The following is a 57,671-nucleotide window of genomic DNA, read 5'->3' on the forward strand; positions in this document are numbered from 1 at the left end:
TTTTTGGGCACCTCCATAAATTAATGAAAATTTAGTTACGTCTAACTCCTCAGAGAGGATTCCTGAAGAATAATCTGCAACTATTGGTATTTTTTCATGTTCAATATTTCTTAGAGATATACCGCCTATAGTCTCATTAGGTGTTATATGAATATAACTTGAATTATCTGATATCTTCCAATTATCTTGAGGAGGAAAAAATCTAAAACTATCATCTTCACTTGATGCTGAAATATTGACATTGATATATCTTTGAGCTTCTTTAATTGCCCTTAAAGCCCAATGGCCAGTATATACATAATCTGCGGTTCCGCCTTGAGGACAAAAATTCATTGGTATCATTGGGCATTGGAGAGTAGCTCCTCCATGAAGAAATAAGACTGCATAATCTTCAGGAATCTTTAGTAGATCTCTGAAATCTGACTCAGCTGTTTTAGCTATTTCAATGAAGTCTTGACTTCTATGACTAATCTCCATTACTGAAAGGCCCAAGCCTCTCCAATCTAATAGCTCTTCTTTAACCTCTTCTAAAACTTCTACAGGAATTGTTGCAGGCCCAGCTCCAAAATTATACTTCCTTGTCATCTTGCTTTCCTTCATCTACTACTTCGTCAGATATAAAAACTTCGTCTATGGAGGCTAAACTAATAAGCTCCTCTCCCTGTTTCAATCTAATAACTGTTACTCCTTGAGTATTTCTACCAATAACATTTATTTCAGAAACCTTTGTTCTTACCAACATTCCTTTATTTGTTATTAACATAACTTCGTCATCATTCTTTACTTGAGCGGCTCCTATTAACTGACCATTTCTCTCGGAAGTTTGCATGGCAATAACCCCTTTCGCACCTCTTCTTGTTCTTCTAAAATCTTTTGAATCAGACCTCTTTCCATAACCATTTTCACTTACTGTAAGAATAGAAGCCTCTTCATCTGGAATAATTAAAGAAATGACAAAATGGCTTTTTCCTAGATTTATTCCTCTAACTCCTTGAGCAGTTCTTCCCATAGAGCGAACTTCGGTCTCAGAAAAATGAGCAGCTTTACCTGCATTTGATACAAGCATCACATGCATATTTCCATCTGTTACGGCTGTACCTACAAGCTCATCTCCTTCTGATAGAGTAATAGCTCTTTTACCTCCTTTTCTTTGATTTGAAAATTCTACAAGAGAAGTTTTTTTCACTGTTCCCATCTTAGTAGCCATAAAAATGAAATTTTCTTCATCATAAGTCTCAACTGTAACCATACTAGTAATCCTTTCTCCTTCCCTTAATTGAATTAGATTAACCAGAGGTCTTCCTTTAGCTGCTCTACTCGCTGAAGGAATTTCATATACTTTTAACCAATACACTTGCCCTAGATTTGAAAAACAAAGTAACGTTGTATGAGTATTTGCAACTAACATTTGCTCTACAAAATCTTCTTCTTTTACTGAAGCTGCTGTCTTACCTGTACCTCCTCTTCTTTGAGCTCGGTATTCATCAAGAGGTTGGGTCTTAGCGTAACCTTCATGAGATAGAGTAACAACTCTATCTTCCGGTGTAATTAGGTCCGCAGTAGAAAAATCAGCAATAGAATCTTGAATTTCACTTCTTCTAGTATCTGAATATCTTTCTTGTACTTCTAATAATTCTTCTTTTACAACAATTACTAATTTTTTTGTGTCAGAGAGGATCTCTAAAAGAGAAGAGATATGGTCAATTATTTGTTCATACTCCTCAATCAACTTATCTTGTTCTAAACCAGTAAGTCTTTGCAACCTCATGTCCAGAATAGCTTGCGCTTGGTTTTCTGAGAGCTGATAATTTGTACCTGTTAGCCCAACATCTTTTGGTAAGTTATCTGGTTTACAGGCATCTGGTCCTGCCTTTTTTAATAATTTTGAGATTCCTCCAGGCTTCCATTTCTTTGATAACAATTTTGATTTAGCTTCCGCCCCATCTTTAGATTTTTTAATAAGACTAATAACCAAATCAATATTTGCTAATGCAACTGTCAATCCTTCTAGAATATGACCTCTGTCTTTAGCCTTTTTAAGATCAAAAATTGTACGCCTAGAAACAACTTCTTTTCTGTGTTTAATAAATACATCCAATAGATCTTTCAAGCATAATAATCTTGGCTCTCCATCTACTAAAGCAACATTATTTATTCCAAAAACTGTCTGCATTTGAGTTTGAGAATATAAATTATTCAAGACCACATCTGGGACTTGTCCGCTTTTAAGCTCTATAACCACTCTAACCCCATCCTTATCAGACTCATCCCTTAACTCTCTTATGCCTTCAAGCTTTTTATCTCTTACTAATTCTGCCATTTTTTCAATAAGTCTTGCTTTATTGACCTGATAAGGCATTTCAGTAATTATTATGGATGGGTTATTGGTTTCCTCGTCTTCTATCTCTGTCTTAGCACGAATCTTAACTTTGCCTTTTCCAGTTTTATATGCATCAACAATTCCGGACCTTCCATTTATAATCCCTCCTGTAGGGAAATCTGGACCTGGCATTAATTTGATTAGATCTTCAACAATGATCTCTGGATCGTCTATTTGAGCTAAACAAGCATCTATTACTTCATTAAGATTATGCGGAGGCATATTTGTTGCCATCCCAACTGCAATCCCTGAAGAGCCATTTGCTAATAAATTAGGTATCCTTGACGGCAATACTTCAGGAATTGTCTCTGTATTATCGTAATTATCATAAAAATCTACTGTCTCTTTATCTAAATCTATTAGTAAATCATGAGCTATCCTTGACATACGTATCTCTGTATATCTCATTGCAGCTGCAGAATCCCCATCCATAGAACCAAAATTTCCTTGCCCGTCAACCAACGGATAACGTAATGAGAAATCTTGTGCCATTCTTACAATAGTTTCATAGACGGCACTATCACCATGTGGATGATACTTACCTATGACATCTCCGACTATCCGTGCAGATTTTTTATACCCCCTATTCCATTCATTTCCAAGAGAATGCATGGCATACAAACTTCTTCTATGTACCGGCTTCAATCCATCTCGAGCATCCGGTAGCGCTCTTCCTACAATGACGCTCATTGCGTAATCTAAATAGGACTGTTTTAACTCCTTTTCAATGTTAATAGGAACTATCTCTTTTGCGGCCATCTCTTCCATAAAAAACCTCTTTTTTCCAATAAAGAACTGCTAAAAAAGCTTAATTTAGCAAGTTTTTTTAAATAAATTGTGGATAAAAAAAAACATAAAAATCATTAAGAATTTTATCATAAATTAAGCACTAAAAGGGCTTAATTTAAAGGTAAATTAACGAAGAAATTAAGGAAGAAATTAAGGAAGAAATTAAGATTTAAACTCTGAAACTACCTCAGAAATACTTTCCTTTGCATCTCCGAAGAGCATTCTTGTATTTGATTTAAAGAATAAAGGATTTTGTATCCCTGCAAACCCTGAAGCCATTGATCTTTTTAAGACAAAAACTGTTTTTGCTCTATCTACCTCTATTATAGGCATTCCATAAATTGGACTTCCTTCATTATCCTTAGCATCAGGATTCACAACATCATTTGCTCCAATAACTAGACAAATATCTACTGTTTCCATAACAGGATTCACATCATCTGGTTCTACCAAAGCATCATATGAAACATTAGCTTCTGCAAGTAAGACATTCATGTGGCCAGGCATCCTGCCAGCTACTGGATGAATTCCATACTTAACTTCTGCACCGTTATCTTCTAGAAGTTCGCCTAATTCCCTCACTGTATGTTGGGCCTGAGCAACGGCCATCCCATAACCTGGAACTATTAAAACAGAAGTGGCTGCCTCCAATATCAAATAAGCATCTTGACTTGAAATAGGATTCACTTCTCCTTGATCTTCTGCCGAAGAAGAGGATGAACTATCTCCGGATCCAAAACCGCTGAAAAGAACATTAGCTAAAGATCTATTCATTGCCTTACACATTATGTTTGTCAAAATTAACCCGCTGGCACCAACTAGGGCTCCAGCTACAATCAAAACATTATTTTGAATAACAAAGCCAGCAGCACAGGCAGCTAATCCAGAATAGCTATTAAGAAGAGCTATCACAACAGGCATATCAGCACCGCCTATTGGAATAACCAATAAAATCCCTAAAATAAATGCTAAAAGCGTTAAAGCTAAAATTAGGTGTGAAATTTCATAACTATAAGTGTCCTGTAACCAGATTAATTCTATACCTACACCCAAAAGAATTAAAAGTAATATGCCATTAACAATCTGCTGCCCCCTATAAAGTAAAGGACTACCAGAGATAATCTCCGAAAGTTTTCCATAAGCCACTAAACTTCCGGTAAAAGTAACTCCACCTATCAATAAAGTTAAATATATTGCAAATAAGGTAGCTGAATTATGTAAATCTCCACTAAGATATTCGCCTGATCCAACTAGTAAGCTAGCAAGACCTCCAAAACCATTAAAAACAGCAACCATTTCTGGCATTGAAGTCATTTTTACTAAGATTGCAGTCGCCGAACCTATAATTGCGCCTAAAATTGCTGCTAAAGTTATAAACTGCCAACTAACTATATCTTTGTTTAATAAAGTTATAACTACAGCTAAAAGCATCCCTAAAGCTGATAGAAGATTTCCTCTTCTAGCGGTTGCAGGTGAACCAAGCATCTTTAATCCAAATATAAATAAGATGGATGCCCCTATATACGCTAAAGAAATAATTCCTGATCCAGAACTTTGCAAAATATCCATAGGTTTATTTTTTCTTGAACATTGATAGCATCCTATTCGTAACCAGATAACCACCAACCACATTAATTGTTGCAAAAAAGACTGCGGCAGTCCCAAGTATCACAGTAATGGTTATAGGTTGATCAAAACTTACCGAGCCTGAGGAGAGTAAAGCTCCAACTAAAGTAATGCCTGATATAGCATTCGCTCCTGACATAAGAGGTGTGTGCAAAGTAGACGGAACCTTAGAAATAAGCTCTATTCCTAAAAATATTGACAGAACTAAAACAAATAATAGGAGAACTGTAGATTCCATATGTTATGACTCCAATAAAATTTTATTAATTATATTGCCTTCATGAGTGACTATGCAGCCTGCAAGGATTTCATCTTCTAAATCTAAATTAAAAGATTTATTCTCAGAATCCCAGAATTCATCAATCATATTATAGATATTTGTGCCATATACCTGAGAAGCATGATATGCAACTTCTCCTGGTAAATTAGCCATCCCCACAATCTTAATACCATTAATATCAACTGTTGATCCTGATACAGATCCTTCAACATTTCCTCCCGAACCTACAGCCATATCTACAATAACACTTCCAGGATTCATTGCTTTCACCATTTCTTGAGTAATTATCCTTGGTGCTGGACGACCAAATACTTGAGCTGTAGTTATTACAACATCTGATTGACTACATATCTTTTTCATGCCCTCTTGTTGCAATTGTATTTGTTCCGCAGTTAATTCTTTTGCATAACCTTGATCAGTCTGGCCAGTTTCCCCAATATCTATCTTTACGAATTTTGCTCCTAAAGATTTAACCTGCTCTTCCACAACTGGTCTAGTATCAAAAGCATCAACTCTAGCGCCTAATCTCTTCGCTGTAGCAATTGCTTGAAGTCCTGCAACTCCAACTCCCACTACAAAAACTCTACTAGGAGAAATAGTTCCTGCCGCAGTCATCATCATTGGGAAGACCTTGGCTAAATTTCTTGACGCTTCTATAACTGCAGAATATCCCCCTAGATTTGCTTGCGAGCTTAGAGCATCCATTTTTTGTGCTCTTGTGATTCTTGGAACTAATTCCATACTAATTGAAGTCACTTTTGAAGAAACAAATGCAGTCACTAAATCACTTTCATTAAAAGGATCAAAAAAGCTAATATGAATAGCTCTATCTTTTAATTCAGATATTTGTTCTGAGGATGGTTTATTTATTCTGCAAACAATATCCGCTTGAGAAAGAAAACTCTTTTCGGGCTTTACTAAATTAGCCCCTGCTTCTTTGTAAAGGTCATCTGAAAGATTTATATTTCTGCCTAGACCTGACTCTACAAAAACATTTAATCCTGAATCACTAATTCTTTTTATAGTATCAGGTAAAATAGTTGCTCTTAACTCTTCATCAGACTCAATTGGAAAAAAAATATCCATAAAGTTTTAATTTTGCGAGAATATTGACTTAAATGAGAAAGAGGTTATTTTATATCATTTACGCACTTTTAAAATATTTTTTCTGTATATTTATAAAAAAATTATGACTAATCTAGACGAAGAAGAAATTAATAAATTCAATTCATTAGCTGACAAGTGGTGGGATATAAATGGCGACTTTAAACCTTTACATCAAATCAACCCCCTAAGAGTTGAATACATCTCTACAAAAGTTAATTTGAATGGATTAAAAGTTCTAGATGTAGGTTGTGGAGGCGGTATTCTATCTGAATCTTTGGCTAGTTTAGGAGCAGATGTGACTGGAATTGATCCTGGAGATTCCGTAATAGAGGTTGCCAAAGTTCATTCAAATAAAGTAGGAAGCAATATAAGATACTTGAATTGTACCATTGAGGATTTGATTTCTGATGATATTAATAATAAATTTGATGTCATAACCTGTCTTGAAATGTTAGAACATGTCCCTAATCCTTCTAGCACAATAAAGGCTATATCATTACTTTTAAAAGATAAAGGTCGTATTTTCTTATCGACGATAAATAGAAACCCTAAATCTTACCTATTTGCAATTCTCGGAGCAGAATATATCTTAAAACTACTTCCCACTGGAACCCATGATTATCAAAAATTCATCAAACCTTCTGAATTAGCTAATTGGCTTAGGTCTAGCCATCTGGCATTAAAAGAGACTAAAGGTCTGTCATATAATCCGCTGACTGATAAGTATTGGTTAGGGAATGATGTAAGCGTTAACTATATGATGTATGCAGAATCTAGTAAATAATGATTGAAGATAAATCTCTTATAGCATTTGATTTAGATGGAACTTTATTCGACACAGCTCCAGACTTTCTGATTGCAATCAATGCATTAGAAAGAAAATATGGAAAGAAAGAATCAGGTTTTGACGACATAAGGTCTAGAGTTTCTGAAGGGGCCTTGGCCTTAATACAATTTTCTTTTAACCTGAATCCTGACTCCTCAAATCTCATTAATCTTAAAAATGAATTACTTGAAATATACCTAGATTGTTGTCTACAAAAAACTAAACTCTTTTCTGGAATATCCGATCTTCTTATAAATTTAGATAAAAAAGATATGACATGGGGCATAGTCACAAATAAGCCCTTACTGTATACAGATAAGATAATTAAGGATAAGTTAAAAAATTATAACTATTCTTTTGTAATTTGTCCTGATCATACAAATACGCGAAAACCAGACCCTTCAGGACTATTATTAGCTTGTAAATTAACAAATTCAGATCCTAAACTTTCAATGTATATTGGAGATCATAAAGTTGATATTGAAGCTGGAAACAATGCAGGAATGAAGACAATAGCTGCCTCTTATGGATACTGTAATATTAGTTCAGAAAAGGATTGGGGTGCCTCTATGTTTGTAACGAAGCCTCAAGAATTAAAAAAACTTATTTTCTGACCCATGGATATTGATTTAAGAAGTTTTAACCCTAGTAAGAATATTCTTTCTAATAAGGTCATTTTAATTTCTGGTGCTAGTTCGGGAATAGGCAAGGAAGCTGCGATTACTTTCTCAGATTATGGTGCATGCGTAATTCTAACTGGGAGAAAGCAAAAGGACTTAGAAGAAGTCTCTTCAATCATTCAAAAAAAAAATAATCTAAGGCCATCTTTTTATGAGATAGATTTCGAGAGTGCTAATTCAAAAGACTACTGTAAGATTTATAATGAAATAGATTCTAACTATGGAAAACTAGATGGTTTGTTAAATAATGCAGGCATCTTAGGTGAAAAAAAACTCATGTCTCAATATCCTTATGAAACTTGGAAAAAAGTAATGGATGTGAATGTTAATTCTGTTTTTAGACTCACTCAAACTTGTCTTCCGCTTCTTTCTTTAGCTAAAGATGCATCTATTATATTTACTTCATCTAGTGTTGGAAAAAAAGGAAGAGCTTTTTGGGGCGCTTACTCTGTATCTAAATTTGCTACAGAAGCTATGATGGAAATTTTATCAGATGAAATAGAAAATACACATAATATAAGAGTGAATTCTATTAATCCGGGTCCTACTAATACAAAACTAAGGTCTAAAGCTTATCCAGCAGAAGACCCCTCTTCAATCTCTTCTCCAGGGGATATTATGAAAGCTTACCTATTTCTATTCAGTTCACATAGTATAAATATAAATGGAAGATCTATAGACGCTCAAACCACTTAATCTCTTTTTTTGTAAGTTCTTTATAATGCCCTGACCTAATATCTGCAGTCAGAAAATAATTACCATACCTTACTCTTTTTAATCGTGAAACTTCTAGTCCCTGACTTTCCCATATTCTTCTTACTTCTCTATTCCTTCCCTCTGAGATTACCATTGCAAACCATTGATTTGATTTTCCAGATCTGCCCGCCTGAATATCAGAAAAAGATGCTTCGCCATCTTCTAAAGAAACTCCTTTAAGCATACGTTTTATTTTTTCTTCACTAACTCTTCCATGAATCCTAGCAACATATTCCCTTTCTACCTCAAAGGATGGGTGCATCATTTTATTTGCCAACTCTCCATTATTAGTAAGAAGAATTAAACCAGAAGTGTTTATGTCTAACCTTCCAACAGATATCCATCTTCCTTGTCTAATTTTTGGAAGAGACTCAAATATTGTAGGTCTATCATTTGGATCATCTTTAGAAACTACTTCCCCTAATTTCTTGTTGTAAGCAATTATCCTGACTGGCCCCTTTGATTGAATGGTATTTAAAACTTTTCCATCCATCACTACTTGATCAGATGGACCAACGGGTTGTCCTAAAGATGCTAATTTCTTATTTACTAAAACTCTTCCTTGTTTTATCTTTAATTCTATAGATCTTCTTGATCCGTATCCTAAAGTAGACAGAACCTTTTGTATCCTTTCTCTTGTCATTTATACTAGAAAGTGGACTAGTTTTTTAGATCTTCTGTGGGCTGTTCTATTATGAGATCTTTATTTAGATTTTGGAAATCAGCTAGTGGTGGCAATTGAGGCAGTTCTCCTAGGCCTTGCATACCGAAATAATCTAAAAATTCCTTAGTTGTTGAATAAAGAGATGGTTTTCCAGGTACATCTCTTTGCCCTACTATTTTGATCCAACCTCTTTCCATTAAAGACCTTAAAAGAAGAGTGCCTACACTTACCCCTCTTATTTCTTCAATCTCTCCTCTAGTTATAGGTTGTCTATAAGCAATAAGAGCTAAAGTTTCTAAACTTGCTTTTGAATATTTTTGAGGTTTTTCTGCCCATAATTTTGCAACATATTCTGATAATTCTTGTCTAACTTGAAGACGATAACCTGAAGCTACTTTTTTTAAAATGAAGCCTCTATCTTCGCAATTTACTTCTATCTCCTTAATTGCCTTCTTAATGTCTTCTTGGGTAGAATTTAAATCTTCATCGAAGAGTTTTTGGAGTTCTCTAATGTCGACAGGTCGTGAAGCAGATAGAAGTAATGCTTCAATTATTTGAGTTAACTTGAATTCCATCAATGCACCTCTATAACTTTTAAATGTATCGGGCCAAATTCTTCAGTTTGTATAATATCAATCAAGGAATCCTTTAAAAGCTCAAGAATAGCCAAAAAAGTAACAACTACACCTATCTTACCTTCTGAAGCTTCAAATAAAGAAACAAAATCAATAAACTTGTTACCTTTCATTTTTTCTAAAATTGCTGACATTTTTTCTCTAGTAGATAGTTGGTTAAAATCTATCAAATGGGCTTCAGCATGCTCAGCTCTCTTTAAAACCTCCGCTAATGAGAAAGATAATTCCTGCATGGAAATATGCGAGAAAGTTCTTTTTGTTTCAAATTCTGGTAATTTTGCCGATGCCAAGAAAAAATCTCTGTTTAGCCTTGGAAGAGAGTCTATCTTATCTGCGGCCTCCTTATATCTTTGATATTCTTGGAGACGTCTAATTAAATCTGCCCTTGGATCCTCATCCTCTATTTCTTCTTTATGTTTAGGTAATAGCATCCTTGATTTAAGCTCTGCAAGATATGCAGCCATAACAAGGTAATCACCAGCAAGCTCTATATGCATGGCTTCCATGACATTGACATAATTTATGTATTGATCCGTTATTATTGCAACATTTATATCTAATATATCTAAGTTTTGCTTCTTAATGAGATATAAAAGAAAGTCTAAAGGGCCTGAAAAAGAATTTAAAAGGACTTTTAAAGAATTAGGTGGAATATATAAATCTTCAGGAAGGGCAGTAAGTTTTTTACCCTGAACTGTAGCAAGTATCATCTCCCTCTGATGAGGGGATTTTTCTATTATTGCTGACATTTAATCCAATACATTTGTATTGGATATGTATTATAACCAACAATTTGAAAAAAAGTCACTTTAAAAAAGATAGTTATGGCGCCCAGTGGTTAGTAATTGGGTATCTTCTGTCCTTTCCAAAGCCTTTATCGCTTATTTTGACTCCAATAGGACCTTGCCTTCTCTTATATTCATTCATGTCTATAAGTCTTAATATTTTTTTTACCACCTCTTCATCGAACCCTTTATCTCTAATTTCATTTAATCCAAGGTCCTTTTCAACGTATAGCTCAATAATCTGATCTAAAACGGAATAATCTGGTAAAGAGTCGCTATCCTTTTGATCTGGAGCCAGTTCAGCTGTCGGAGGTCTTTCTATTATTCTATTAGGTATGACTTTAGATAAAGAATTTCTATATCTTGATAACTGGTAAACTAAAGTTTTGGGTACATCTTTTAAAACACAAAAACCGCCAGCTGTGTCGCCATATAAAGTTGAATAACCAACAGCTGTTTCGCTTTTATTTCCAGTGGTTAAAACAATACAACCGGTTTTATTTGAAATACCCATCAATATAACTCCCCTACATCTTGACTGCAGATTTTCTTCAGATTTATCTGTTTTTTTTGCTTTAAAGGAATCAGTTAAACTATCAATAAAAGCTTCATAAATTCTCTCTATAGGTATAACGTTATGAACTATGCCAAGATTCTTGGATAATAATTCTGCATCTTCTATGCTTATATCTGCAGTATACTTAAAAGGCATCATGTATGTTTTTACCTTGCTGGAACCTAGTGCATCACATGCAATTGCTGCTGTAAGAGCTGAATCTATTCCCCCTGAAGAGCCTATAATTGCACCAGGAAATCTATTTTTTGTAACATAATCTCTTGTCCCCAATACCAATGCATCATATATATCTTGAATATATTGTCTCTCCAGCTGATTATTAGAACTAATTACCTCCACACCAGAAGGAGACTTATTAAATTCTATAACATCTGAATTTGTTTCAAAACTCGGAAAAGAAACTTTACACTCCTCATCTTTTGAAATAACCATAGATCCCCCATCAAAAACTAATTCGTCTTGTCCGCCTACTTGATTAGCATAGATAATAGGAACCTTAAATTCTTTTGTGTGTTTTTTTAAAAGATTCATCCTATCCTCAATTTTATTTATATCAAAAGGGGAGGCATTTAAATTAACAATTATTTCTGCTCCTTGTTTGGTAGATTGCCTGATGGCTTTTGAATGCCAAATATCTTCACAAATTGTTAGTCCAACCTTATAGCCTTTAACGTCTATTACACAAGGACCCTTGCCTGCAGAAAAATAACGCTTCTCATCAAAAACACTATAATTTGGGAGGTCTTGTTTAAAGTATTCCTTTATTAGATTGCCATTGAGAAAAACTCCAGCTGCATTGTATATTTTTTTCTTAATTTTACGCGGATAGCCTATACAAATAAAAGTTCCCTTAGCTAATTCAGAGATTTCTTTTAGAGCATCCTCAATTTTAAACAAAAAGTCATCTCTATATAAAAGGTCTTCTGGAGGATACCCGGTAAGAAACATCTCTGTAAAAACTATAAAATCTGGACTTCCATTATTAACTAAAGACTTAATTTGTTTTTTTGCAATATTGGTATTGCCTTTAATATCTCCTACAATAGGGTTTTCTTGAACTAATCCAATATTAAGTGAATTTATTTTATTCATAAGAAATCAGTATTCTAATTTACCTCTATACATAACTTAACTATTAAAATTGCAAAAAGAATAATATATTAACAATACAATAAGTTCTAACATAAGCCTTTGGTGTAAAATAAGCCTTGTAGACCATTATAAAATAAAATGAGATATCAAACAGATAATACTAGGATTATAGGTAAGCAGGAGATACTAAGTGCGGAAGATCTTATTAAGGCTTTTCCTCTATCTGAAAAAGTATCTAAATTAGTTTATGAATCTAGAAATGATATCTCAAATATAATTTCAAAAAAAGATGACAGACTTATGGTTGTCGTAGGACCATGCTCTATACATGATCCTGAAGCAGCTCTTGAATATGCTAACTTATTAAAAAAGGAAGCTAAAATTTATGAGAATGAATTAAAAATCATAATGAGAGTTTATTTTGAAAAGCCAAGAACTACTGTTGGCTGGAAAGGTCTTATAAATGATCCTGATATAGATAATACTTACAACATAAATAAAGGACTTAAAATAGCTAGACAGCTACTTTTAAATCTTAATGATTTAGGTCTTACTTCAGCTACAGAATTCTTGGATGTAATTACACCTCAATATATAGCTGACATTATATCTTGGGGAGCTATAGGTGCTAGAACAACTGAAAGTCAGGTTCATAGGGAGTTGGCTTCCGGTATATCTTGTCCTATTGGTTTTAAAAATTCAACAGAAGGTAGCATCCAAGTTTCAATAGATGCGATTAAGTCTGCAAAAAACCCTCATATATTTTTATCAGTAACAAAAGAAGGTAAATCAGCTATATTTGAATCTTCAGGAAATGAAGACTGTCATATTATTTTGAGAGGTGGAAAGGAGCCGAATTATGATTCCACTAATGTAGCTAAATCTTGCAACCTTTTACATGAAGCAAACTTACCTGAAACACTGATGATAGATATGAGTCACGGAAACAGCACCAAGCAACACAAAAAACAACTCGAAGTTTGTAAGAATATTGGAGATCAGATTTCTAATAATGAAAAAAGAATCACAGGAGTTATGATTGAAAGTAACCTAGTAGAGGGCAATCAACCTGACAAAGACAAATCAAAATTTAGATATGGTCAGAGTATTACAGATGCCTGTATAGACTGGAAAGATACGACCTCATGTTTAGAAGATTTAGCTAGATCTATATCCAAAAGAAGAAATTTATCTTGATATAGCTGAAAAGTATTTAACTTAGAAATTTTAAGATATAAACTGTTGTTAGCAGACATGACTAAACAGTTCATTACAATTTCAAAAGAAATAGCAGAATCAATTGGCTTAAGAGAGGCTACACTTTTTGGGTTATTAAACTCTAATTTTACCAATCATCAGCAAGATTTTAATTTACAAGACATCCTAAAAGAAACTCCTTTTTGGAAAAAAGAAGAACTTTTGCAAGTTTTAAAGAGCCTTAAAAATAAGGGTCTTATTGGTTCAACAGACAACTATTCTTCAATTGAGCTAACAAAACCTTACAAAGAAAAAAAATCTAAATCTCCTTCAAGTTTTACAAGGAAAAATCCATCTACTATGCCAGAGAACTGGGAACCGGAAACTCAGATAATAGAGCAAGCTGCAGACTATGGCATTCCAGCTGGATTTGTTTTAAAACAATTAGAAGATTTTAAATTCCTTTGGATAGAAAAAAAAGAATTACAACAATCTTGGGGATTAAAATTCTTGAGACATGTTATTAAAGCTTGGAGAAAAAATGAAATAAAACAAAATCAAGAAAAAAAGAGAATCTATATGCATAAAGATTGGGTTCCTGATCAAGAAGCCATAGACATTCTTAACAAAGCAGATATTGAAGATCAATTCATTGAAAAGTATCTACATGAATTTATTCTCTATTGGATAGAAAAAGGGGATCTCTCAGATACCTGGAATAGTAAATTTATTGCTTACATTAGGAGACAATGGGCCAGATTTAATGAAGGAAAATCAGAACATACACCTCAAGAAATCCCAGCAGATTGGAAGCCAAATCAAGAGTTCTATGATGTATTAAAGCTAGCTAAGATAGATCAAAACTTTGCAAATGATTTAATACCTGAATTTATCCTCTATTGGAGAGAAGAAGGAATAAAAATTAATACTTGGAATAATAAATTCTTTCAACATGTTAAATATCATCAAAAAAAAATAACTCCATTAAAAGAAAAACAAAAGGATATAGAAAAAAGGATAGAGTCAAGCTGGCAAATAAACCAAGAAGTTAATAAAAAAGAGAATACATTTACAACTTCAAAGAATAAGGAAGAGATTAAATCTAGACTCCAAGATTTAAGACTAAAATACAAAATTTAATTTATTTATAAGTATTTTGGTGTTATACTAGACTATAACACCTAATATTATTATATGAAATTACGAAGAACATATAGAACTTCAGCTTTGGCATTTTTATTCACTATTGTATGGATGGCTTCAGGCTTTTTTAAAGATGATAATCTTGCTAAAAAACCTACCAATAATCTAGAGACAATGTCGGCAGTCACTGTACTGTCCAGTGAAGCTGTGATGAAATCAAAAATAATCAAGGCTAGCGGATATACGGAAGCAGATAAGTTAGTAAAAGTTAGGGCAGAAATTAATGGGAGAGTGATCTCAACTCCTGTAAAACAGGGAGATTATGTAAAAAAAGGAGACTTACTTTGCCAATTATATATTGCTGGTAGAGAAGCTTATCCTAAAATTCAAGCACCTTTTGATGGCCTTTTAGAAGAAGTAAGTGCTGAAAGTGGTGATTATTTAAATATTGGCAGTACTTGCGCAACTTTAATTGATCCTAACCCCATGATTTTAGTTGGTGAAGTTTCAGAAAAAGAAATAGATTTAGTTAAAGTAGGAATTCCAGCTAAAGCAAAATTAGTTTCTGGTTCAGAAATAAAAGGAGTTGTCTCGTTTGTTGGGACTTCTGCAAATAAAAATACTAGAAGATTTAAAATTGAAATTACAGTTAATAATGATGATGGAGCTATAAGAGATGGGCTGTCTGCAGAATTATTTATCCAAGGAGCTAAGATTGAAGCTCACAAAATATCTCCATCTATCTTATTACTAGGCACATCGGGAGAACTTGGAATTAGGACTGTTAATAATTTTAATGAAGTTCAATTCCAAAAAGTAACGATATTGGAAGATTCTATGGATGGGATTTGGGTTTCTGGTCTACCCCCTAAAACTAGAATTATTACTGTCGGACAAGAATATGTCTTTCAAGGTCAAACTGTAAAAACTCAAGAAGCAACTATACCTCCTAAAGCGTGAATAAATTCATAAGATCAGCGATAGCTAGATCAAGAACTTCTCTAAGTATCCTTGTACTCTTAGGTTTGGCAGGGATTTATGCTATGAATGCCCTACCAAAAGCAACAGAACCTAACGTCACCTTTCCAGGAGCAATGGTAAGTGTTTTTTATGAGGGTGTGTCGCCTCAAGACTCTGAAAGACTTCTTGTGAAACCTCTAGAAACAGCTTTAAGAACAATAGAAGGTGTAGATGAAGTTATGGCGACAGCTGCTATGGGTTATGCAAATGTCGTAGTTCTATTTGATGAAGAAATCGATATGGACCAGGCTATCTATGATACTAGAGTTAAAGTAGATGAAGTTAGAACAGAACTCCCAAATGATGCAAAAGAACCCAAAATTAGAGAATTCACAACCCAAGATAATCCCGTAATCACTATAAGCCTTGTCAGTGACACTGTATCTGAAAGAACATTAATTTCACTGGCTAAAGATCTTCAAGATGAAATAGAAACTCTAACTGATGTTTTATCGGCAGACCTTCGAGGAGTTCCAGAAGATCTTTTAGAGGCAATAGTTGAGAAATCAAAGCTAGAATCATATGGAATATCTATCGGTGAACTTTATCAAGCTATCTCAAATAATAATCGAATAATACCTGCGGGCTCTCAAGATACTGGAAAGGGAAGCTTCGCTGTAAATGTACCAAGTGTATTTGCTGACCTGGATGATATTCAAAGCTTACCTATCAAGGTATCAGGTAATTCAGTAGTAACTCTTTCAGATGTAGCTGAAATCAGGAGAACTTATAAGGATAAAACAAGTGATACAAGAATAAATGGACGCAGAGCTCTTTCTGTTGAAGTTGTAAAAAGAACGGGTACAAATGTAATAGATACAGTAGCAGCAGTAAAAGAAATCGTTGAGAAAGCAGAATTAAACTTTCCAAACGGAGTAGAGATAATTTACTCAAGAGATGACTCTGGTTTTGCGCTAGATATGATATCTGAATTGCAAGGTAACGTATTAACTGCAGTTGTATTGGTTATGATTGTAGTCTTAGCTGCTTTAGGATTTAGAACATCTTTACTAGTCGGGTTAGCAATTCCCTTTTCTTATTTATTTTGCTTAACAATATTATTTTTTGCGGGTCAGGAATTTAATTTTATGGTCATGTTTGGCATGCTCATATCTATGGGTATGACCATTGATGGCTCTATAGTCGTTACTGAGTATGCAGATAGAAAATTAGCTGAGGGCATGGATAGAATTGATGCTTATACTTCTGCCGGAGCAAGAATGTTTTGGCCAGTTCTATCTTCTACTGTCACAACTTTAGTCGTCTTCTTGCCACTTATGTTGATGCCGGGAATGGGAAAGTTTATTCGAATGATGCCAGTAACAGTTTTTTGTGTCCTAGTTGGATCTTTAATCTATGCGATTATATTTGTTCCTATTTTAGGTGCCCTTTTTGGAGGACTAGCTAAAGAATCCAAGTCAGAAACAGAAAATATTAGGAAATTAGAAACCGATGATCCTTTATCTTTACCAGCTTTTACTGGAGGATATGCAAGAAAAGTATATCCATACCTAAAGATTCCTGGTCAAACTATATTTATTATAGTTTTCGCGATAGTACTCATCATAAAACTTTGGGCAGACCATGGAAAAGGGGTTATATATTTTCCAGAAGTTGCTCCTCAGTGGGTTCAAATTAATGTCTCGGCAAGAGGTAATCTTTCAACGAACGAAAAAAAGGAGCTAGCTATACTAGCTGAAAAAGAAATACTACCCATTGAAGATATAGAATTAGTGTATCTAAGAACAGGTTCCAGCCGAAGCGCCTTTGGGGGGGGAAATCCAGATAGAATTTCTTCTATGTTTATAGATTTCTATGATGAAGATAAAAGAGAATCAAATAAAGATGGCTATGAGATTTTAGAAACTATCAATCAAAAGACTAAAGATTTTCCTGGTTTTTTAGTTCAGTCAGAAGCAGAAAAAGCTGGTCCTCCAATAGGGAAATCTTTAGATATAGATGTCATGGGAGAAGATCCTTTTGTTTTAGCTCAGGCAACTAAAAAACTAAAAACCTATATCGAAAATGAAGTTTCTGGATTAATGGGATTGGAAGATTCTGTTCAACAAAGAGGAATTGAGTGGAGATTGAAGATAGACAAAACCAGAGCAGCTCAATTTGGAGCTAGTCTAACAGACGTAGGAGCTGCGGTTCAAATGGTAACAAACGGAATAAAGGTTGGAGAATATAGACCTTTAGATGTGGATGATGAAGTTGACATTAGAGTTAGATTTCCTAAAGAACAAAGAAATCTTGATGCATTAGACGAATTAAGTGTCAAAACAAATAAAGGAATAATTTCAGTTAGTAGCTTTGTAGAATCCAGGCCTCAGCCTGCAACCGGATATATAAGCAGAAAGGATGGCAAAAGAGTTTTCTCCATATCAGCCGATAAAAAAGAAGGGGTTGTTATATCAGATAAAATAAAACAAATTAAAGATTGGATATCAAATAATGATCTTGGGCCAGGCGTATCTGTTGAGTTTGGAGGTTTTGATAAATACAATAAAGAAGCCTCTGATTATCTAGTTTCTGCTTTTATTTTAAGCCTATTTATAATGCTAATTTTATTAGTGACACAATTTAATAGTTTTTATCAAGGATTTGTTATCTTATCTGCAATACTATTATCTTTTGGCGGTGTTTTTCTGGCCTTATTAATTTTAGGCCGCTCCTTTAGTACACTTCAAACAGGCATTAGTTGCGTAGCTTTAGCGGGTATTGTGGTCAATAATAATATTGTATTAATTGATACTTTTAACTTACTTAAAAAGAATAATCCTGCAGCTTCTACTCTTTCTTTAGCTTTAAGGAGTGCGGTCTTAAGGCTAAGGCCTGTCTTCCTAACTTCATTTACAACTATAGCTGGACTTCTTCCTATAGCATTAGGTTACAGCATAGATCTAATAGGAAGAGAAATTAAAGCTGGCATGTATGTCACAAGCTATTGGGAACAAATGGCTGGTGCTCTGGTAATAGGTCTTTCTGTTGCCACCATACTTACTTTAGTGGTTACTCCATGTGCTCTAATTTTAAGTGATTCAATGAAAGAAACTCCTAAGAAAATTAGGTCTCTTTTACATAAAATTATTCTTGAAAGAAAATCTCAAATTTCTAACTAAATAAAAACTTGTTTTTATGAATCTCTAACCTTAGAGTAGATAAGAATTATTTAATGGAAAAAAATGAAGTTTTTTAAAATATTACTTATATTTTTTGGATTTGCACTAATAAGCTGTAGCAAAGAATTTAATATTTCAGAAGAAAGAATTATTAATGCAGATGCAGAGCCAGAAAATTGGATGTCCCATGCCAGAACTTATGATGAAAAGAGGTTCAGTCCCTTAAATCAGATAAGTCCTGATACTATCTCGGACTTAGGTCTGGCTTGGAAATTTACAACTGATACAAACAGAGGCCATGAAGCCTCTCCTATAGTAGTAGATGGAGTTATGTTCACAACTTCTGCTTGGAGCGTTGTTTATGCCTTGAATGCTGCCACAGGAGAATTACTCTGGAAATACGATCCTTTAGTGGATAAAGAATGGGGATATAATGCTTGCTGTGACGTTGTTAACAGAGGAGTTGCCGTCTGGGAAGGTAAAGTTCTTTTAGGAGCTTTAGATGGAAGACTAATTGCATTAAATGCCACGGACGGATCGTTACTATGGGAAACTCTAACAATAGATAAAGAAAAGCCCTATACCATAACTGGCGCCCCTCGAGTCCTAAAAGACATGGTGTTAATAGGAAATGGGGGTGCCGAGCTGGGCGTGAGAGGTTATGTTACTGCCTATAACATTAAAAATGGGAAAAAAATATGGCGATTTTATACTGTTCCAGGTGATCCTTCTTTAGATTTTGAAAATCCCATTCTAGAAAAAGCTTCCAAAACATGGAAAGGAGGCGAATGGTGGAAAATTGGTGGAGGAGGAACAGTTTGGGACTCAATGGCTTTTGATCCAGAATTAGATCTTCTATATATTGGTGTTGGAAATGGTTCTCCTTGGAATAGGTATATTCGAAGTCCTGGCGGAGGTGATAACTTATTTCTTTCTTCTATAGTCGCCTTAAAGCCAGATACTGGAGAATATATTTGGCATTACCAAACAACGCCAGGAGATACATGGGATTACACAGCTACCCAACATATGATTCTTGCAGATATTGAAATTGATCAAAAGGTTAGAAAAGTAATAATGCAAGCTCCAAAAAATGGTTTTTTCTATGTAGTTGATAGAAAAAATGGTGAATTCATCTCAGCAAAAAATTATGTTCCAGTTAATTGGGCACTGAAAATAGATGAAGAAACTGGAAGGCCTATAGAGAATAATAAGACAAACTATAAAGGGACAGTCAAAGAAGTTAAACCTGGACCTCTAGGAGGTCACAACTGGCACCCAATGTCATATAGTCCGGAAACAGGACTAGCCTATATACCTGCCCAGGAACTCTCTTTTCTTTATGGTGATACGGAAGATTTTGTTTATGATAAAAACACTTGGAATACAGGAATTGATATTGCAGCTACTATTCCACCTAAAGACCCAAATGAACTGCAAGAACTACTTACCTCTTTAAAAGGCCATCTTAGTGCTTGGAATCCAGTTACACAGAAAGAAGTATGGCGAGCGCAATATGAGTGGCCTTGGAATGGCGGAGTCCTTTCAACAGCAGGAAATCTTGTTTTTCAAGGAACCAGCGATGGCAGACTTATTGCTTATACTGCAGATAAAGGAACTAAAGTATGGGAAATTGAAACCTATAATGGGATTGGTGCCCCTCCAATTACATATAGCATTGATGGAGTACAATATATATCAGTCATTATAGGTTATGGTGGTGCTTTTCCTCTTACTTCCGGTGTCCCGTCACCAAATATGGGTGCTAAATCAAATGGACAAGTATTAACCTTCAAATTAAATGGGAAAGAAACTATATTAAAACCTAAAACCTATAAATCAATGATTAAGCCGCCTCCTTCACTAGCTGACTTTGCAACAATTTCTAAAGGAGAATATGAATTTCATCAACACTGCCAATTCTGTCATGGAGCGGGAGCGGGAGGTGGTGGTGTTATCCCAGATCTACAAATGATGACCGAAGAAACACATAAAACTTTCTTAGGAATAGTACTGGGTGGGGCTCATAAAAATAAAGGAATGATTTCTTTTAAAGACATGTTAACTGAGGATCAAGCTTTAGCTATTCACGAATACTTAATTTCTCAAGCAAATGCTACTTACTTGATGCAAAAAGGGCAGGACTAATCATAATAAAACTAATATGGAAAACTGATAAAAAATAAAAATGACAGAAAAAAAGAATAATAACTTTGAAACTGCTTTAGATGAACTTGAAGATATTGTAGATCAACTAGAATCGGGAGATTTAAGTCTAGAAGAGTCTTTGAAGTCCTTTGAAAAAGGAATTAAATTAACCAGACAATGCCAAAAACAATTATCTGAAGCGGAACTTAAAGTGCAAAAGCTTATTGAAGAGAATGGAGAAATTAAAACCATACCAATAAATGGAAAAACATGACTTTCAGAGCACTATAAAAAAATATCAAAATAGAATAGATAACAATCTATCAAAACTCCTCAATAAGGATACTCAATCTACATTAGCTGAGGCAATGAGATATTCTGTCATAAATGGAGGTAAAAGGTTAAGGCCTATTTTGGTATACTTAGCAGCCGAATTAACATCGTTGAAAGTTAATGAACAGAGCAAAGACGATCTTGCTTCGGCAGTCGAGCTTATGCACTGCTATTCCCTAATCCATGATGATCTTCCTGCGATGGATAATGACGATCTAAGAAGAGGAATGCCAACTTCACATATAGCTTTTGATGAAGCAACTGCAATTTTAGCAGGTGATGCTCTTCAACCGTTAGCCTATGAGATTATTCTTAATAGTCCGTTTATTGAAAATGAAAATAAAATATATATATTAAAAAAGCTAAGCAAAGCATGCGGTTTTAGAGGTATGGTTGAGGGTCAAATGTTAGATATCTTGTCTAATTCTAGACATCCTACAATTAAAGATCTGGACCTAATGCATAATCTTAAAACAGGAGAATTAATTAAAACTTCTTTAGTAATTGGAGGAAAATTAGCTAAATATAATGAAGAAGAGCTTAAAAACATAGAAAAATTTGGAGCAAAAATTGGTTTAGCTTTTCAAATAACGGATGACATTATAGATATAGAATCTCCCTCTGAGATAAGTGGTAAAAATCAAGGTTCAGATATTCTAGGAGATAAAATTACTTACCCTTCTTTAATAGGTGTAAAAAAAGCAAAAAAAAGAGCAAAAAAACTTGTGCAAGAAGCTATTGAATATTTATCTATCTTTACAGAAGATACTTCTCATCTAAAAGAATTGGGTTACTTTATAATTGAAAGAGAAGCATGAAAATATTTGAGAAAATTCCCCAAGAAATACCTAAAAGTAGATTATTGCAAGATATAAATCTACCAGAGGACTTAAGACATCTTGAAAAAAAAGATCTTCCAGAATTAGCCGATGAATTAAGAGAATTTCTTTTATATACAACTGGCAAAAGTGGAGGACATTTTGGAGCAGGTCTAGGAGTTATAGAACTGACAATTGGACTTCATTATGTATTTGAAACACCTAAAGATAAATTAGTATGGGACGTTGGTCATCAAACTTACCCTCATAAGATACTCACCGGAAGAAAAGATTCAATGGAATCTATAAGAAAAATGAATGGACTTGCTCCATTTCCTAATCGTTCAGAGAGTGAATTTGATAGCTTTGGAGTTGGCCATTCTAGTACTTCAATTAGTTCTGCTCTAGGCATGATCACTGCGTCAAACCTCAAGAAGGATGAAAAGAAAGTTGTGGCAATAATAGGTGATGGTTCTATGACAGCAGGAATGGCATATGAGGCTTTATGTCATGCAGGAGCTTTGAATAAAGATATTTTAGTTATTTTGAATGATAACCAAATGTCTATTTCTGAAAGTGTGGGAGGACTTTCAAAATACCTTTCTAGGATCTGGGCAAGCAAATTTTACAACCAGCTCAGAGAGGGTGGAAAAACAGTTTTAAGATTTATTCCTTCAGCAAAAAGATTTATAAAAAAAGCTGAATTACATACTAAGGGTATGGTGTCTCCTGGAACACTCTTTGAAGAGCTTGGCTTTGAATACATAGGACCAATTGATGGACATAACATAAGTGAACTTGTAAAAATACTTGGAGATATTAGAAAGTTAAAAGGTCCTATTTTTCTCCATACTGTAACAACCAAAGGTAAAGGGTTTAAAGCTGCGGAAGAAGACCCTATCGGATACCATGCAATAGAAAAAATTAAACCTTTATCTGAGAATATAAATTCAAACAAGCCAAGGAACCCAAAATATTCAGAAGTCTTTGGTGAGTGGCTTTGTAAAACAGCTGAAAAAGAACCTAAATTAATTGCAATTACTCCAGCGATGAGGGAAGGATCTGGAATGGTTGATTTTGAAAAAAGATTTAGTGATAGGTTTTTTGATACAGCAATAGCTGAGCAGCACTGCGTTACGCTAGCAGCCGGGATGGCTTGTGAGAACATGAAACCAGTTGTTGGAATCTACAGTACTTTTCTACAAAGAGCCTATGACCAGCTAATACATGATGTAGCTATCCAGAATCTTGATGTTACCTTCGCCATAGATAGAGCTGGCCTTGTGGGTGCTGATGGTCCAACACATGTAGGTGCTTTCGATCTTACTTATCTGAGGTGCATTCCTAATATAATTATTATGACGCCCTCTAATGAAGAAGAAACCTGGAGAATGCTAAATACAGGTTTTCATTTTCAGGGTCCTGCAGCAATACGATACCCCAGAGGATCTGGACCAGGATCAACTATAAATAGGGACTCTAGCATCCTAGAAATAGGCAAAGCAAATGTCATTAGGCGTTCAAAAAACTCTACTTTTTCAATTTTCTCCTTTGGTTCTTGTATTACTCAAGCTCAATCAATAGGAGAAACTTTTGATGCAACGGTAGTGGATATGAGATTTGTAAAACCATTAGATGAAGAATTAATAATCAATGTAAGTAAAAAAAGTAAATTAATTTTAACAATAGAAGAAAATGTAATAGCTGGTGGTGCAGGTTCTGCTGTGGCAGAACTCCTCAACTTAAAGAATATTAATACTCCAATAATGCATGCAGGCTTACCAGATGAATTTATTGACCATGGTGATGTAGATCAACAAAAAATTAAATACGGATTAAACACAGAAACAATAACAAAAAACCTAAAGGAAAGATTAGAATTAATTTAATCTTCTTTACTACCAAGATGACCCATCTTGTCTTTCTTATCCTTTAAATAATCTTTATTATGCACTGTTGGTTCTGAATAAGCAGATATTCTTTGCTCTACTTCTATTCCATTGCTGGCTAACCCATTAATTTTATCTGGATTATTAGTCATTAAATCCACCTTTGTTATATCTAAAGATTTCAGAATTTCAGCACAAACAGAATAATCTCTTTCATCAGCAGCAAAACCTAATTCTACATTTGCCTCTATGGTATTTAATCCTTCATCTTGGAGTTGATAAGCTTTTATTTTATTTGCTAAGCCTATGCCTCGACCTTCTTGGGCCATATATATTACTAACCCCTTACCCATATCAACTATCTTCTTTAAAGAAGATTTAAGTTGATCGCCACAATCACATCTTAGGCTGAATAAGGCATCACCTGTTAAGCATTGAGAATGTATTCTTAATAAACATTTTTTGTCATCATTCAAATTACCTAAACATATAGCTAAATGTTCTTCTTTTGATTCTTCTTCTACAAAAGCATGTAAGGTGAATTCAGCCCACTCAGTTGGTAATTTAGCTTGTGCAACTTTATTTACTTTCAATTTACTTCCAATAATTATGAAGAAAGAATTGTACTTCTTTTATTAAATTTACTCTAAGAGATTAACAAAAAAATTAATAAAGATGCTGGAATGGTTATAAGTCCTGCCAATACATCATCTAACATAACTCCCTTCGAACCTTCTTTTTGATCAAAAAAGATTATGGGCCAAGGTTTGAATATATCCAGAAATCTGAATATAAGAAATGACAAGAATAGGTATAAAAAATCATTTTTAATAAAGAATAATGGAATACAAGCAATCCATATTCCTACAAATTCATCCCAAACAAAATAACTAGGATCCTTCTCTTTGCCAACCACTTTATCATGGGCAAAGATTCCTAAAACGTAAGATCCAAATACAAAAATTAAAAAAAAGATAAAATCTATAGGTTCTAAGATAAAAGGGTTAATTAAGAAATAATAAATGCAGACTGCTAAAAAACTGCCTGTAGTTCCTGGAGCAACAGGGGATAATCCAGAACCAAACCCTAAAGCGATCCAAGTCAGCGGATTATAGTAATCAAAAGATTTATACTTCATCAAAAATGGCTGTAGCCTTTCGTGAATTTTATGATTTCATGCTTATTATTTTCTACTATAAAATCTAATTCTTTAGTCACACTTCCTATCTCTGTAATCTTTTTATCTAGTATATAATCTCTTAATCTATCTTTTTTATCTAAAGGAATAGTAAAGCAAATTTCATAATCATCACCTTCTGAAATGAATCTTTTTTTATCATTAGGTGAAATATTTAAAGAAAAGGGAATTAAATCTATATTAATCTTTGCTCCAACCTGACTTGCGTTACAAATATGTTGTAAGTCCTGAACCAAACCATCAGATATATCAACTGCAGATGAGGCTGTATCTAACAATAGATGCAGTAAATCAAATCTCGGCTCTGGTCTTATATATCTGGTAGCAACCTTTCTGGACGGTATAGATTTTCTCAGTTCTTTTAAACCTAATTTACTATTTCCAATATTTCCTGATACAAAAATTAAATCACTTTTTTTTGCACCTGAACGTCTTATCATTTTTCCATTTTGAACAATTCCTCCCACTTGGACAGTTATTACTAAAGGACCTTTAGTGGTATCTCCACCTATTAATGGAATCTTAAATTGTTGAGCGATTTCTTCTAAACCAAGAGAAAAATTTCTTAGCCAAATAGAGTCATTCTTCTGCATAGTCAAGGAAACCATAAACCAGTTAGGTTCAGCTCCACATGCAGCTAAATCACTTAAGGCCACAGCAACAGATCTATAAGCAATTTCTTGAGGAGATAGTTCTTTTATGAAGTGAACTCCTTCAATTGAAGTGTCTGTTGATAGAATAACTTCATATCCTTTAGGTGGTTTATATGCTGCTGCATCATCGCCAATACCTATAGATATATTTTTCTCCAGTAAAAATTCTGAACCAATATTAGAGAAATACTCCTTTATTAATTGATGCTCATTTAGGCTTTTGCCTTTAAGCAAGATTCATTACTCAGGATAAGCTTCAAACAGCCCGGAAGCGCCCATGCCACCCCCTACACACATAGTTACTATTCCGTATTTTTTTCCTGTTCTTCTTAATTCTCTAGTTAAGTGACCAACTTGACGAGAACCAGTCATGCCAAAAGGATGTCCTATAGCAATAGAGCCTCCATTTACATTGAGCTTATCTGAAGGAATTCCTAATTTGTCTCTTATATGAACAACTTGAGATGCAAAAGCTTCATTTAATTCCCAAAGATCTATATCTTCTATTGATAAATTAGCTGATTCTAATAATTTAGGTATAGAAAAAACAGGTCCTATTCCCATTTCTTCGGGCTGACATCCAACTGTTGTAAAACCTCTAAAATAAGCTAAAGGTTTAATACCCAACTCTTTAGCTTTATCTTCACTCATTATCATTGTGACAGAAGCTCCATCAGATAATTGAGATGAGTTTCCAGCAGTAACTGAACCTCCTTCTGGATCAAAAACAGGGTTTAGACTAGCTAGGCCTTCTAAAGTTGTTTCTGGTCTATTACAAGCATCCTTATCTACTAAAGTATCTACTTCTTTTTCTGCTCCAGTTTCTTTATTCTTAAGTAACATCTTTGTTTTCATTGGAATAATTTCATCATCAAAGAGGCCTTCATCTTGAGCTCTTGCAGTCCTTTCTTGACTAGAAAGTGCATACTCATCTTGAGCTTCCCTTGAAACCTCATATCTTTTTGCTACTAACTCAGCTGTAGTTCCCATGGCATGGTATATACCAGGAGTTTCCTCTACAATTTTATCATTTACATACATATGCATATTAGTATTACCTTGAATTGTACTAATAGATTCAACACCACCTGCTATCATGCAATCTGCAAATCCACTCTGTATCTGAGTAGCTGCCATAGCAATTGTTTGCAAGCCTGAAGAGCAATACCTATTTACAGTCACTCCTCCTGTTTCTATTGGCAGATTAGAAAGAACTGCTACATTTCTAGCTACATTATGACCTTGAGGCCCTTCAGGATTTCCACAGCCTAAAATTATATCCTCCACGAAACTAGGATCTATTTCAGGATTCCTTTCCATTAAAACATTAACAATATGAGCTGTCATATCATCAGCTCTAGTTACATTGAAACCACCTCTAAAAGACTTTGCTAAGCCTGTCCTTACACTGTCTACAATTACTGCATTTGCCATTTCTTGACTCCTTATTTTGACCTTATTTTATTGGAAAAGTGATGTTAGGACACGATTGATTTTTAATCAAGTAAAACTATTTTTTAAGCGAATCTTTAAACCAATCTGGAAAGATGTCTATTTCATATTTTTTAGCCAATCTTGCTATTATAGGTATAGTTATAGGTGAAAAAGGAAGAATCACTAAAAAACCAAACCCTAATTCTCTCAAGACGTTTCTTAGAAGATAGTTTGTCTTTTTTAAATCTTCTTCTGATGATTCACCTCGAATATATTTATAATAACCTGAAATTACTTCCCTTGTTTGATCACTTTCATGTAAAAGTGCTTTTTGAACAACGCCGAGAAACTTAATTACTAACTTCTTCATTACCAAATATATTATATAAAAAAAAACCCACCTTAGAGGCGGGTTTTTTTAATAAACCTCTATATCAAAAGTTTCTAGTAAAAGTAACTCCATATATTCTAGGTTCAGTTAGATAGTAATTGGTGTACAGACCTGATGTATCAGATGTCGTGTAATGACCAGTTACAATTTCTTTATCCTTAAGATTTCTAACCCAAGCTCTTGCTCTCCATTTACCCTCTGGGTCATCTAGAGACAAAGAGAAGTTTACTTGAGCCCATGCAGGTATTTCATCACCTATGTCATTAAATTCTCTTGCATAACTCTTGCTTTGTTCATAGTAATCTACCCTAGCTGTTACATCAAAAGCATCCATGTTCCAAGTATGCTGAACACCTACTTTTATTGTTTGACCAGGAGAGTTAGGTAATTCATTACCTTTGATGTTTACTAAGAATCCATCACTCGTAGGCACTCCAAATGCAGTAAGAGCATTTCTAGAATAAAACGCCGGCAATCCATCAGGATAAGCCGAAGCAGGAGTCTCAATAACGGCACCTACGGCTCTCGCTATTGGAAGTGCTGCTAAAGCACCTGGTGCATACGCTACATAATTAATTCCAGTGCTTGAACCTGGATCTATATTCTTCATTACTCTCCAGTCAGGAGTATTTTGAAGTCTATTTTTAGGATCTAGTAGTAAATTATCTGCTGCTTCTGTATTTAACCAAGACATTGCTACATCAATAACGGTATTTGGCATACCATCTGGAATGTAAAGCATTTCTAACTCAGCTCCTTCAATCTCAGCATCCACATTTACATTTACAGAAGAATTATTGATAATCTTATAAATCTGTAATCCCTTGTAGTCATATTGGAAGATAGAACCATTTAATGTCATTCTTCCATCTAATCTTGTAGATTTAAAACCTAGTTCAACCGCATCCACTTCTTCACTATCAAAAATTCGAGGTGTGTCTGCGGGAAAAGCGTCACTTATAGAAGGATTAAATCCTCCAGGCTTGTGTCCTTTTGAAGCTGTTACGTAAACCATTAAATCATCAGTTGCTTGATAATCTAAACCAACTCGACCAGTAGTCGCGGAAAATTCTGCATGAGATGGACTTCCTGTCAAAGTTCTTGTTTCATTATAACCAGGAGTTGGAGGCACATCTAAAGGACTGGCAGCTCCATAATAACCTAGTAAAGCTAATTGAGCAGGTGTCGGAGGAGCTCCGAACAACATTGAAGTTAAAGAAGATCTGACACAAGTACCTGGTGCAATAAATGCACAGTCAGCCAAAGCCACTCTTCCTTTAGTATCTTTCTCATCTTCATTCCTTCTGGCACCAACTGTCAATCTAAGTTTGTCAGTTATGTCAAAATAAGCCTCTCCAAAAAAAGATGTTGTTTCGGATTCAGATAATGTATCTGAATGATAATATCCTGGGAAAAGTGGAGGAACACCTGTTGGGTGTATTCCACCGCCAGCAATAGTTGGAAGTCCATACAAAGTAATGAAGTCTAATGAATTAGCCATTACATAATAACCGCCTAGACTTTCATTATCTCCGTAGTTTGCTCCAAGAGTAAAATTAAAGTTCCCATCAAAATCAGATGCGATTTTTATCTCTGCATAGTTAGTATCACTATAATCTGTATAAGCTCGATCGTAAGAGAAAACACGATTATAAGCGCCATATACATTGCCGCCAATAACACCAGCTGTTAAAGCATTTTCTGTAGCAATATTTCCATCGGCAGTTGAAACCGGAACAAAACAATTAACTGCTGCACAAGGCGTTGGTAAACCAGTCAGAGCATTGACTGTCTGTATATTTGGCCCTACATCCATATTATAATCTTGTTGGGAATCAAAACTACCTTCAGCCGTAGCTAAATTTACAGTAATCCTATAATTTTCAAGATCATGATTAATGCTTAAGAAAGTTGATTCACCTTCTTGATCAAAAGTAGGCTCAAAATCAGTATGAATGTCTCGAAGACTTGTCATTTTAGGTCTTGGATACTGAAACTGACCCAATGCCTCTAAAGCAGCTGTGTTCGCTCCCAAAATAGCTCCACCACCAAATGCTAGGTACAACGTACCGGTTGTAGAACTTGGGTTTACCCCATCTCTACCAAATTTATTTGGTTGACAGCCATAAGTGGGTAGAGGATTTTGTAAACACACTTGGTTGGTAATTCTAGCTCTGTCACTATCTTCCTCTCCATCTGAATGCATAAAGTCAATAGTGGTATCCTCTCCTTCCCATCTTAAGCTAAGTCTAATGGCGTTTTGATTCCTACCATCAATGTCTCCATCGGACTCTACAAAAAGATTTCGTGTGTAACCGTCTCTGCTTAAATCACTTCCTGCTACACGCAATGCCATACTATCTCCTAATGGAACATTCAAAGCAAACTCAGTTCTCTGATGATTATAATTTCCTGTTTCAAGAGTAGCATATCCGCCTAACTCTCCCATTTCAGGTTTTCTGGTTATGAAATTAACCACACCACCCGTTGCATTTTTACCAAAAAGAGTTCCCTGAGGTCCACGAAGAACCTCAACTCTTTCCATATCAAAGAATTCTCCCGTGTTCAAATTTCCAGCAATTGGAATATCGTTAGTGTGCACTGAAACACCTGCTTCACCAGACCCTGCTGTTACTAATCTTCCAATACCACGTATTGAAAAAGAGGAAGAACCAAAATTTGTTGGTGTAAAGCTTACGTTTGGAACATTAAGTTGTAAATCAGTTGCACCAATAATTTGTTTGGCTTCTAGGCCTTCTTCATTAAAAGCTGAAATAGCAATTGGCACATCTTGAAGACTTTCTTCAGTCCTTCTCGCTGTTACTATTACTTCTTCAATTCCTGACTTTGCTTCGCTATCTTCTTCAGCAGCTATGATTGATGCTGAACCTATTATACCTGCTAAAAAGGTAACTAGGAGCGTAAATCTTTTAAATAATTCCATAAAATCTCCCCAAAAATCTAATATCAAAGATGTCCTTTTCATTAATAAAAGTTAATAAAAAAAGTAAAAAACTGCCCATGAAAATCCTTTTTCATGGAATAACACTCTTTTTATACCATATAAATGCCTAAAAACTAGTACTTTTTTACTATTAAAGTAGTTTTAAATACATTACATATTGCCATGAATGAACTAAAATTGAAGGAATTCATTTAATATTTATTGATGAAAAAAAAAGAAAGGACTTTTTTTATAGAAAAAAAGCTTGATAAATTATATCCTAAACCTGAGGTACCTCTTGATCATAAGGATGGATATACCCTCCTAGTAGCAGTCCTTTTGTCTGCTCAATGTACGGACAAAAGAGTCAACTTAGTAACCCCATTTTTATTTTCTTTAGCAGATAATCCTTACGATATGATGATTCAGGAAACTGAAAAGATCAGAGAAATAATCAAACCTTGCGGTCTATCACCTAAGAAATCCAGAGCTATAAGCAAGCTTTCTGAAATTCTTGTAAAAAAATACAATGGAGAAGTTCCAGAATCATTTATAGATCTTGAATCTCTTCCTGGAGTTGGTCATAAAACTGCTAGTGTAGTAATGAGTCAATGGTTTAATCATCCTGCATTTCCAGTTGATACTCATATCCATAGATTGGCTCAAAGATGGCGATTGACTAACGGAAAAAATGTCCAGCAAACAGAAAAAGATTTGAAAAGACTTTTCAATAAGAACAAATGGAATATTTTACATATCCAAATGATTCTTTTTGGCAGAGAACACTGTTCTGCTAGAGGATGTAATGGAACTATTTGTATAATTTGTAGCACCTGTAACAGTAATTTAAAAACTAAAATTAAAACAAAAAAACCATAAAGATTAATCTGTTTTCTTAGACTTGCTCTTGTATAATCTCAAACAGAATAGTTCGCCCAATTAATATTGAAATCTAGAAAATACTAAATGATGTCAAAAAATAATATCTCAATTATTGAAGAGTTTGATTCTGAATTATGGAACGCAATGACCTTAGAAGAAAGGCGACAGGAAGAACATATCGAATTAATAGCATCTGAAAATTATGCTTCAAAAAAGATTCTAGCTGCACAAGGTTCTGTTTTAACAAATAAATATGCCGAGGGTTATCCTGGAAAGAGATATTACGGAGGGTGTGAAAATGTAGACATTGCAGAAAGTCTTGCTATTGAGAGAGCTAAAGAGCTATTTAAAGCGAGTTTTGCAAATGTCCAACCTCATTCAGGAGCGAGTGCTAATGCAGCTGCTTTTTTAGCATTATGTGAACCTGGAGATACAATATTAGGAATGAGCTTAGATCATGGTGGTCATTTAACTCATGGAGCAAAAGCTAATTTCTCAGGAAAAAACTTTAATGCTGTTCAGTATGGTCTTCATCCTGAAACAGGAATCCTTGATTATGATCAAGTGAGCAATCTAGCTAACGAACATAATCCCAAACTAATAATAGCAGGATTCTCAGCTTATTCAGGAATAGTAGATTGGAGTAAATTTAGAGAAATAGCTGACTCAATTGGGGCATACCTATTAGTTGATATGGCTCATGTTTCTGGTCTAGTTGCTGCAGGGTTGTATCCCAGCCCTATTCCATATGCAGATGTGGTGACTACAACTACTCATAAAACTCTTAGAGGTCCAAGAAGCGGTTTAATCTTAGCCAAAGAAAATGAAACTCTTCATAAAAAACTTAATTCTGCCGTATTTCCTGGTTCTCAAGGAGGTCCTCTAATGCATGTAATTGCAGCAAAAGCAATTTGCTTCAAAGAGGCTCTTGAACCAGAATTTAAAATTTACCAAAACCAAGTAATGTTAAATGCAAAGAAAATGTGTGAAACATTTATTAGCAATGATATTGATATTGTCTCTGGCGGAACTGAAAATCATATGTTCTTAGTTGACCTAATAAAAAATAAAGTTACAGGCAAGGATGCTGATGCGGCATTAGGAAGAGCTTTCATTACTGTAAATAAGAATGCCGTTCCAAATGATCCTCAATCTCCATTTGTAACCAGCGGCTTAAGACTTGGCACTCCTGCTTGTACAACTAGGGGCTTCAAAGAAGAAGAAGTAGTTTTAGTTGCAAATTGGATTTGCGACATATTACATGATATTGGGAGTTCACAAAAGATTGATGAAGTGAAAAGAAATGTTCTTGAACTATGTAAATCTTTCCCCGTCTATGTATAAAATATTCCGATCATGAATTGCCCTTATTGCACTGTCACAGATACCAGGGTTGTAGACTCAAGATTGATAGCTGATGGTCTGCAGATTAGAAGACGAAGAGAATGTGGAAAGTGTGGTGAAAGATTTACTACTTTTGAGAGTGCAGAACTCTTGATGCCGAGAGTTATTAAACAAAAAAATAATACCAGAGAACCTTTTGATGAAAATAAACTTCGTGAAGGCCTATATCGTTCCTTAGAAAAAAGACCTGTCAGCGAAGAGCAGATAGAATCATTAATTGAAGATATAAAAAAGGACATCAGAGGATCAGGTGAAAGAGAAGTGGCTTCTAGATTTATCGGTGAAATGGTAATGAAAAACTTAAGAAAAATAGATGAAGTTGCCTTCATACGATTTGCATCTGTTTATAGAAGATTTGAAGACATAACTGAATTTAGCGAAGAAGTTGAAAGACTTGCAAAAGACTAAATGATGGATAAATCTGGATGCATGGAACGTGCACTCTATATGGCAGAAAAAGGAAGGTATTTAGCTAGCCCAAATCCAATGGTTGGTTGTGTCATTACTAAAAATAATAAAATAATTGGAGAAGGGTGGCATCAAAGATATGGTGAAAATCATGCAGAAATTAACGCAATAGATGATGTTAGAATAAAATTTGGTGATGAATATCTGAACCTTCTTAAGAACAGCACATTTTATACAACATTGGAACCATGCAGCAAAAAAGGAAAAACCGGTTCCTGTGCAGAAACTTTAGTGAAACTGGAAGTGGCAAAGATCATTATTGGGTCGAGAGACCCTAGTCAAGAAGGTATAGAATTTCTCAATGATAATGGCATAACAACAGAAGATATAACATTAGAGCTGCAAAATGCAGCTTACAAACTTAATAGAGGTTTTTTCTCAAGGGTTACAAAAGGAAGACCTTTTATAAAATGTAAAATTGGAATGTCTGTGGATGGAGGAATCTGTTTAGAGACTGGAGAGAGTAAATGGATAACTTCAGAAGATTCAAGGCAAGATGTCCATAAACTAAGAGCTGAATCTGATGTAATATTTACTGGAAGTGGAACTGTAAAGGTAGATGATCCATTATTGACAGTTAGGGGAGTAAGCGAGGAATTTAACCCACCTCTTAGGTGCATAGCAGATAGAGGAAAAACATTACAAGGACGGGAGAAATTATTAAATGATGGCTTAGAAACCTTAATATTTACAAATGGCCTTACTAAAAATATAACTTCTAAAGCTGAATATAAAGAAGCTCCTTTAAAAGAAGGTTTTTTAGATTTACAAGAAATTATGAACTCATTAGGCGAGATTAACAAAAATATGGTTTTAGTTGAAGCTGGGCCTAAAATTATAAATAGTCTAGTTCAAGAAAAACTTATAGATGAATTTATCTTTTACTCAGCGCCTAAGGTTTTGGGTAATAAAAAAATTAGTTTCTTAGATAATATCCTTAATAACTCAAAACTAGGTAAAATTAACTTGTTGATAGATGACATTAAATCAATAGGTCAAGATTTAAAGATTACTGCAACACCGATTTACAACTAAGAAGACAATATGAAACTAAATTCTACAGAAGAACTTATCAAGGACTTTGCTTCTGGAAAAATGGTTATCTTGATGGATGATGAAGACAGAGAAAATGAAGGAGATATTGTCGTAGCTGCAGAAAAAATTTCACCTGAAATAGTTAATTTCATGGCAACTCATGCTAGAGGTCTTATCTGCCTAGCTCTAACAGAAGAAAGATGTAAACTTCTAGAACTAGATTCGATGGTTTTAGAAAATGAAAGTCAACATGGTACTGCATTTACAACATCTATTGAAGCAGCACAAGGAGTGACTACAGGTATATCTGCAGCAGATAGAGCTACAACAATTAGAGCTGCAGTAAATCCAAATGCCACGGCTCAAGATATAGTTCAACCAGGTCATATATTTCCCATAAAAGCTTCTCCTGGTGGAGTTCTATCTAGAGCCGGTCATACTGAGGCTGGGCCAGATTTAGCTAAACTAGCTGGTCTTGATCCTGCAGCTGTAATAGTAGAAATTATGAATGAAGATGGAAGTATGGCCAGAAGAGCGGATTTAGAGAAATTTGCTATTAAACATAACTTAAAATTGGGAACTATTGCCGATTTAATTCACTATAGGAATACACATGAAAAAAGTGTGATCCAATCTGAAACTACTGAAGTTGAGACTGACTTTGGAAGATTTCGTCTTTTTATATATAAAGATATTATTTTTGATAAAACCCATCTCGCTCTAACTCTAGGAGAGATTAAACCTGAAGATGAAGTTCTTGTACGAATTCAACAAACTAATACTTTGCATGACATTATGAATATTAATGGATTTGGAAATAGGTGGTCTTTCACTAAAGCAATGGAAAAAATTCAAAGAGAAGGCAAAGGGGCTCTTATTTTACTTAGCAATCAGGAGTCTCAATCTGAAATAATCAACAACACATTATTTCTTAAAGGTAAAAAGAGAAATAATTCTATGGAAGCTCCAGACTCAAGAAATATAGGTTTAGGAGCTCAAATATTAAGAGATATAGGCATACAAAAAATTAAGCTTTTAGGGGCAAAAGTAAAATATCCATTAACGGGTTTTGATCTTGAAATAACACAATTTATTAACTTCAAAAAATGATCACAGGTAAAGAAATATTTATACCTTCTCAGCATTCTAAAAAGGGGAAATATGCTATCGTTTCTACCTCCTGGAATTCTGAAATAGTGGAAGAAATGCTAGAAAGAGCAATAAAATTTTTAGTTGATAATGGTGTAAAACCTAAAAATATTTCTCAAGTTAAAGTTCCGGGAGTCTTTGAACTACCGGTAATGGCTAACAAACTAGCTTCTAAGAAGATAGATGCAGTTATAACTTTGGGATGCGTTATCAAAGGTGATACTCCTCATTTTGATTTTATAAGTTCAAGCTGTGCTCATGGACTTATGCAGGTTTCTTTAAATAAAGAATTACCAGTTATTTTTGGCGTACTAACTACCAACAACATTAAACAAGCAAAAGACAGAGCTCATTGGAAAAAAGGTAATAAAGGAGCTGAAGCTGCAGAAACAGCTATGGAAATGGTTGAAAAATTCAAAAGTTCTTAAGCATGAAAGAATCACCAATGCGTTCAAGGGATAAAGCGTTGCAAAGCCTTTATGAAATGGAAATAAATATAGATAAACATTTAATCAAGACTTTAAAATCAAGAGAAGATATAGGAAGTTTTTGTCATGACTTAATTATTGGGGTCATTGATAATATTAAAGAGTTAGATACTAAACTTGCTCCTCATCTAGATAGATCTATCGCATCATTAGATTTTATAGAAAAAAATGTACTACGAATTGCTACCTATGAGTTAGTCTTTAATAAGAATTTGGATCACCCCATAGTAATCAATGAAGCAATAAGGCTTTCAAAGAAATATGGAGCAAAAGATAGTTATAAATATATTAATGCCATTTTGGATAAAATGACTAAGGTTGATAATTTAAAGAGTCATAACTAACAAAAATTGGAGAAGACCAGGCTCGTTCTTCAACTTCACCTAAACAATCTCCTTTTTTTAAACCCCTATAATCTCCGTAACAAATATCCACCTTAATGCAATTTCCTTCTTGGTCCTTTTGACAATTTAATCCCTGAGCATTTATTGCCTGAGAAGGTTCTTGTATAGCTCTAGCATAATAAATAACTTCTCTAGTTCCATCTTCAAACTGAAGATCTTGAAACTCAACTGAACAACCCTCACCAAGATCTTCACAAGGAATTATCTTCCATGGATCCTGAATTAGACTTTCTAAAGGCTCATCTTTATAGATTTGAGGACGTATTCTTACAATCTCTATTCTAGAGATCAATTTTCTTTCATCAGATGGGTTATAACACTCCCCCTTGCAAAGTTCTTGTATTCTTTCAGAAACACCTGGATTAATTAACTCATTTTCCTGGCACCCAGAATTTTGCTTAAAAGCTCCAATTGCTTTAACCCTAAAAGAAGGATTGAACTTTGTTTTTAATTCACTACCCATAGGTGAGATTTGTCCTTTTGGAGAAATTTGATCAAACCAAAGTAATATTCTGTCCCCCGACGTAGCATACACCTCTCTTTTATGAAGAGCTTCCCAAATAAAATCTCTATTTTTTCGTTCTGAATGTACTGCTACTAAACCGCCACTTATAAAAAAAGATGATCCTCTATCTACTTCTCTAGGATAAGAGCCTGAAGCTAAAATAGAGTTCGCATCAACTTTGACGGATTTTGGAGTTAAGAAAGAAGTATTTGATTCAAGGACTGAAGATTTAGATTCAACAAAAATTTTTGTCTCTTTACTTTCAAAACCCCTTGAATCTGTATTCCCTAGTCTTGATATTTCTTTATAGCCACTTCCTGCTTTTGCCTGATGATTATCGCTAGATCCAATAAAACCAAATCTAAATCTAAAAGGTACATCTCCTGAAAAATCTGTTAAAGCAAGAGCATTTTGGACTGAAAGACCTGGTCTATAATTAAAAGCCGGCAAAAAACAATCTTTGCATTGCCCAGAGTCTAACCATTCTTCAGGTAGCTGACTTGGGATAGAAAGATGGCCCAAAGGGTTTGATGAGACATAATTTTTGATCGCTTCTATCCTTCTCAATTCGCATTCTTCTTCACTTCCTGCAGAAAAAAGGCATCTTTTCTTTATTATTTCTCCTGCCTGAAAGCAACTTGGTAAATAACCTGATACAGGTGAAGGGCAACTTAAAGAATAATCTTCTTCAACAACTAAGGACCTCCAAGATCTATATTCTTCTGAATTTCCATGACCGGAATATACTTCTATAAGCCTTTGTAAATTATTATTATTCTGTTCAGTAGAAAGTTGATGCTCCCAAGATGCCAGAGGAGGAGCTGTATTTCCCCATGCCGTACCATGAGGAATAACCAATATATCGCTATCCCATTCTTCCAATTTCCTAAAAAGATCACCAGGATTTAAAGCAATCTCTAAACAGTCTGAAGGTAATTGTTTGACATTTTTTTCTTTGTTGCAATTTCTTCTTGCCTCCAATTCTAATTGTTTATATCTAAGATCAAAAATTAGATCTCTATTCTGGAAATCTTCTAGTAATAAGCTAGCTTGTAAGATAAATCTAGAAGAAGAAATAGCAGAATTTTCAGCTAAATTAGCTGCAATAGGCCTTAATGGTATTTCTTGTAAATCAATAGATTTAAGGATTATATTTTTATGACCAAAATGTTTCTTAGGATCTGTGCTTCTTTGAGTCCATTCCCAACCAAGAAAAGCTACAACATCAGACTCTTTTTCTAAGTTTTCATCACTGGAAATTGCATTACATTGCTGGATAGCCCCAATAGTCTTTTTCCATTCTCTAGGAGTTAACCAAGCAGCATGGTCATTTATTGACCAAAAATCTATATTCGAACAAAATCTTGCATAATCGCATGCATCCCCTATAGGATGAATGCCCTCGCCCTGAAGTAAAGGAAAGTTCAATAAATACGCATCTAAAGAATAGCTAGAATGCACGTGAAGATCACCAAAAAATATTTGTTTTCTTTCTAAGCCATCATTCAAAATCTCAGATGATGGGATTTTTAGATTTGTTATTTCTCCTGAGTTTAAGGGAAGACCAAACCAATTAAAATATAAGGCAATTATGAAAAATAAAGGAATACTAAGAAAGAACCCTAGAAGAGCTAGGAACGAACTTAGAATTTTTTGATACAAAGAATCTTAGGTTTCTTTGATTAATTTCTTATCTACAATTAGATCGGCATAATACCTTAAAGATTCAGCGACAACATAATAAGAACTTCTTTTTGGGTTTTTCTTTAATAACTTTACTTTAAATATTTTTCCTTCCCTAAGAGACTCACTAAGCTCAAATTTATCGCTTCTCTTTAATTTGTAGATATCTCTTGCATCTACACTTAAATCTCTAAGATCAAATACACTGCTTGATCCAAAACGTTTAACTCTTTCTGATTGAATTGCGTCGATTTTATAATGATAAAGTACTAGAATTGAATTTGAAGAAGGCGACAGGATATCCCCAGTCTTAAACAAAACTTTTTGATCTTCAGCTAGGAAAGTAGCACTAATTATTAATAAATAAATAGATAGTAATATTCTCATAATTAAATTTTTTATTAAATTAAGGATTCTCTAACAATTGTATCTTCTCTTTTGGGCCCAGTCGATATCATAACTACAGGAGCCCCGCATATTTCTTCTATTGCCGATATATAATCTCTAGCGTTTTTATTGAGATCTTCGAATTTATTTAATCCAGAAGTTGGTTCTTCCCAACCTTCAAAATCAGAATATATTGGCTCCACATCTTCAAGAGCCATCAACTCTAAAACATCTTCTAAAGGTAAATTACTTTTATAATCTGTGCATACCTTTATTTTATCTAATCCATCCAGAACATCTATCTTTGTTAAGCATATTCCATTAATGCCATTTAGATATACTACATGTTTTAATAAAACAGCATCTAGCCAACCACATCTCCTTTTTCTGCCTGTTGTAGCACCAACTTCACCACCTTTCTTAGCTAAAAAATCTCCGATAGAATCTGTAAGCTCTGTAGGAAAAGGACCTTCACCTACCCTAGTTGTGTAAGCTTTTGCAATTCCAAGTGAGTAATCAATACTAGAAGGATTAATACCTACTCCTGAAGAAATACCTCCAATTAGATTACTTGAGGTAACAAAAGGATAAGTACCAAGACTTACATCCAATAATGCTCCTTGAGCTCCCTCAAACAAAACAGACTTTTTATCTTCGATAAGTTTTTTTATCTCAGTAACCACATTGCCAATTAGGGGTTTTAATTTTTCTCCCTGAATTAGATTCTTTTCATATAATAAATTAAAATCTATTTTTTTTTCATTATATAATTTTGTAAAAAGAAAATTATAATAATCCAATGCCTCTTTTAGCTTATCTCTTAAGGTTGCTTCATTGTATAGATCTCCAGCTCTTATAGCTCTTCTACCTACCCTGTCTTCGTAAGCAGTTCCAATACCCCTTCCAGTTGTACCTATAGTGGTTGAAGATTTAGATTTTTCTTTCAACTGATCTAGTTTTATATGGTAAGGCTGAATAAGAGAGCATGCTGGACTTACAACTAATTTACTTTCCACATTATCTATAATTTCAGAAGCATCCTTAAGTTCTTCAAAAAGAGCATCTAAACTAACAACAACTCCTCTACCTAAAAAGCATTTAATATTTTCATGACAAATAGCTGAAGGTAATAAGTGAAAAACTATAGTTTTGTCTTTTACGATTAATGTATGCCCTGCATTATGACCACCCTGATACCTTACGGCAGCCGATATATCTTTTGATATTTGATCAACTACTTTACCTTTACCCTCATCACCCCACTGCAGGCCTAATAGAGAAATAACTTTAGCTTTCATTTAAATCATATTTTGTAAATTTAGAAACGGCAACAATATCAAGATCGAAACCTACTGCAGGCCTTGGATCACTCATTTCACTTATCCCGTCATACCTTCCCCCTTTAGATAAAGGATAACCTGCATCATCAATAAATGCTGAAAAGGTTAAACCTGTATGATATTTAAATCCTTGTATTTCACCTAAATCAATATGGATTTGAACATCGTCAAGATCCAATCTAGAAACAATGTTCTCCATATCATCTAAATAAGCTAACGCCTTGTCGCCAAGCTTAACTAAATCCAACTTGGCCTTTGCAAGAATTTCCTTTCCTCCAAAGAGTTCTGTGATAACCAACAACATCTTCATATCATCTTTGTCTAGTTTATTTTCAACTATCTCCTTAATGTCTTTAGTAGATTTAGTAGATAAGGCTTTTCTTATACTGTCTTCTTCACCGGGCAAAAGTTTTTTATAATGGTCAATAATTATATTGATTAAGCCTCCATGGCCAAGACTTAATGTAATATCATTGATTCCAATAGTTTTAAGGCTTGATAACATCAACTCTATGCTTTCAAGGTCTGCATCTATCGTGGCATCCCCAAATATCTCAGCACCTGCTTGAACCGTTAATCTAGAACTAGAATGAACTAGAGATTTACTCTTTATCACATCTCCGACGTAACATAATTTTGGATTAAATTCAGAGTCTAATCTATAAGCATCAATTCTAGATGCTTGAGAAGAAATATCAGGTCTTAAAGAAATATTCTTTCCAGATAAAGAATCTCTAAAAGTAAAAGATACTTCTGAAAGTTCATCATGAGCTTCTCCTCCTAAAGTATCTGAAAACTCAATGATTGGTGGCATTATTAATTCATAGCTATTTTGAGTGAACAGATCCACGAGTCTTCTTCTAAGTTTTTCTATTTGCAAAGCTCTAGGTGGCAGAATCTCATCTACACCCTCAGGAAGGAGCCACTTTATCTTTGATGTCATATCAACAAAGAAATTAATTTACAACTCAGCTAGTCTTGTGAAGACTTATCAAGATATTTAAAGAAATCACTATCCGGATTTATTAAAAGTACGTCCCCTTTATTCTCGAAAGTTGCCTGATAAGCTTTTAAGCTTCTGGTGAAATCATAAAATTCTGGGTCTTTAGAATATGCAGAAGCATAAGTAGATGTTGCTATAGCATCGCCATCTCCTCTAACTTCTTCAGCAATCTTATAAGCATCGGCTAAAATAATAGTTCTCTCTTTATCTGCTTTTGCTCTAATCTCTACAGCTATTTCAGTTCCTTTAGCTCTTAATTCTCTAGCTAACCTCTCTCTTTCTGTTCTCATTCTGTTATAAACAGATTCACTAACCTCTTGAGGGAGATCTATTTTTTTAACCCTTAAATCAATTACTTCTATACCAAGCTCAGACTGAGCAACGGTATTAAGATTAGCAGAAAGAGCAATCATTAATTGATCTCTTTCTCCAGATACAACCTCTTTAACAGTTCTTACTCCAAATTCATTCCTTAAGCCCGTATCTACCCTTTGAGCTAGTAACCTATTTAATCTATCTTCATCACCACCTGAGGTAGTATAAAATTTAGCAACATCCTTAACTCTCCATTTTACAAATGAATCTACCATCAATGCCTTCTTTTCTGATGTTAGATATCTCTGAGGTGGAGCATCTAAAGTTAAAATCCTAGCATCAAACTTTCTAACTGAATTTAGAATTGGCCACTTGAAATGCAAACCAGGTGAAACATCAAATTGAACAATCTCACCAAAACGAAGTTTCACAGCTCTCTCTGTTTCATTGACAACATAAAGTGCTTGGGTTGCTATAGCCACACTTATAATTACGAAACCAGTCAAAAATATATTAAATTTTTTCATTAGCGCTTGTCCTGTCTATTTCTTCTTCTAATTTCATCTATCACTTGATCTGTTAGTTCACGAAGATTTGGTGCCTGTTGAGAATTTGAACCTGATTGCAAACTAGAATTTACCTGAGACTCTGATGAAGATTGAATGATCTTGTCTAGAGGCAAGTATAAAATATTATTCCCTCCATCCACGTCCACCATCACTTTAGTGCTATTTGCCATAACATTTTGAACGGCGTCTAAATACAACCTGTTTCTGGTTACTTTAGGTGCTTTTTGATATTCTGTTAAAAGTTTATCAAACCTATTAGCATCTCCTTTAGCTTCTGCTATAACTTGGTCTCTGTATGCTTGAGCTCCTTGGATTTGTTTTTGGGCTTCACCTCTTGCTTCAGGAACAATTCCATTTGCATAAGTTTCAGCCTGGTTCCGAACTTTTACTTCATCTTCTCTTGCCTTAATAACATCATCAAAAGAAGCTTGTACTTGATCAGGAGGAGCTGAATCTTCAATATTAACTATGACTACCTGAAGACCTGTGGAATATAAATCCAGGTAATCTTGCAATCTTATTTTTACTTCTTGAGCTATTTGATCTCGACCTACAGTCAAAACATCGTCCATGATTGATCCCCCAACTACATGCCTCAATGCACTTTCAGTTGCCTGAGCTAAGCTAGCATCAGCATCTCTGATATCTAAGACATACCTTTTTGGATCTGCGATTTGATACTGCACAGAAACTGTGACATCAACTATATTCTCATCTTCAGTAAGCATTAAAGCATCATGTCTATGGGGCCTTACTCTAACAACATCGACAATAGCTCTTGAATCTAATAAAGGAGGATTCCAATGAAGTCCAGGTCCTTTTATTTCAAGAAATTTTCCTAGCCTTAAGACAACGGACCTTTCTGCTTGCTCTACTTGATAAATACCTGCCACAATCCAAAGTGCTAAAATAATCCCAAAGAAGTATAAGACCCTACCTTTTTTAGGTTTTCCTTCTGAGCCCCCTGATCCACCGCCAAAGATACCTCCAAATCTAGCTTTGAGCTGCTTTATAGCTTCATCAATATCTGGAGGACCATCATTCTTTCCCCAAGGATCTTTATTATCATTACCATTCCAAGACATATTTATTTCCTATATTGTTTTAGTTGCTGTTAACAATGTTTGTTCATTCTCAAAAAAATCAATACCTGTAAATGAAATTAACTCAGCTAACTCTTTTGAGCCTAGTTCAACCTTTAATTGTATCAGACCTGAAGCATCAAATCTTTCTTGAATTACCCTTCCTTTACAAAATAAATCAGATCTTACTTTTACATGAGAAGATTCCAAGTAAAGCCATCCGATTTGCTTAGGGCCATAGACGCAGTGATTTATAGCTTCTTCAAGAGAAATTATGCCTTTATTTTTGTGGGCCGATAACCAAACTTTCTTTTGTTCGGGTTTCGATATAAAAGATAACTCCTTTACATCTATTAAATCGCTTTTGTTAAAAGCTATTATTATGTCTATATCTTTTAACCCCAGATCTTCGAGCAACTTATTCACTTCTGTGATCTTATATTGATAATCTTTATCTGATATGTCGACAACATGCAAAAGAAGATCTGCAGCTTTCAATTCATCTAATGTTGCCTTAAATGATTCAATTAACTGAGTGGGTAAATCAGAAATAAATCCTACAGTATCAGAAAATAAGAGTCCTTCTAATTTCTTATTTCCAGCTTTTCTAGTGACAGAATCCAAAGTAGCAAATAACTTATCAGCTGCAAACTGGTTATCTCCTGTCAATAAGTTAAACAATGTTGTTTTTCCTGCATTCGTATAACCTAAAATTCCTACCAACTTAGTATTGCCTTTAGATCTAGAATATCTACTTATTTCCTTTTGACTATGAACTTTAGATATTCTTTTTTTTAAGCTTTTGACTCTTTGACTAATCAGTCTTCTATCAGTTTCTAATTGAGTCTCTCCTGGGCCTCTTAAGCCAATGCCTCCTTTTTGCCTTTCTAAGTGACTCCATCCTCTAACTAGCCTAGTCGAAAGATGATTAAGTTGCGCCAATTCAACTTGGAGTTTACCTGTATGGCTTTGTGCTCTAGATGCAAAAATGTCTAATATAAGCGAGGTCCTATCTAATACCCTTGCGCAAAGAAACTTTTCTAAATTTCTTTCTTGAGAAGGTGATAAATCATGATTAAAAATTACTAATCTAGCTTTGTGCTCATCAACTAAAGATTTAATCTCCTCTAATTTACCTGATTTAACAAAGAAATTAGGAGTAGGTTTATCCTGTTTACCTACTATGGATGCAGAAATATGTGCACCCGAAGAAACTACTAAATCAATAAATTCTTGGAATTTATTGACAGATAAATTTCTTTTATTAAAGCCCAATTCTATTTGAACAATGATGGCTTTCTCGACTATTGAATCAGGATAAAAATTCATGTTAATTATTTCTATAATAAATTCTTAGTGTCTAATTCTTTGATAATCAATTGTAATGCATTTGAAGTTTTTTGTGGCAGCCATATTAGTTGTTTCCAGCTACGTAACCAAGTCATTTGTCTTTTAGCTAACTTCCGAGATGCATTAATTGAGTTGTATATCATTTCATCTTCTGAGATTTCTTTTTCTAAATATTCCCAAATTTGTCTGTACCCAACCGAACGCATGGACGGTAAGTCTCTATGAACTCCTTCAGAATTTTTTAGTTTCTTTACTTCTTTTATAAAACCTTTCTCTATCATATCTAAAAATCTTTCCTTAATGATTTGCCTTAAAATCTCTCTACTTTCTGGAAAAATAGCAAATTGAATTAGTTGATCCTTATTTGGTGAAGAAGGCTTAGAAGATCTTATAAGTTTGGATAATGGCTGACCGGTTAATTCATAGACTTCTAGGGCTCTTTGTATTCTTTGTGAATCGTTTTTATCAATCTTCAAGGCTGATTCTTTATCAATCATTAGAAGGGAAGTATGCATTTCCGGCCAACCTATTTTCTCAGCTCTTTCTTTGAGCTTCTCTCTAAGGAAAACGTCAGCACTTGGAAGATTTGCAAGACCTTTAATAAAAGAATTGAAATAAAGCATTGTTCCACCAACTAACAAAGGAATTTTTTGTTGAAAGTTTATTTCTTGAATCTCTTCAGAAACATCAATGTTAAATTGAGCAGTTGAGTATGGTTGCGTTGGTTCTTTTATATCAATTAACCGATGAGGATACTTCTTTAAATCTTCTTTCGAAGGCTTTCCACTTCCTATATCGAGTTTTTTATATACTTGTACAGAGTCCACACTAATAATTGACGAATTTAATATTTTACTCAACTCTATAGCTAAATTAGTTTTTCCTACTCCAGTAGGTCCCATGATTGAAATTAAATAATCCTTTTGCACACTTTCATTCTAGTTGATTATTATACAAACATAAAAAAACCGGCCTTTAAAAGCCGGTTTCTTAATTAATTTATATTACACTAGATCGTAACTTCTCTCTTCATGTTCTGTAACGTCTAAACCTTCATATTCTTCTTCTTCAGTAACTCGCAAAGGCATTAATGAGCCTATGACTTTTAGAATTATCCATGAAGCTACAGCTGTCCAAATACCTATAACAGCTATTCCTTTTAACTGTACTAGAAGTTGTTGCATTGGTACCCATGTTTCTCCTGCACTTGAACCCAAGAAGCCTCCTTGAACTCCAACGAAACTAACCATAATTATACCAATAATTCCTCCTATTCCATGAACAGGAAATACGTCTAATGAATCATCTATGCCAAACACACCTTTAACAGCTTGAGTGGCATAGAAACATATTGATCCTGCCATAAAACCAATTAATAAAGCACCTTCTGGTCCAACACTACCAGCTGCAGGGGTAATAGTTGCTAATCCAGCAACCATACCTGTAGCTATGCCTACGATTGTTGGTTTACCACCTTTGATCCATTCTATTGCCATCCAAGTTAGGGCTCCCATTGCTGCACTGATATGAGTTACTAACATTGCCATACCAGCTAAACCATCAGCTGCCCAAGAACTTCCGGCATTAAAGCCAAACCACCCAACCCATAACAAAGCTGCTCCTGTTACTACCATTGTTCTATTATGAGGTGGCATAGCCGTTGCAGGAAAACCTTTTCTTGGGCCTAAAACTAGAGCTATTACCAAAGCGCCCACACCGCATGTTAGGTGAACCACTAAACCTCCGGCAAAATCTTTTACGTCAGCTAAATAACCTCCTCCCCATATCATATGGCAAGCAGGAATATATACCGCTGTAAACCATAATAAGGAAAACAAACACATAGCTCCAAATTTCATTCTTTCTGCAAAAGCACCTACAACTAATGCCGGTGTAATAATTGCAAAAGTCATTTGGAAAATAACAAATAAAGAATGGGGCATTGTTGTGCCAGGTGCCAAGGTATCTCGCCCAAGTCCATTAAGAAAAAAGGCACTTGTACCTCCAATAAATGCATTACCTTCGGTGAAGGCAAGACTGTAACCATATACAACCCATGCTATCGACACTATGCAAGCTATTGCAAAACACTGCATTAAAACTGAAATGGCATTTTTACTCCTTACCAACCCTGCATAGAAAAGTGAAAGTCCAGGCAAGGTCATTAATAAAACTAAAGCGGTGGAAGTAAGGATCCATGCAGTATCGCCACTATCTAGGCCATCAGCTGAAGTAGTAAAAGATAACAAACTTAAAAATAGTATGGAAAATAATTTATTTAGCATCGGAAATATCTCCTTAAATAATTAATTAACTAGAGGGCGTCTTCATCAAGTTCACCTGTCCTAATTCGAATGACTTGAGACAAATCTGAAACAAATATTTTTCCATCTCCAATCTTGCCAGTATTAGTTACTGAAAGAATTGCTTCAATTACTGAATCAACTGATTTATCAGAAACGGCGACCTCTACTTTAGTTTTGGGTAAAAAATCAACAACATATTCAGATCCTCTATAAAGCTCTGTATGCCCTTTTTGTCTTCCAAATCCTTTAACGTCAGTTATAGTTAAGCCGTTAACTCCAATAGAGGACATTGCCTCCCTCACCTCGTCTAACTTAAATGGTTTGATAATTGCGGTAACTAATTTCATATTTCCTCCTTATATAAAAACTTTAACTAAATCATATCTCAGACAAATAAAGATTTATAGCCACTATATAATTAATAAGCAATTTCTATGCCAATTTATTTAGGGATTTTCATTGCAAAAAAGTTTTAAAAAGGTGCAAGTAATAAAAAAGCGCACTAATTATTTGCACCTACTCATTTCTTGATGAGAGTAGTAAAGTGAAATTGGTATTTATTTAGATTGAACTAGATATTTATCTAATAATCTCAGTATAGAATTAACTGCACCTTTGTTGTCTAGGAAAACTCTCTTAGCTGCTACTTCCATTGATTCTTTAAGTTCGCTATCCTTTGTAACAGATATAAAAAAATCTTTAATGTTCTTTTGGTTTTCTACTAATTCTAGTGCTTTTACTTTTTTTAATTGGTTGGAAATATCCTCAAAATTTCTAAGACTTTTTCCTGAACAGATTGCAAGACCAATTGATGCTGGTTCTAAAAGATTCTGACCCCCGTGATCTATTAGGGAGCCACCTATGAATGCGACATCTGAAACAGAATATAGTAGGCTCAATTCCCCCATTGTATCTCCCAGAAGCACATTAACCTCTTGTGAAATATCGTCATCTAAAGACCTTCTTGCAATGATAAAATTTCTTTTCTTAATTTTTTTAAAGACTCTATCAAACCGCTCAGGATGACGAGGAACCAATATCAACAATGAATCTTGATCAAATCTTAAGATCTCGGTAAATGCATCTAAAATTATCTCTTCTTCTCCCTCATGAGTACTAGCAGCTATAAATGTTGGCCTATTTTTGCCTTCTATAGACCAATCTTGACGTATTGATTCTGAAATAATATTTATTTCTTTCGGAGGATCATAATCAAATTTTAAATTACCACACACCTCTATACTTAAATGTTCTGGACAAAGATACTTAAACCTTGAAGCATCTGTTTCATATTGAGTAAATATAGCTGTGACCTTTATTAATGTTTCGGATAAAAGTTTTTTTACATATAGATATTTATTTAAGGACTCTATTGAAAGCCTCGCATTAACTAAAAATGTAAATATATTTTTTTTATGGCATGAATTAACAATATTAGGCCAGAGTTCAGTTTCTAATAAAATTAGAGCTTTTGGCTCCCAAAAGCATAAAAACCTATCTATGAAATACGGGAGATCAAAAGGTAAATACTGATGGTAGACTCTGTCTCCTATCTTAGATAATAAAATTTTTGATCCAGTTAAGGTCGAAGTGGTAACAAGAACATCTTTATCTGGATAATTTGCAAGGAGAGATCTAAGTAAGGGCATTGCAGCATTTACTTCTCCAACTGAAACTGCATGCACCCATAGAACTTCTCGAATAGGTTTATTTAAAATTGAAATTCCTAGTCTTTCATGCCATCTATTCCAATGATCTTTATCTTTTAATCCCCTTATTATCAATCTAAGAAAGAAAAAAGGTAAAAGAAGATAAGAAAGGAAGGTGTATAAGATCAAGACCATATTGATATGTTAACATGGCCCCACCTATAAAAACTGTAGCTAAAATTATAAAAAGCAAAGAATGATAATAGTGACTGGAAGCAATGGCTTTATCGGATCAAACTTAATCAAAACCTTAAACTCATTAGGCTTCAAAAATATACTTGCTGTCGATGACTCAACATTAGAAAATCAGATAAATATATCTGATTGTGATGTAGAGGACTTAATAAGTATCAAAGAGTTTTCTGAAAAATTAAATAAAGGTACTTTGCAAAAAAAAGTAGACTACATTTTTCACCAAGGGGCTTGCTCTGATACAACCGAATGGGACTGTGATTTTTTACTTAAAAATAACTTTTACTTTTCGAAAGATATTTTAGAATTTTGTTTACAAAATACAATTCCTCTAGTTTATGCTTCATCTGCTTCTGTATATGGCAATGAAGGTAACTTTAAAGAAGAAAGGGAGAATGAAAGACCTATTAATCTTTATGCCTATTCTAAATATATATTTGATCAATTAGTTAGATCAAACTTAAATAAATTATCATCTCAAGTTGTTGGTCTAAGATATTTTAATGTTTATGGTCCAAGGGAATCTCATAAAAAAAAAATGGCTAGTGTAGCTTTTCACTTGCATCAGCAATTAAGTAAAGGTGAGGATATAGAATTATTTGGAGAATATGACGGATTTAAAGCAGGAAAACAAAGTAGAGACTTTATTTATGTTGATGACGTAATTGATGTAAATATCTGGTTCATGAGAAACCAAAATGCTTCAGGGATTTTCAATGTAGGTACTGGAAAAAGCCAAACTTTTGATGAAGTTGCAGATGCAGTAATAAAATGGAACAAAAAAGGTAAAATTAGTTATATTCCATTTCCTGAAAACTTAAAAGGTTCCTACCAAAGCTATACTCAAGCTGATATATCTAAATTAAGAGAGTGCGGATATGAAAAACCATTTAGAGATGTCCAATCAGGTGTAAAAAGCTATTTAGATAACTTTTCTATTTGGCCAAAAAATGAATAACCCTTCTATTCCTAAGAATACTGATACTTTTTTAAAAAGTAGTCATTTTAGATTTAAGTATCTTTCAACCTGGCTTGGAATCTTATGCCTTTTCTTGATAAGCAAGATGCCTATGCGGTTTACTTTTAAATTAGGAAAAATACTTGGATTACTCTTATATAAAGTTGCAAAAAGAAGAAGGAAGATAGCTGAACAGAATATTAAGCTTTGCTTTCCTGAAAAGAAATCTAAAGAAATAAATTTCCTAGTTAAGGAGAATTTTATTAATTTTGGTATAGGAATTTTTGAAATGGCCCTAGGTTGGTGGGCAAGTGACAAAAGAATAAAGAATATTAAAACTTCATTTGTAAATAAAAAGGAAATAGAGGATTTAGAAAAAAATAAAGAAGGTGTCCTTGTGCTTATTAAGCATTCTACCCATCTAGAATTAGATCTTCGACTTCTATCTCGAGATCTATCCTTAGGTGGAATGTATAGACCACAAAACAATCTTGTAATAAATCACTTTATGATAAAAGCAAGAAACTCTATATTTACAGGTGTAGTAAACAGGTCTGAAACAAAGAAAGCTATACGATGGATAAAAGAAGGCCTAAAGTTTTTGTATGCAGCAGATCAAGATTATGGAGAACAAGTATCTGAATTCATAAGTTTTTTTGGCCACAAAGCAGCGACAGTAAAACTTCCAGCTTATTTTGCTACACAAAATATAAGGACAGTATTTCTAAACGTAGATAGAAAAGACTTGAGTTACCAAATAGAATTAATAGAGCTCAATACAGGTCTAAAATCTGACGATTTTTTAAAATCTATGAATAATGAATATGAAAAAGTTATCAATAATTTTCCAGAACAGTATCTTTGGGTACATAGAAGATTTAAATCATCAAAAGAATTAGGTAAAGAATTTTATCCTAGTAAATAAGCCTAAGAGCTAACTTTCCCAATCTTTTCTACAATAGAAGATGTTGAAACTCCTTTTATCAAAGGAATGGTTTTCACTTCTCCGCCATAAGATTTTACAAAATCACTACCAGCTATTTCTTTTATCTTATAATCATTTCCTTTGACCAATACATTGGGTTTTAATTTTTTTATAACCTTATCAGGAGAATCTTCTGAAAAAGAGATTATCCAATCTACACATTCCAAAGAAGCTAATACTTCCATTCTATCTGCTAATTTATTGATTGGTCGCCTTTTTCCTTTTAAGTTTCTCACAGATGAATCTGAATTTACTGCAACTATTAATTTTTCTCCTAGATCCTTAGCCTTTTGTAAATAAGCAACATGACCTAAATGTAAAATATCAAAACACCCATTTGTAAAAACTATTTTTTCTTGATTACTCCTTGCTGATAGAATACATGAAATAGCCTCTTTATGAGTTAAGAGTTTGGAAGGCCTACTTTGAGATAATTTTTTTAATATCTCATCTAAACTCACAACTGATGTTCCGAACTTTCCAACAACAATTCCTGCTGCTATGTTTGCTAATTTTACTGATTCTACTATATCCATTCCCGATGAAAGTGCTAAAGCAAAAGCTCCCAACACAGTATCTCCAGCTCCTGAGACATCAAATACTTCTTTTGCTTCTGCTAAAAAATCATTTCTTAGAATTTTTTTCTTTTCAAGCCGGAGTAGAGTCATACCCTCTGGTCCACGAGTAATTAGCAAAGCTTCTAAGCCAAGATTTTTTATTAATTCATGACCTTTCTTAGTCAAATCAGATTCATTCTTAGGAATACCTAAAACACGACAAAATTCATTATAATTTGGAGTTAAAATTGAAGCGCCCTTATATTTCTTGAAATCTTCTCCTTTAGGATCAACCAAAACTTTACTTCCCTTTTTGTTTGCAATTTTAATAAACTTTTGAACCTCTCGAAGAGAACCTTTGTTGTAGTCTGATAGGATCACCAGAGGATATTTTTTTGCTTCTCTTATAAAGATTTTTTTTAATTCTAAAGAATCATCTTTTGAGAAAAAATCTTCTTTATCAAGTCTTAAGATTTGCTGTTTGGATACAACTATCCTTTGCTTTGTAACTGAAGGTTTTTTAGATACAACTAATACATTACTAACTGAAGATTCTTTTAATAATTTTTTTATCTGAGAACCTTCATTATCTTTACCAATAATCCCTAATAGTTTTGGTTTTCCTCCTAAAGAAGAAATATTAGTAGCTACATTTGCTGCCCCTCCCAACCTGAACTCTTCATTCTTTGGTCTAATAACAGGCACAGGAGCTTCTGGAGATATTCGATCTACACTTCCATTAATATAATGATCGAGCATTAAATCACCTACAACTAGGACTTTAGCTTTCTTTAGAGCTTTTAATTCCATAGCACTCCTTCATATAACTCTTTCATTTACTCATAAATTGATTAATACGGTCAATCAGAGTTTCAGTTTTTTCCATTGGAAGAAAATGAGTTGCATCAGAAAAATGTTCCAAATCCCAATTACTTCCTAAATTTTTTAATGCCTTCCTAGATGAATTTGAACATGTAGAATTTATTCCACCTGTCGCAACATAACAAGGACAAGAAATATTTCTCAAGAACTTCCAATTATCCATTGCAGAAGTACTGAATGTCTTACTTTCCCAGGAAGGATGACAAGACAGTAGCGTTTTTCCTTCCTCATCTTGAATAGAACCTCCAACTACATAATTTTCTATCCATGAAAGTTGCCAAGTCTTAAATGCCCCTCTTCCTTCGTAAGAATCTAATATTTCTTGTCGACTAGAAAAGACATGCCTTCTGTTAGAGGCAGCATTTATCATATCGGTTGATCTAGATAAACCTAATTTAGACATAACCCTAAATTTCAAGCTATTAAATGGGCTAAATAGCACTGGTTCTAGCATAACAAGCATTTTCACCCTTTCAGGCAGGGCTACAGCTAATCTTGATGCAACTATAGCCCCCATAGAGTGACCTGCTACTATAAAATCGCCATCTAATGAATTCATCCACTCCAAAGAATCCTCAACATAAATAGACCAAGAACTGAGAATCTTATGATCATCTTCAGCCTTGGTCATGCCATGACCTCTCAAGTCTATCGCTCTTACATTCAAATCTTGCAGTGAGTTATTAAACAATGATTCCAATAGGGATTTATAAGTAAGGCCGTTGAATCCAGTTGCATGGAAAAATAAAAAATTCAGCTTAGAATTATTCTTAACTAATTCTAAAACTGAAAAATTTTCTTCTTTTGAATTAATAAAACTATTTCTTTCCATAGACTTTAGACTAAAATTAAAAATAAATGATACCGGACTAATAAAAAATATGAACCTCTCTTTAGACCCAAAACTTATTAAAGGTTTCCTCGACCATAAAGAAGGTGAGGCATTGTATCACCTTGCTAAAGAATGCTCATCTATTGGTCCTCTTCTTGAGATTGGAAGTTATTGTGGTAAATCTGCTCTATATATTGGTCAGGCTGCAAAAGAATGTCGGCAAATACTTTACTCTGTTGATCATCACCAAGGTTCTGAAGAACAGCAGCCTGGAGAAGCATACCATGATCCTGATCTTTTGAATGAAGAAGGAAATGGCATCAATACTCTACCTTTTTTTTTAGAAACTATTAGATTAGCCGGCTTACAAAAACACGTAATTCCAATAGTTTCTTCATCAGAAAAGGCTGCTAAGAATTTACAAAAAGAGTTATCTTTTATTTTTATAGATGGTGGTCATAGTAGAGATGCAGCCTTTAATGACTATAAAAATTGGATGAAAAAGCTTGTTAAAGGAGGAATATTAGCAATACATGATATTTTCCCAGATCCTAAAGACGGCGGCAGACCACCCTATGAAATATATTGCTTAGCAAAAAATAGTGGTCTATTTGAAGAATTGCCGATGGTAAAAAGTCTTGGAATCTTAAAAAAAAAATAAATTGAGAATCATTTTAAGATCCCCATTCTTTGAGGAACAAAGCACTTCCAGGACTAAAGTTATATAGAGCATCTGCTGCTAATAAAACAGCTGAAGCTGTCCATGTAGGTTTTTCTATTGGCCAAAATGTTTTATCTGCATATACATATCCCGTCCAGTACAAATTATCCACTTTATCCTTCCATTGATGGAGATGATTAAAAAGATTCTCAGCTCTTTTACCATCTTTTAGGACTAAAAGTGCTAAAACTAATTCTGAACTTTCAGCCACAGTAACCCAAGGTTCGTCACTTACGCATCTGCAACCTAAACTAGGTACAACAAATTTATCCCATTTTTTATTAATTCTACTTAAGGCTTCCGAACCAGAAATAACTCCACATAAAACAGGATAGTACCAATCCATACTAAATCTTTCCTTACTTAGACAATTCCTATCAAACCTTTCAGGATTCTGGATTAGAGATCTTTTTAATGAGATTTTAGATTTAGAAATATCATCATAATCTTTCCCTAATGTTTTATAAATTGCTTCAGCGCATTCCAAGCTTTTATAAATAGAACTGCAACCAGTTATCAACGAATCATCTAAGATCTTGTCGTCTTCTTTTGCCCAGTAAAAATCTCCAAGTTCTGTTTGCAGATCAAGAATAAAATTCTTAGCCATATCCATAGTTTCAAACATTTCATTTAAAAATAACTTATCTTCAGTTATTAAATAGTTATGCCATAAACCAGTAAAAATATAAGCAATAAAATTTGACTCTTTTTTTGTAACAGAACTTTTACCGTCAATATATTCAGAAAACCAAGATCCATCTGTCTCTTGATTATCTCTCATCCAATAAAAAGCTTGTTTTGATTCTTTAATTTTACCTCCAATAGCTAGGCCCATAGCAGATTCTACATGATCCCAAGGATCTAATTTAGCATCTTTCTCCCAAGAAATAGCTCCATCTTCTAGTTGAACATCTAAGAGATAATTAATTGATTCTTGATAAAAATCTAAATCTTTTGGAGTGCTCATATATCTTTTTTAAAATACATAACTAAGCTTTTACCAATTAAAGGCTGAAATATTACTTCTAACAGTTTTGTTATAAAAGGTTTCTTCATTAAATCCCAGACCAAAAATTTATGGTAAAGCTTAATTAAACTTGAATCTTCTTTAGTTTCCCAAAATAGGCACTGAAGCCACCAATATGGTGAATGCAAAGCATGAGCCCAATGAAATGATAAATAATTTACTTTGTGTTCCTCTACCAAATTTCTTAATTGACTTTGTTTAAAAATACGTATGTGTCCTCCTGGCATTTCTTGGTAACCTCTGCTGAGTTTCCAGCAAATCCATTCAGGCAAAAATCTTGGGACACTTATTCCTAAGACCCCCTTGGGTTTTAAAACTCTAACTAATTCAGATATTGCTTTTGGCACTGACTCAATGTGCTCAAGTACTTCTGAACAAATAACAGCATCGAAAGTATTATCTAAAAAAGGTAAGCTATGAATATCTGTACTCCCAAAGTGGCATTTTGAAGAAATTAAGTCAGTATTAAAATCCTTTAGCTTCTCTTTTGCTTTTTTTAAATCTTCAAGAGATAAATCAAACCCAAAAGAATCAACCTCGTCAAAGACATTGAAACTAATTGTATGCCTTCCCTCGCCACACCCCATATCAAGAACCTTGCACTTAGAACTTAAATTTAATTTTGAAGATTTAATTGTTAACATTCAAATTACTTTATTCTGAAATTTATTCATTGTGTCTTGATATGCTTGGACTGTTAATTTTGCAGAATTTATCCAAGAGAAGTCTTCTTTCATTCTTGAAAGACCCTTTTCTGCATAGGACCTTTTTTTTGACTCATCTTTCAATAAGAGGATTACGGCCTCAGAAATCTTTCTTGAAGAGCCAGAAGGAATGATTTTAGCAGCATCGCCAACAACCTCAGAAAGACCACCAGAAGTTGTAGATATAACAGGTAAAGCACAAGCCATAGCTTCTGCAGCACCAAAACCAAAACCCTCATATAAAGAAGGAATAACAGCAATTTCTGATGAACAATATAAATTGGCTACTTCTTTTTCTGATAATCCATGATTGAAATTGACAACTTTTTGTAATTTAAGTTCTTTTATAAGATTGTCAACCTGCCCCCCTTCTTGAGCTCTACCTATGACTTCTAAACTAATTTCAGGCGCAAAGGATCTGATTTCAGGAAGAGACCTTATAAGAAATTCTAAGCCTTTCAAAGGCACATCTGCGCTTGCTGCTGTTACAAGTCTATTAGGAACTTTTTGGACTAAATTATTTGGTTTAAAAACATTCATATCCACCCCATTCAGAACTACTGAAATATTACTTGGGCTGACACCAAAATCTTCAGCTACATCTAATGAAGATTGTTTTGAAACACAAAGAATGTTGTCCAACCTCTTTGCAACTCTCATTTGCATGCCTAAAAAGCTATGCCATCTTTTTATTAACAGTTTCTGCTTGTAAAACTTAGCATTGTCTAATTCTAACTTGTAATCTCTCGATATAGGATGATGAATAGTTGATAAAAGAGGAAACTCTAATTGAATAGTTAAAAGTGAAGAAGCTAGAGATTGATTGTCATGCAAAATATCATATTCTCCCTTCTTATTCTTCAAAAAATTCTTTAACCTTCTGCCAAAGGTATAAGGTTCAGGAAAGCCTCCTGTCATCACGCTCAACCACTCAACTAAGTCAATATATGAAGTTAAAAAATTTAACTTAAATTCTTTTAACCTGTTTTGAGAAGCAAAAAGATCTAAACTAGGTATCTTTACTAAAGATATTTCTTTTCGAATCTCAGGATATGGTGGACCAGAAATAACCTCAACTTCATGACCTAATTCATATAATGCATTACTTAAATGTCTTATGTATATGCCTTGACCTCCTGAAAAGGGATTACTTCTATAACTTATTAAACCAATCTTTAATTTATCTTTTTGTTTCACCTATCTTAAATATCCTTATTTAAATTTTTTAATGCCCTTGCAAGCTTTTTATAATTTTTAAAATTAAGTAAAGCTCTATTAATTCTTTTATCAGTCCTAGGCTTCATAAACATCTTGAAAGCTCTTAAAGATGATAGCCTAATGAACCTTCTATGATACAAGAAGAGTTCTTTGAGAGAACAATTAAAATAAATCATAAAAAATCTATAAAAATCTTTTTCTGAGAAGCCTAAATTAATAGCTGAATGCAATAAACCACCTATATCTTTTACCCTCCAACGATTTGGAATGGAATTTCTAATCTGAGCTCTGTGAAGATCTATCAAATAAATGATATTATGAGTACCATCATTTTCTACATGAAAATGGCACAAATATAAATCTCTATGATTCATACCATTTAAATGAAGTTTTCTTGAAAGAGAAGCTACATTCTTGACTAGAAGATCTTTTAAGCCCTTTGAAGGAGGGCTTAACTTCCAAGAAAGAGTTATTTCTTCTAAGGAGGAAGTATTTATTAAAGACTTAGTAATTATAAATGATTCTAGTTTTGATGGGTTATTGCCTTTTCTTCCAAAGGCTAGAGGTTCAGGACAATTGATGCCTATCTCTTTAAGTTTAATAAGTGCCATCCATTCATCGTATGCCCCATAAGCGGGTTTCTTTAGTTGGAGTAAATTCTTTAATATTTCACTCCATCCAATTCCTAAGTGCATTTTTATGAAATATAACTCACCATCTAAAAAAAATTCTTTAGTTACTCTATTATCTAAATCCCTAAAAATAGTCCCATCAATATTTTTAGCACATTCAAATGGATCTTTTCCAGCAAAAAAATCTTTAATTTTATTATTTAAGAAAATGACTTCATTCATTTAAATACTTCTCAACAATATTACATATAAAAGTGTAACGAGAATAAAAAAATTCATTTGATAAGGTTTTTAACTTCTCTCTATAAAAGTTTAATTTTTCTAACTGAACCATTTGCTGTAAATTTTTATTTAAACCTATTTGAGTAAATGGCTTATCTATTACCATACCTGCCTC

At 34.0% G+C, this 57,671-nt stretch carries 54 protein-coding genes (2 of these 54 cut by a window edge); 21 read left to right on the forward strand and 33 right to left on the reverse strand.

Features of this window, described 5'->3' with window-relative positions:
* From serC to P8J93_00320, 5 genes are all read right to left on the reverse strand, one after another.
* Positions 1 to 585, reverse strand: partial view of a 3-phosphoserine/phosphohydroxythreonine transaminase gene (gene serC / locus P8J93_00300; GenBank protein MDG2060244.1) — the 5' portion only. 510 nt of this gene lie to the left of the window's left edge; 585 of the gene's 1,095 nt are visible here — the first part of the coding sequence; the start codon lies at positions 583 to 585; its stop codon lies beyond the left edge, outside the window.
* Positions 569 to 3,148 (reverse strand): DNA gyrase subunit A, encoded by a 2,580-nt coding sequence (gene gyrA / locus P8J93_00305; protein MDG2060245.1) that lies wholly within the window; start codon positions 3,146 to 3,148, stop codon positions 569 to 571. The genes serC and gyrA overlap by 17 nt, the downstream gene beginning before the upstream one ends.
* A 183-nt stretch (positions 3,149 to 3,331) precedes the next feature.
* Entirely contained in the window at positions 3,332 to 4,738 is a 1,407-nt protein-coding gene (locus P8J93_00310) for an NAD(P)(+) transhydrogenase (Re/Si-specific) subunit beta (protein ID MDG2060246.1), read from the reverse strand.
* Between the two features lie 4 nt (positions 4,739 to 4,742).
* Positions 4,743 to 5,033: an NAD(P) transhydrogenase subunit alpha gene (locus tag P8J93_00315; GenBank protein MDG2060247.1), complete on the reverse strand. Its 291-nt coding sequence runs from the start codon at positions 5,031 to 5,033 to the stop codon at positions 4,743 to 4,745.
* Between the two features lie 3 nt (positions 5,034 to 5,036).
* Positions 5,037 to 6,161: a Re/Si-specific NAD(P)(+) transhydrogenase subunit alpha gene (locus P8J93_00320; protein ID MDG2060248.1), complete on the reverse strand. Its 1,125-nt coding sequence runs from the start codon at positions 6,159 to 6,161 to the stop codon at positions 5,037 to 5,039.
* Between the two features lie 103 nt (positions 6,162 to 6,264).
* Here P8J93_00320 and ubiG point away from each other — a divergent pair, with 103 nt between their 5' ends.
* Genes ubiG through P8J93_00335 form a run of 3 tightly spaced genes read left to right on the forward strand, consistent with a single transcriptional unit; the run spans position 6,265 to position 8,384 of the window.
* Positions 6,265 to 6,966, forward strand: coding sequence for a bifunctional 2-polyprenyl-6-hydroxyphenol methylase/3-demethylubiquinol 3-O-methyltransferase UbiG (gene ubiG / locus P8J93_00325; protein MDG2060249.1), 702 nt, complete (start codon positions 6,265 to 6,267; stop codon positions 6,964 to 6,966).
* Entirely contained in the window at positions 6,966 to 7,622 is a 657-nt protein-coding gene (locus tag P8J93_00330) for an HAD-IA family hydrolase (GenBank protein MDG2060250.1), read from the forward strand. The genes ubiG and P8J93_00330 overlap by 1 nt, the downstream gene beginning before the upstream one ends.
* 3 nt (positions 7,623 to 7,625) lie before the next feature.
* Complete coding sequence (locus tag P8J93_00335) at positions 7,626 to 8,384, forward strand: YciK family oxidoreductase (protein ID MDG2060251.1); 759 nt, start codon at positions 7,626 to 7,628, stop codon at positions 8,382 to 8,384.
* Here the strand turns inward: P8J93_00335 and P8J93_00340 are convergent.
* The 4 genes from P8J93_00340 to P8J93_00355 form a co-directional block, all read right to left on the reverse strand.
* On the reverse strand, positions 8,362 to 9,087 hold the full coding sequence (locus tag P8J93_00340; GenBank protein MDG2060252.1) for a pseudouridine synthase: 726 nt from the start codon (positions 9,085 to 9,087) through the stop codon (positions 8,362 to 8,364). The genes P8J93_00335 and P8J93_00340 overlap by 23 nt on opposite strands.
* Before the next feature lie 17 nt (positions 9,088 to 9,104).
* Positions 9,105 to 9,683 carry an SMC-Scp complex subunit ScpB gene (gene scpB, locus P8J93_00345; protein ID MDG2060253.1) on the reverse strand — a complete coding sequence of 193 codons (579 nt, stop codon included), beginning with the start codon at positions 9,681 to 9,683 and terminating at the stop codon, positions 9,105 to 9,107.
* Positions 9,683 to 10,492 carry a ScpA family protein gene (locus tag P8J93_00350; protein MDG2060254.1) on the reverse strand — a complete coding sequence of 270 codons (810 nt, stop codon included), beginning with the start codon at positions 10,490 to 10,492 and terminating at the stop codon, positions 9,683 to 9,685. The genes scpB and P8J93_00350 overlap by 1 nt, the downstream gene beginning before the upstream one ends.
* Before the next feature lie 73 nt (positions 10,493 to 10,565).
* The gene (locus tag P8J93_00355) at positions 10,566 to 12,197 is read right to left on the reverse strand and encodes an NAD+ synthase (protein ID MDG2060255.1); all 1,632 of its coding nucleotides are present in this window, start codon (positions 12,195 to 12,197) and stop codon (positions 10,566 to 10,568) included.
* Positions 12,198 to 12,335: 138 nt separating this feature from the next.
* Here P8J93_00355 and P8J93_00360 point away from each other — a divergent pair, with 138 nt between their 5' ends.
* The 8 genes from P8J93_00360 to dxs all read left to right on the forward strand — a co-directional run bounded on the left by P8J93_00360 (position 12,336) and on the right by dxs (position 23,867).
* A complete protein-coding gene (locus P8J93_00360) occupies positions 12,336 to 13,394 on the forward strand; it encodes a 3-deoxy-7-phosphoheptulonate synthase (protein MDG2060256.1) in 1,059 nt (352 codons plus the stop codon).
* A gap of 57 nt (positions 13,395 to 13,451) precedes the next feature.
* Complete coding sequence (locus tag P8J93_00365; protein MDG2060257.1) at positions 13,452 to 14,534, forward strand: DnaT-like ssDNA-binding domain-containing protein; 1,083 nt, start codon at positions 13,452 to 13,454, stop codon at positions 14,532 to 14,534.
* Between the two features lie 54 nt (positions 14,535 to 14,588).
* Entirely contained in the window at positions 14,589 to 15,497 is a 909-nt protein-coding gene (locus tag P8J93_00370; protein MDG2060258.1) for an efflux RND transporter periplasmic adaptor subunit, read from the forward strand.
* A complete protein-coding gene (locus P8J93_00375; protein ID MDG2060259.1) occupies positions 15,494 to 18,679 on the forward strand; it encodes an efflux RND transporter permease subunit in 3,186 nt (1,061 codons plus the stop codon). The genes P8J93_00370 and P8J93_00375 overlap by 4 nt, the downstream gene beginning before the upstream one ends.
* 63 nt (positions 18,680 to 18,742) lie before the next feature.
* Positions 18,743 to 20,827: a PQQ-dependent dehydrogenase, methanol/ethanol family gene (locus tag P8J93_00380; GenBank protein ID MDG2060260.1), complete on the forward strand. Its 2,085-nt coding sequence runs from the start codon at positions 18,743 to 18,745 to the stop codon at positions 20,825 to 20,827.
* A gap of 40 nt (positions 20,828 to 20,867) precedes the next feature.
* Entirely contained in the window at positions 20,868 to 21,101 is a 234-nt protein-coding gene (locus P8J93_00385) for an exodeoxyribonuclease VII small subunit (GenBank protein MDG2060261.1), read from the forward strand.
* Positions 21,088 to 21,978 carry a polyprenyl synthetase family protein gene (locus tag P8J93_00390; GenBank protein MDG2060262.1) on the forward strand — a complete coding sequence of 297 codons (891 nt, stop codon included), beginning with the start codon at positions 21,088 to 21,090 and terminating at the stop codon, positions 21,976 to 21,978. The genes P8J93_00385 and P8J93_00390 overlap by 14 nt, the downstream gene beginning before the upstream one ends.
* Positions 21,975 to 23,867, forward strand: coding sequence for a 1-deoxy-D-xylulose-5-phosphate synthase (gene dxs / locus P8J93_00395; GenBank protein ID MDG2060263.1), 1,893 nt, complete (start codon positions 21,975 to 21,977; stop codon positions 23,865 to 23,867). Before P8J93_00390 ends, dxs begins: the two co-directional genes overlap by 4 nt.
* On the opposite strand, the gene ribA is transcribed toward dxs, so the two are convergent.
* From ribA to P8J93_00425, 6 genes are all read right to left on the reverse strand, one after another.
* The gene (gene ribA / locus P8J93_00400; GenBank protein MDG2060264.1) at positions 23,864 to 24,460 is read right to left on the reverse strand and encodes a GTP cyclohydrolase II; all 597 of its coding nucleotides are present in this window, start codon (positions 24,458 to 24,460) and stop codon (positions 23,864 to 23,866) included. The two genes, dxs and ribA, sit on opposite strands and share 4 nt — an antisense overlap.
* Before the next feature lie 53 nt (positions 24,461 to 24,513).
* Complete coding sequence (locus P8J93_00405; protein MDG2060265.1) at positions 24,514 to 25,005, reverse strand: phosphatidylglycerophosphatase A; 492 nt, start codon at positions 25,003 to 25,005, stop codon at positions 24,514 to 24,516.
* Positions 25,005 to 25,952, reverse strand: a complete 948-nt coding sequence (gene thiL / locus P8J93_00410) for a thiamine-phosphate kinase (GenBank protein ID MDG2060266.1) — start codon at positions 25,950 to 25,952, stop codon at positions 25,005 to 25,007. Before thiL ends, P8J93_00405 begins: the two co-directional genes overlap by 1 nt.
* A gap of 6 nt (positions 25,953 to 25,958) precedes the next feature.
* Positions 25,959 to 27,152, reverse strand: a complete 1,194-nt coding sequence (locus P8J93_00415; GenBank protein MDG2060267.1) for a thiolase family protein — start codon at positions 27,150 to 27,152, stop codon at positions 25,959 to 25,961.
* A gap of 76 nt (positions 27,153 to 27,228) precedes the next feature.
* A complete protein-coding gene (locus P8J93_00420; protein ID MDG2060268.1) occupies positions 27,229 to 27,522 on the reverse strand; it encodes a hypothetical protein in 294 nt (97 codons plus the stop codon).
* A gap of 64 nt (positions 27,523 to 27,586) precedes the next feature.
* Positions 27,587 to 30,487, reverse strand: a complete 2,901-nt coding sequence (locus P8J93_00425; protein MDG2060269.1) for a TonB-dependent receptor — start codon at positions 30,485 to 30,487, stop codon at positions 27,587 to 27,589.
* Positions 30,488 to 30,712: 225 nt separating this feature from the next.
* Here P8J93_00425 and nth point away from each other — a divergent pair, with 225 nt between their 5' ends.
* From nth to nusB, 7 genes are all read left to right on the forward strand, one after another.
* Positions 30,713 to 31,366, forward strand: coding sequence for an endonuclease III (nth, locus tag P8J93_00430; protein MDG2060270.1), 654 nt, complete (start codon positions 30,713 to 30,715; stop codon positions 31,364 to 31,366).
* 90 nt (positions 31,367 to 31,456) lie between these two features.
* A complete protein-coding gene (glyA, locus tag P8J93_00435; protein ID MDG2060271.1) occupies positions 31,457 to 32,713 on the forward strand; it encodes a serine hydroxymethyltransferase in 1,257 nt (418 codons plus the stop codon).
* 12 nt (positions 32,714 to 32,725) lie between these two features.
* On the forward strand, positions 32,726 to 33,181 hold the full coding sequence (nrdR, locus tag P8J93_00440) for a transcriptional regulator NrdR (GenBank protein MDG2060272.1): 456 nt from the start codon (positions 32,726 to 32,728) through the stop codon (positions 33,179 to 33,181).
* Complete coding sequence (gene ribD, locus P8J93_00445) at positions 33,182 to 34,276, forward strand: bifunctional diaminohydroxyphosphoribosylaminopyrimidine deaminase/5-amino-6-(5-phosphoribosylamino)uracil reductase RibD (GenBank protein MDG2060273.1); 1,095 nt, start codon at positions 33,182 to 33,184, stop codon at positions 34,274 to 34,276.
* Positions 34,277 to 34,285: 9 nt separating this feature from the next.
* A complete protein-coding gene (gene ribB, locus P8J93_00450; protein ID MDG2060274.1) occupies positions 34,286 to 35,386 on the forward strand; it encodes a 3,4-dihydroxy-2-butanone-4-phosphate synthase in 1,101 nt (366 codons plus the stop codon).
* A complete protein-coding gene (gene ribH / locus P8J93_00455; protein MDG2060275.1) occupies positions 35,383 to 35,853 on the forward strand; it encodes a 6,7-dimethyl-8-ribityllumazine synthase in 471 nt (156 codons plus the stop codon). The genes ribB and ribH overlap by 4 nt, the downstream gene beginning before the upstream one ends.
* A 2-nt stretch (positions 35,854 to 35,855) precedes the next feature.
* Positions 35,856 to 36,257 (forward strand): transcription antitermination factor NusB, encoded by a 402-nt coding sequence (gene nusB / locus P8J93_00460; GenBank protein MDG2060276.1) that lies wholly within the window; start codon positions 35,856 to 35,858, stop codon positions 36,255 to 36,257.
* Here nusB and P8J93_00465 read toward each other — a convergent pair.
* The 11 genes from P8J93_00465 to waaA form a co-directional block, all read right to left on the reverse strand.
* Entirely contained in the window at positions 36,226 to 38,484 is a 2,259-nt protein-coding gene (locus tag P8J93_00465; GenBank protein MDG2060277.1) for a DUF3604 domain-containing protein, read from the reverse strand. The two genes, nusB and P8J93_00465, sit on opposite strands and share 32 nt — an antisense overlap.
* 6 nt (positions 38,485 to 38,490) lie before the next feature.
* The gene (locus P8J93_00470; protein MDG2060278.1) at positions 38,491 to 38,892 is read right to left on the reverse strand and encodes a hypothetical protein; all 402 of its coding nucleotides are present in this window, start codon (positions 38,890 to 38,892) and stop codon (positions 38,491 to 38,493) included.
* A 14-nt stretch (positions 38,893 to 38,906) separates the two neighbouring features.
* Positions 38,907 to 40,190, reverse strand: a complete 1,284-nt coding sequence (locus P8J93_00475) for an adenylosuccinate synthase (protein MDG2060279.1) — start codon at positions 40,188 to 40,190, stop codon at positions 38,907 to 38,909.
* The gene (locus tag P8J93_00480; GenBank protein MDG2060280.1) at positions 40,180 to 41,175 is read right to left on the reverse strand and encodes an ATP phosphoribosyltransferase regulatory subunit; all 996 of its coding nucleotides are present in this window, start codon (positions 41,173 to 41,175) and stop codon (positions 40,180 to 40,182) included. The genes P8J93_00475 and P8J93_00480 overlap by 11 nt, the downstream gene beginning before the upstream one ends.
* Before the next feature lie 29 nt (positions 41,176 to 41,204).
* The gene (hflC, locus tag P8J93_00485) at positions 41,205 to 42,077 is read right to left on the reverse strand and encodes a protease modulator HflC (protein ID MDG2060281.1); all 873 of its coding nucleotides are present in this window, start codon (positions 42,075 to 42,077) and stop codon (positions 41,205 to 41,207) included.
* Positions 42,077 to 43,204, reverse strand: a complete 1,128-nt coding sequence (gene hflK / locus P8J93_00490) for an FtsH protease activity modulator HflK (protein ID MDG2060282.1) — start codon at positions 43,202 to 43,204, stop codon at positions 42,077 to 42,079. The genes hflC and hflK overlap by 1 nt, the downstream gene beginning before the upstream one ends.
* Before the next feature lie 9 nt (positions 43,205 to 43,213).
* Positions 43,214 to 44,530 carry a GTPase HflX gene (hflX, locus tag P8J93_00495; GenBank protein MDG2060283.1) on the reverse strand — a complete coding sequence of 439 codons (1,317 nt, stop codon included), beginning with the start codon at positions 44,528 to 44,530 and terminating at the stop codon, positions 43,214 to 43,216.
* Positions 44,531 to 44,541: 11 nt separating this feature from the next.
* On the reverse strand, positions 44,542 to 45,480 hold the full coding sequence (miaA, locus tag P8J93_00500) for a tRNA (adenosine(37)-N6)-dimethylallyltransferase MiaA (GenBank protein ID MDG2060284.1): 939 nt from the start codon (positions 45,478 to 45,480) through the stop codon (positions 44,542 to 44,544).
* 75 nt (positions 45,481 to 45,555) lie between these two features.
* Positions 45,556 to 46,836, reverse strand: a complete 1,281-nt coding sequence (locus tag P8J93_00505) for an ammonium transporter (GenBank protein ID MDG2060285.1) — start codon at positions 46,834 to 46,836, stop codon at positions 45,556 to 45,558.
* A gap of 29 nt (positions 46,837 to 46,865) precedes the next feature.
* Complete coding sequence (locus P8J93_00510) at positions 46,866 to 47,204, reverse strand: P-II family nitrogen regulator (GenBank protein MDG2060286.1); 339 nt, start codon at positions 47,202 to 47,204, stop codon at positions 46,866 to 46,868.
* Positions 47,205 to 47,414: 210 nt separating this feature from the next.
* Positions 47,415 to 48,701 (reverse strand): lipid IV(A) 3-deoxy-D-manno-octulosonic acid transferase, encoded by a 1,287-nt coding sequence (gene waaA / locus P8J93_00515; protein MDG2060287.1) that lies wholly within the window; start codon positions 48,699 to 48,701, stop codon positions 47,415 to 47,417.
* 61 nt (positions 48,702 to 48,762) lie between these two features.
* On the opposite strand from waaA, the gene rfaD reads away from it, so the two are divergent.
* Together rfaD and P8J93_00525 are read left to right on the forward strand one after the other, a co-directional pair.
* Positions 48,763 to 49,716, forward strand: coding sequence for an ADP-glyceromanno-heptose 6-epimerase (rfaD, locus tag P8J93_00520; GenBank protein MDG2060288.1), 954 nt, complete (start codon positions 48,763 to 48,765; stop codon positions 49,714 to 49,716).
* Entirely contained in the window at positions 49,709 to 50,641 is a 933-nt protein-coding gene (locus tag P8J93_00525; GenBank protein ID MDG2060289.1) for a hypothetical protein, read from the forward strand. Before rfaD ends, P8J93_00525 begins: the two co-directional genes overlap by 8 nt.
* 2 nt (positions 50,642 to 50,643) lie before the next feature.
* Here P8J93_00525 and hldE read toward each other — a convergent pair whose 3' ends face one another.
* Both hldE and P8J93_00535 read right to left on the reverse strand, forming a co-directional pair.
* The gene (hldE, locus tag P8J93_00530; protein MDG2060290.1) at positions 50,644 to 52,068 is read right to left on the reverse strand and encodes a bifunctional D-glycero-beta-D-manno-heptose-7-phosphate kinase/D-glycero-beta-D-manno-heptose 1-phosphate adenylyltransferase HldE; all 1,425 of its coding nucleotides are present in this window, start codon (positions 52,066 to 52,068) and stop codon (positions 50,644 to 50,646) included.
* Between the two features lie 22 nt (positions 52,069 to 52,090).
* Entirely contained in the window at positions 52,091 to 52,972 is an 882-nt protein-coding gene (locus tag P8J93_00535) for an alpha/beta hydrolase (GenBank protein ID MDG2060291.1), read from the reverse strand.
* 49 nt (positions 52,973 to 53,021) lie between these two features.
* On the opposite strand from P8J93_00535, the gene P8J93_00540 reads away from it, so the two are divergent.
* Positions 53,022 to 53,633: a class I SAM-dependent methyltransferase gene (locus P8J93_00540; GenBank protein ID MDG2060292.1), complete on the forward strand. Its 612-nt coding sequence runs from the start codon at positions 53,022 to 53,024 to the stop codon at positions 53,631 to 53,633.
* 13 nt (positions 53,634 to 53,646) lie between these two features.
* Here P8J93_00540 and P8J93_00545 read toward each other — a convergent pair whose 3' ends face one another.
* The 5 genes in view from P8J93_00545 to P8J93_00565 are tightly spaced (at most 5 nt apart) and all read right to left on the reverse strand, a layout consistent with a single transcriptional unit that may run on beyond the window.
* Complete coding sequence (locus tag P8J93_00545; protein MDG2060293.1) at positions 53,647 to 54,660, reverse strand: prenyltransferase; 1,014 nt, start codon at positions 54,658 to 54,660, stop codon at positions 53,647 to 53,649.
* Positions 54,657 to 55,364: a class I SAM-dependent methyltransferase gene (locus P8J93_00550; GenBank protein ID MDG2060294.1), complete on the reverse strand. Its 708-nt coding sequence runs from the start codon at positions 55,362 to 55,364 to the stop codon at positions 54,657 to 54,659. The genes P8J93_00545 and P8J93_00550 overlap by 4 nt, the downstream gene beginning before the upstream one ends.
* Positions 55,365 to 56,621 carry a glycosyltransferase family 4 protein gene (locus tag P8J93_00555; GenBank protein ID MDG2060295.1) on the reverse strand — a complete coding sequence of 419 codons (1,257 nt, stop codon included), beginning with the start codon at positions 56,619 to 56,621 and terminating at the stop codon, positions 55,365 to 55,367. It abuts the gene before it with no gap.
* 5 nt (positions 56,622 to 56,626) lie between these two features.
* Complete coding sequence (gene rfaP, locus P8J93_00560; GenBank protein ID MDG2060296.1) at positions 56,627 to 57,496, reverse strand: lipopolysaccharide core heptose(I) kinase RfaP; 870 nt, start codon at positions 57,494 to 57,496, stop codon at positions 56,627 to 56,629.
* Positions 57,489 to 57,671, reverse strand: the 3' portion of a protein-coding gene (locus tag P8J93_00565; protein ID MDG2060297.1) for a glycosyltransferase family 4 protein. The gene runs 924 nt beyond the window's last position; only the last 183 of its 1,107 coding nucleotides appear in the window; the start codon falls outside the window, past its right edge; its stop codon occupies positions 57,489 to 57,491. Before P8J93_00565 ends, rfaP begins: the two co-directional genes overlap by 8 nt.

It is taken from the genome of SAR86 cluster bacterium (assembly GCA_029268615.1).
Classification (GTDB): domain Bacteria; phylum Pseudomonadota; class Gammaproteobacteria; order Magnimaribacterales; family Magnimaribacteraceae; genus JAQWNM01.

What these genes read in the sequence shown, in the direction of transcription:
- gyrA (MDG2060245.1), bottom strand. Translation starts at nt 3,148, where the DNA reads ATGGAAGAGATGGCCGCAAAAGAGATAGTTCCTATTAACATTGAAAAG.
- P8J93_00310 (MDG2060246.1), bottom strand. Translation starts at nt 4,738, where the DNA reads ATGGATATTTTGCAAAGTTCTGGATCAGGAATTATTTCTTTAGCGTAT.
- P8J93_00315 (MDG2060247.1), bottom strand. Translation starts at nt 5,033, where the DNA reads ATGGAATCTACAGTTCTCCTATTATTTGTTTTAGTTCTGTCAATATTT.
- P8J93_00320 (MDG2060248.1), bottom strand. Translation starts at nt 6,161, where the DNA reads ATGGATATTTTTTTTCCAATTGAGTCTGATGAAGAGTTAAGAGCAACT.
- ubiG (MDG2060249.1), top strand. Translation starts at nt 6,265, where the DNA reads ATGACTAATCTAGACGAAGAAGAAATTAATAAATTCAATTCATTAGCT.
- P8J93_00330 (MDG2060250.1), top strand. Translation starts at nt 6,966, where the DNA reads ATGATTGAAGATAAATCTCTTATAGCATTTGATTTAGATGGAACTTTA.
- P8J93_00335 (MDG2060251.1), top strand. Translation starts at nt 7,626, where the DNA reads ATGGATATTGATTTAAGAAGTTTTAACCCTAGTAAGAATATTCTTTCT.
- P8J93_00340 (MDG2060252.1), bottom strand. Translation starts at nt 9,087, where the DNA reads ATGACAAGAGAAAGGATACAAAAGGTTCTGTCTACTTTAGGATACGGA.
- scpB (MDG2060253.1), bottom strand. Translation starts at nt 9,683, where the DNA reads ATGGAATTCAAGTTAACTCAAATAATTGAAGCATTACTTCTATCTGCT.
- P8J93_00350 (MDG2060254.1), bottom strand. Translation starts at nt 10,492, where the DNA reads ATGTCAGCAATAATAGAAAAATCCCCTCATCAGAGGGAGATGATACTT.
- P8J93_00355 (MDG2060255.1), bottom strand. Translation starts at nt 12,197, where the DNA reads ATGAATAAAATAAATTCACTTAATATTGGATTAGTTCAAGAAAACCCT.
- P8J93_00360 (MDG2060256.1), top strand. Translation starts at nt 12,336, where the DNA reads ATGAGATATCAAACAGATAATACTAGGATTATAGGTAAGCAGGAGATA.
- P8J93_00365 (MDG2060257.1), top strand. Translation starts at nt 13,452, where the DNA reads ATGACTAAACAGTTCATTACAATTTCAAAAGAAATAGCAGAATCAATT.
- P8J93_00370 (MDG2060258.1), top strand. Translation starts at nt 14,589, where the DNA reads ATGAAATTACGAAGAACATATAGAACTTCAGCTTTGGCATTTTTATTC.
- P8J93_00380 (MDG2060260.1), top strand. Translation starts at nt 18,743, where the DNA reads ATGAAGTTTTTTAAAATATTACTTATATTTTTTGGATTTGCACTAATA.
- P8J93_00385 (MDG2060261.1), top strand. Translation starts at nt 20,868, where the DNA reads ATGACAGAAAAAAAGAATAATAACTTTGAAACTGCTTTAGATGAACTT.
- P8J93_00390 (MDG2060262.1), top strand. Translation starts at nt 21,088, where the DNA reads ATGGAAAAACATGACTTTCAGAGCACTATAAAAAAATATCAAAATAGA.
- dxs (MDG2060263.1), top strand. Translation starts at nt 21,975, where the DNA reads ATGAAAATATTTGAGAAAATTCCCCAAGAAATACCTAAAAGTAGATTA.
- P8J93_00405 (MDG2060265.1), bottom strand. Translation starts at nt 25,005, where the DNA reads ATGAAGTATAAATCTTTTGATTACTATAATCCGCTGACTTGGATCGCT.
- P8J93_00415 (MDG2060267.1), bottom strand. Translation starts at nt 27,152, where the DNA reads ATGGCAAATGCAGTAATTGTAGACAGTGTAAGGACAGGCTTAGCAAAG.
- P8J93_00420 (MDG2060268.1), bottom strand. Translation starts at nt 27,522, where the DNA reads ATGAAGAAGTTAGTAATTAAGTTTCTCGGCGTTGTTCAAAAAGCACTT.
- P8J93_00425 (MDG2060269.1), bottom strand. Translation starts at nt 30,487, where the DNA reads ATGGAATTATTTAAAAGATTTACGCTCCTAGTTACCTTTTTAGCAGGT.
- nth (MDG2060270.1), top strand. Translation starts at nt 30,713, where the DNA reads ATGAAAAAAAAAGAAAGGACTTTTTTTATAGAAAAAAAGCTTGATAAA.
- glyA (MDG2060271.1), top strand. Translation starts at nt 31,457, where the DNA reads ATGTCAAAAAATAATATCTCAATTATTGAAGAGTTTGATTCTGAATTA.
- nrdR (MDG2060272.1), top strand. Translation starts at nt 32,726, where the DNA reads ATGAATTGCCCTTATTGCACTGTCACAGATACCAGGGTTGTAGACTCA.
- ribD (MDG2060273.1), top strand. Translation starts at nt 33,182, where the DNA reads ATGATGGATAAATCTGGATGCATGGAACGTGCACTCTATATGGCAGAA.
- ribB (MDG2060274.1), top strand. Translation starts at nt 34,286, where the DNA reads ATGAAACTAAATTCTACAGAAGAACTTATCAAGGACTTTGCTTCTGGA.
- ribH (MDG2060275.1), top strand. Translation starts at nt 35,383, where the DNA reads ATGATCACAGGTAAAGAAATATTTATACCTTCTCAGCATTCTAAAAAG.
- nusB (MDG2060276.1), top strand. Translation starts at nt 35,856, where the DNA reads ATGAAAGAATCACCAATGCGTTCAAGGGATAAAGCGTTGCAAAGCCTT.
- P8J93_00470 (MDG2060278.1), bottom strand. Translation starts at nt 38,892, where the DNA reads ATGAGAATATTACTATCTATTTATTTATTAATAATTAGTGCTACTTTC.
- P8J93_00475 (MDG2060279.1), bottom strand. Translation starts at nt 40,190, where the DNA reads ATGAAAGCTAAAGTTATTTCTCTATTAGGCCTGCAGTGGGGTGATGAG.
- P8J93_00480 (MDG2060280.1), bottom strand. Translation starts at nt 41,175, where the DNA reads ATGACATCAAAGATAAAGTGGCTCCTTCCTGAGGGTGTAGATGAGATT.
- hflC (MDG2060281.1), bottom strand. Translation starts at nt 42,077, where the DNA reads ATGAAAAAATTTAATATATTTTTGACTGGTTTCGTAATTATAAGTGTG.
- hflK (MDG2060282.1), bottom strand. Translation starts at nt 43,204, where the DNA reads ATGTCTTGGAATGGTAATGATAATAAAGATCCTTGGGGAAAGAATGAT.
- hflX (MDG2060283.1), bottom strand. Translation starts at nt 44,530, where the DNA reads ATGAATTTTTATCCTGATTCAATAGTCGAGAAAGCCATCATTGTTCAA.
- P8J93_00505 (MDG2060285.1), bottom strand. Translation starts at nt 46,836, where the DNA reads ATGCTAAATAAATTATTTTCCATACTATTTTTAAGTTTGTTATCTTTT.
- P8J93_00510 (MDG2060286.1), bottom strand. Translation starts at nt 47,204, where the DNA reads ATGAAATTAGTTACCGCAATTATCAAACCATTTAAGTTAGACGAGGTG.
- waaA (MDG2060287.1), bottom strand. Translation starts at nt 48,701, where the DNA reads ATGGTCTTGATCTTATACACCTTCCTTTCTTATCTTCTTTTACCTTTT.
- rfaD (MDG2060288.1), top strand. Translation starts at nt 48,763, where the DNA reads ATGATAATAGTGACTGGAAGCAATGGCTTTATCGGATCAAACTTAATC.
- P8J93_00525 (MDG2060289.1), top strand. Translation starts at nt 49,709, where the DNA reads ATGAATAACCCTTCTATTCCTAAGAATACTGATACTTTTTTAAAAAGT.
- hldE (MDG2060290.1), bottom strand. Translation starts at nt 52,068, where the DNA reads ATGGAATTAAAAGCTCTAAAGAAAGCTAAAGTCCTAGTTGTAGGTGAT.
- P8J93_00535 (MDG2060291.1), bottom strand. Translation starts at nt 52,972, where the DNA reads ATGGAAAGAAATAGTTTTATTAATTCAAAAGAAGAAAATTTTTCAGTT.
- P8J93_00540 (MDG2060292.1), top strand. Translation starts at nt 53,022, where the DNA reads ATGAACCTCTCTTTAGACCCAAAACTTATTAAAGGTTTCCTCGACCAT.
- P8J93_00545 (MDG2060293.1), bottom strand. Translation starts at nt 54,660, where the DNA reads ATGAGCACTCCAAAAGATTTAGATTTTTATCAAGAATCAATTAATTAT.
- P8J93_00550 (MDG2060294.1), bottom strand. Translation starts at nt 55,364, where the DNA reads ATGTTAACAATTAAATCTTCAAAATTAAATTTAAGTTCTAAGTGCAAG.
- rfaP (MDG2060296.1), bottom strand. Translation starts at nt 57,496, where the DNA reads ATGAATGAAGTCATTTTCTTAAATAATAAAATTAAAGATTTTTTTGCT.